The sequence below is a fragment of the Agromyces sp. NPDC056523 genome (assembly GCF_042794545.1).
GTDB lineage: Bacteria > Actinomycetota > Actinomycetes > Actinomycetales > Microbacteriaceae > Agromyces.
Genome location: NZ_JBHTTM010000004.1, coordinates 108992 through 164167 on the forward strand (window position 1 = coordinate 108992; position 55176 = coordinate 164167).

Sequence of the window (55176 nt, forward strand, 5' to 3'; positions counted from 1 at the left end):
CGCCGGAGCCCATCGCGGTCCCGGCGCCGCTGTCGCGCTGGACGGTGAGCGGCGAGGTGCTCGTCTGCCCGTCCGCCCACTTCGCCTCGACCGACAGGTAGCCGACGCCGAACGAGGTGTAGTAGTCCGCGCGGATGATCTTGACGTCGGAGACGGTCGCGGCCTCCGCGGCCGCGGCGAACTCCGCGTTCTCCTCGACGGCGGCGGCGATGGTGGCGTCGCGCTCCGCGAGCACCTCCTCGGTGTCCTCGTCGTCGTGGATGGTCGTGCCGACCGCGAAGCCTCGCGCACGGAGCGCCTCGGCTTCGCCCTCGCCGATCACGGCGTGCGCGGTCAGCGTGCCGTCCGCGTTCAGGTGGGCGGCGTGATCGAGGTCGACGCCGGTGTCGACGAGGCGATCGAGCTCGGTGTGGTCGGCAAGCTGGACCTCGACGACGGCGACGTCCTCGTCGGCGTTGCGGATCAGCTCGGGCAGCGGCTCCGTACCGCTGGCTGGGCTGATCGGGGTCATGCTGGTCAACATGAGCCCGGCGAGCGCGGCGACGGCCGCCGACCCTCCGAGCATCCTTCTCCTGACGGTGTGCATCGGTGTCCCCTTCACGTGATGGTGGCGCTGTGGGTGGAGCCTCATGCGGAGCTGCCCCAGCCCGAACCGCGAGTGCGGGCCCGGCTGGGCGTGGGCTCTGTCTATCGGTTGGCACCTTTCGCGTCAATGACGACAAAAGCCGTCGGGACGAATTGCGTAGACATCCCTCCGGTTCGCGGACGTTCGGCTGCCGGGGCGCGCGCCGGTCTGCGACAATCGGGAGCGCGACCGCCCGTGAGCCGAAGGAGCCAGCGATGACCGACTACCGCACGACGCCGGAATCCACGCCGATCGGCCGTGAGTCGAAGATCACGCTGCTCGGCACCGCGCTCATGCTCGTGATGGGCGCGCTCGTGATCGGCTCGGCCGTGGTGCTCGCCGCGGCGACGATCATGCTCGGCGACACCGCGTTCGACCTGCCCTGAGCCTGAGGACCCCGACACCATGGCATCCGCAGCGGATGGCGCGGCCGTGACGCCGCAGACGGTCGACGAGTACATCGACTCGTTCCCCGACGACATCGCCGACCGGCTCCGGCGCACACGCGCGGCCATCGTCGCCGAGGTCCCGCACCCCGAGGAGAAGATGCGCTACGGCATCGCCGCCGTCATGCTCGGCGGGCGCTACGCGCTGCACTTCGCCGGGTGGAAGCAGCACATCGGCATCTACCCGGTCCCGACCCTGCCCGAACCGCTCGAGTCCGAGGTGGCGCCGTTGCGGTCGGGCAAGGACTCGGTGACCTTCACGCACTCCGCCGAGCTGCCCGATGCGCTCATCTCGCGGATCACCGCCGCGATCGTCGCGAAGCGCGCGGGCGCGGCGGACTGAGCGGCCGCCGCGACCGCCGCATGACGGTGGCAGCTGGCAGACTCGTGCCATGAGCGCCACCATCGGCACGCCCGGCGGCACTCCCGAGCGACCCGCGATCTTCTTCTCCGGGCCCGAGGAGTTCCGCGACTGGCTCGAGGCGAACCATGCCAGCGAGACCGAGCTGTGGATGGGCCTCAACAAGAAGCACGTGCCCGACCGCGGCCTCACGTGGGAGGATGCCGTTCCCGAGGCCCTCTGCTACGGATGGATCGACTCGGTCTCGCAGCGCATCGACGACGATGCGCGCCGCCAGCGCTGGACGCCCCGCAAGCCGACGAGCAACTGGTCGTCCGTCAACATCGCGATCGTCGAGCGGCTCACCGCCGAGGGGCGCATGCGGCCGGCCGGCGTCACCGCGTTCGAGCGCCGACGCGACGACCGGTCGGGCATCTACTCGTTCGAGAACCCGCCCCAGGACCTCCCGACCGAGCAGGCGGCGCGGCTCGCAGCCGATGCCGCGGCATCCGCCTTCTGGCAGGAGGCGACGCCGACCTACCGACGCCAAGTGGTGCACTGGGTGCTCTCCGCGAAGCAGGAGGCGACGCGCGAGCGGCGACTGGCCCAGCTCATCGACGACAGCGCGGCAGGCCGGCTCGTGCCGCCGCAGCGGTACGGCGAGACGCCGAAGTGGGCCGAACGCGCGGCCGAGGCAGCGCGGGCCGCGACCTCCGGCGCCGACTCCGGCGCGTGATCGCGACCTTCACGCCGCTCGACTGGCTGCTGCTCGCGCTCGCCGCGTGCGCGATCGGACTCTCGAAGAGCGGCATGCCCGCGTTCGGGCCGATCCCCGCGGCCCTGTTCGCGACGGTCCTGCCTGCACGGGCGTCGACGGGCGCAGTGCTCGGTCTCCTGCTCGTCGGCGACCTCATCGCGGTGCGGATGTACCACGCGCACGCCGACTGGGGGATCCTCCGTCGGCTCATCCCGTCGGTGGTGGTGGGCGTGCTGCTCGGCGTGGTCGTGCTCTGGTTCGCCGATGACGCGACCGTGCGCCGCATCATCGGCGCGATCCTCGTCCTGCTCGTCGTGCTGCGCGTCGCGCTCATCGTGCGCGATCGGCGGCAGGGCGCCGAGCCGCGACCCGTGCCGCCGGGACTCGCGCACGTGTTCGGTCCGCTCGGCGGCTTCACGACGATGGTCGCGAACGCCGCAGGCCCGGTGATGTCGCTCTACTTCGTGGCATCCCGCCTGCCCGTGCAGGCCGTGCTCGGCACGGCCGCGTGGTTCTTCCTCATCGTGAACGCCTTCAAGGTGCCGTTCTCGGTCGGGCTCGGGCTCATGACGCCCGAGTCGCTGGTGCTGAACCTCGTGCTCGTGCCGGCGTTGGTCGTCGGCGCGCTCATCGGGTGGCGGGTCGCGCGTCGCATCTCGGCCGTCTGGTTCGAGCGCATCGTGCTGGTCCTCACGCTGGCGTCGGGGGTCTACCTCCTGGTCCGTCCGTAGGCCGCGTGCCCTCAGCCCGATCCTCCGACCGGATCGAGCGAAGCCCATACTGGCGCACCTGCACGAATCGTGTCGCGGCGCAGGTCGACAGCAGTGGCTCGGAGCGAGCCTCGTCGAGCTCCACCACGACCTCGCCGTCGGCGCCGGCGAGACGCACCCGCCACCCGGTCTCGGTCGCCTCCTCGGCGATCGGCGAGAACGACGCGATCCGGTCGTCGCCGAATCGCGTCCGCGCGTGATGCTGGGCGGCCTGCACCGGATGCGACAGCGAGCTGCGTCCGCGGTACCGCTCGGACACGACCCGTCCGTCCTCGAACGCATCCGCGATTCGCACCGGATCGCCGTCGTCGGCGTACCCGTAGTACAGGCCGTGCGGGAAGACGACCATCGTTCCGGCGAACCGGTCGCCGCCGAGGTGCGAGCATTCCCACGTCTCCTCGGGCCGCGCCTCCGCGAGCGCCATGACGACCCGGCGTCCCCGCACCGCGCAGCACTGGTCGTGCCTGCCGTGGGTGCACACGCAGTAGAGCGGACGGGACGAGGGGCGGCCCGCCGATCCGTCCAGCGGCACCTCCAGGAGCGCCGCGGCATCCGCGACCGTGCCCCACACCACGCTCTCGTGGCCGGGCCGCGAATCGACGATCGCCCACCGCTGCACGGTGGGAGCGGACCGGCGGCCGGTCCGACGAATGGCGAGCGGCCGCATCCCGGCGCCCTCGATGCGCCGAACCAGCGCGCCACCGAGGGCCCGGTCGAACGGTTCGTCGAGCAGCGCGTTCTGCCCCCAGCTCGCCGCGATCTCGATGAGGAACCAGCGCAGTCCGCGCGGGCCGGTGCCCGCCAAGGGGTCCCGCCGCTCGCGAGCGCGGTCGCTGCACGGTTCCCAGTGCTCGGCGGCGAGGCTCACGCGGGCGCCACCACGAACCCCTCGTGCACGAGCCTGCGCACCACCACGACCGCGCTCTCCGCGTCGAGCCCGGGGAGTTCCGCCGGAGTGAGCACGCCGCCCGAGGCGAGTCGTCGCACGGCCGATTCGGCCTCGATCGGCATCGACACGGTCTTGGTACGGGTCACGAGGCGCACGCGGTCGTCGACGGCCTGGATGCGCACCGCGAACGACTCACGCCATCGCACCGGTGTCGACGCGTCCAGCGTCGCAAGGGCCTCGAGCGTGGCGAGTGGAGCGATCGGCTCGGCTCGCGTATCGGCCTCGAAGCGGCGGCCGAGGGCGGCGGCCGGCCCCAGGGCATCCGCCTGCCGGAGTGCCTCGACGAGATCGCGGCGTGTCTCCTCGACGACGGGTGCCAGTGCAGCCGCGTCGTGCAGGTCGAGACCGAGCGGGAGCGACGCGCGCAGGGCAGCGTGCTCGCCGAGTTGTTCGAGCAGCGCCGCCGCGACGTCGGCACGCGTGTAGGCCGACATGCCCACGGTCAGGTGCACGGATGTCGCACCGAGCGCGGTCGCTGAGTGGATCCATCCGCGGGGCAGGTACAGGGCGTCGCCCGGATGGAGCACGGCGTCGATCACCGGCTCCTGCGTCGCGGCGCGCGCGACGGCGGCGCGGTGCTGCTCCCACGGCTGGGAGCGCAGCGGGTCGACGTGCACCGGCGCGTGGATGCGCCAGTGCTTCTCGCCGGAGACCTGCAACACGAAGACGTCGTGGGTGTCGTAGTGGGGTTCGAACCCCTGCGACGACGGCGGGGTCACGTAGGCGTTGACCTGCACGGGATGGCCGAGGTCGGCGACGAGCGCACGCGTGAACTCGATGATCGGCGGCCACAGCCGATGCAGTCCCTGCAGCACGATGGTCGCGCCGCCCGCGAACTCGGCGAGCACCTTGTCGCTGGAGACCTGGTCGGCGATCTCCGCACCGAACCCGCCCGAGGCGGTGTACGCGGATGGCGCGAGCACCGCGCCCTCGTGCGCCATCCGGATGAATGGGGTGCGCACGCCGCGTCGCGTGAGGAGTTCGTCGACCGCCTCCGCCGAGAACAGGTCATCGAACCCGCCCTCGAGCTCGCTCGCGGTGGAGAGGAGCGGCTCGCGACCCCAGTACCGGTGGGCGAATTCGTCAGCGTCGACCCGGATGCAGCGTGAGAGCGCGGGCCGGCTCGCCGGCCCGCGCTCCGTTCCGGTCACTCCGCCGAACCGTCGGCGCCGCCGTCGTGACCGCTCGGGTTGGCACCGCCGTCGGCCGTACCCTCGTCTTCAGCGGCAGACCCGTCGGCGCCGCCATCGTGGCCGCCTGGGTTGGCGCCACCATCCGCAACGCCCTCACCTCCGGCGGCGGAGCCGTCGGCGCCGCCGTCGTGGCCGCTCGGGTTGGCACCGCCGTCGGCTTCGCCTTCGCCCTCGGCGCCCGGCTCGAGGGTGATGTCGTCGTCGTTGATCGTCATTCGCTGTCCTCCCCTAGCGTCTCGGCTCAGCGTACCGAGTGGCTCCGGCAGCCGCGACGGGGTGACGAGACTTCCCCACGAGCCGCGTTGCGACGCCAGGTCGACCGACACCGCGCGCTCCGCTCAGCGCGGCAGGGGGTTCGGTCCGGTCGCGGTGACCAGCCGCTGCGGGATCCAGCCCTCGACGTGGTGGAAGCCGTCGAATGTCCCGCCATGCTGCAGCTCGATCACCTCGCGCAGCGAGCGGCGGTGGAACTTCACGTGCGTGAAGTCCTCGAACAGCACGTAGTACGGCTCGTTCCATCGGTTCTGGAACTGCTGGCCGGTCAGCACCTCGCGATGGGTGCGGGAGAACGCGTCGACCTCCTCGCCGACGACGACCCCGAAGTGCTCCATGCCCATCTTGTAGACGCGCTGGTGCACAGGCGGGATGAGCTCGATGAGCGGGAACTCCTTGCCGTCCAGGACTTGGAGCGGCTCGGCAAGGAGGATCATCGACATCGGCCGCCCGTTCCAGATGCCCTCCCTGTTGGCGATGGCGTGGCGTTCGAGCAGGGTGCGCACGTGGAGGTACTGTTCCCATTCCGGCACGCGGAAGGCGAGATGCCCCAGCTCGTACGGCGTGATGTCGATGCCTCGGGTGAGCAGGCGGTCACGCTGCTGCGCGGTGAACGCCCGATAGTCCCCGATGACGTCGCCGACCGGATCGGCCATGGCCGTGGTCATGTGCCCAGTATGGAGCGCCATCCCGCCTCGCGACAGGTCCTCAGCGTTGAGCGAGCCCCATCAGGGTCAGGACCTCCCACGCGGTGTGCGCGGCGGCGAGCCCGGTGACCCCGGCGTGGTCGTACGCCGGTGCGACCTCGACCACGTCACCGCCGACGATGTCGAGCCCGCGCAGCCGCCTGAGCACCGCGAAGAGCTCGCGCGTCGTGATGCCGGCGACCTCGGGCGTGCCGGTCCCGGGCGCCTGCGAGGGATCGAGCACGTCGATGTCGATCGACACGTACACCGGACCGGAGCCGAGCCGCTCGAGGACCTGGTCGGCGATGTCCTCCATCGACCGCTCCTGGAAGGCCTCGCTCCTGATCATGGCGAAGCCGAGGCGTCGGTCGTCGTCGAGCTCGCTCGGGTCGTAGATCCCGCCACGGATGCCCACGTGCTGGCAGTGTTCGAGATCGAGCAGCCCTTCCTGGGCCGCCCGGCGGAACGGGGAGCCGTGCCAGATGCTCGCGCCGTGCAGCACGTCCCACGTGTCGAGATGCGCGTCGAAGTGCAGCACCGCGAGCGGCCCGTGCGCCTCCGCCGCGGCGCGCAGCAACGGGAGCGCGATGGTGTGATCGCCGCCGAGGGCGAGGATCCTGGTTCCGCCGGCGACGAGCCGTGCGGCCCTGGCGTGGATCGTCTCTACGGCCCGCTCGATGTCGTACGGGCCGACGCCGAAGTCCCCCGCGTCGACGACCTGCCGGTTGCGGAAGGGGAAGGTGTCGTGGAACTGGTGGTAGGGGTGCAGCTGCCGCGAGTGCTCGCGGATGTGCGCGGGCCCGAACCGTGCGCCCGGGCGGAAGCTCGTGCCCGAGTCGAACGGGATGCCGACGACCGCGAGGTCGGCATGTTCCACGTCCTCGATCCCGGGAAGCAGGGCGAACGTCGCGATGCCGGCGTATCGGGGAAGGTCGGGCTCGTCGCGCTGCCCGATGATCGCTCCTTCGTCCACCATTCGAGACTAGGCCGACGCGCCCTGCGCATCGACGAACGGCCAGAGCCAGTCGTCGATCGCGTCGAACGCCCTCCGATCGAGCTCATGGTGCAGGGCGGGCGTGGACGTTCGCGCCACCACCAGCCCGGCGCCGCGGAGGATCTCGAGGTGGCGGGACGCGGTCGATCGGGACACCTCGCAGCGCGCGGCGAGGTCGGTGATCGACACGGGCCCCGTCTCGCGCAGCGCGTCGAGCAGGTCGCGGCGCACCGGGTGGGCGATCGCCTCGAAGGCGCAGGTGGCGGGTCTCAGCATGTGCGGCTCCTCAGCTCAGCGCACGTAGTCGGCGCCCGTGATGTCGATCGTCGCGCCGGTCGTGTGACGCGACCGGCCCGAGGCCAGGAACACGATCATCTCCGCGACATCCGATGCCGGGGTGATCTCGCCGAGCGGCAGGGTCGCCGCCAGGTCGGCATTGGCGGGATCCTCTGCCGCGATGTCGGTGGCGACCCAGCCCGGCGCGACCGCAAAGGCCAGGACGCCGTCCTTCGCACAGCCGCGGGCGATGCCCTTGGTCAGCGCGAGCAGCCCGCCCTTCGCGGCGCCATAGGCGAGGTGCTCGGCGTCGTCGCCTCTGTGCGACGAGCGGCTGGCGACGTTGACGATGATTCCTCCGCCGTTCCGTTCCCTGAAGTGACGGATGGCGCTGCGGCACAGGTCGGCCGGCGCCTGGAGGTTCAGCTGCAGGTTCTGCGCCCAGCCCTCGCGCCAATCGGCGCTGTCGTCGAGCGACGAAGCGATCCAGGCGCCGGCGTTGTTCACGAGCACGTCCACGCGCCCGGCCGCCGCCACCGCGCGGTCCCACACCCGGTCGGCCTCACCGGGTGCGAGCAGGTCGCCGGTCACGAGGTGCACGCGCGAGCTGAGCGACTCGGCGAGCGCGCGCGCCGCGCCCTCGTTCCGTCCGTAGTGAACGACGACCTCAGCACCGTCGCGGTGCGCGGCCTCAACGGTGGCCTTGCCGATGCCCCGCGAGCCGCCGGTGACGAGCACGACCCTGCCGGTGAGCGCGCTCATGCGACGGCCTGCGCGCCGGTCGCCTCGACGATCGCGCCGGTCATGTACGGCGCCTCGTCGGAGGCGAGGAATGCGATGATCGCGGCGATCTCCTCGGGCTTGCCGATGCGGCCGAAGGGCACGAGCGCGTCGAGGTCGGCGACGGTCCGCCCGCTGCGGGCGAGCCCGGCCTCGAGCATCGGCGTGTGCACCTCGCCCGGCGCGACCGCGTTGACGCGCACGCCCTGCGGCGCGTAGTCGCGCGCCAGGTTCTGCGTGAACGACACGACCGCGGCCTTCGTCACGTTGTACGCGATGTGGGCGGGCGCCGGATGCAGCCCCCATTGCGATGCGGTGTTCACGATCGCCCCGCCACCGGCCGCGATCAGGTGCGGCAGCACTGCGCGACTCATGTGGAACAACGAGTCGACGTTCACCGCGAAGCTGAGGCGCCAGTCGTCCTCGGTGAGGTCGAGCAGCGCGCCGCGCCGGTTGATGCCGGCGTTGTTCACGAGCACGTCGACTCGGCCACGCTCAGCGACGACCCGGTCGACGGCGGATCTTGCGGCCGCGCCATCCGCGACGTCGAACGCCTCGACGCTCGCCGAGCCACCCGCGTCGGCGATCCGGGCACGCGTCAGCTCCGCGGCATCCGCGTCACGGTCGCACAGCACGACCTGCGCGCCCTCGCGGGCGAACCGCTCGCCGATCGCCGTTCCGATGCCGCCGCCCGCGCCCGTCACGAGCACGACCTTTCCTTCGAATCGCTGAGTCATCGCGTCTCCTCCTCTGCGTCGCGCCGGGCTCAGTCGCGCTCGGCGAAGATCGTGCGGTGCCACTCGCGCTTGGCCTCGCCGGTGCGGTCGAACATCACGTGCTTGACGACGGTGTACTCGTCGAACGAGTACACCGACATGTCCTTGCCGAAGCCCGACTGCTTGAACCCGCCGTGGGGCATCTCGCTGATGATCGAGATGTGGTCGTTGATCCACACGCAGCCCGCCCGGATCTGCTCCGAGGCTCGCATGGCGCGATAGACGTCGCGCGTCCACGCCGAGGCGGCGAGGCCGTAGGGGGTGTCGTTGGCGAGGCGGATCGCCTCGTCATCATCGTCGAACGGCATCGCCGCGAGCACCGGGCCGAAGACCTCGTCGCGCACGATCTCGCTCGCCGGGTCGGCGTCGGCCACGAGCGTGGGCTGGTAGTACGAGCCGTTCGACAGTTCGCCGATCGGGCAGGCCCCGCCGGTGACGACCCGCGCGTACGAGCGCGCCCGGTCGACCATGCCGGCGACCTTCGCGCGGTGGTCGAACGAGATCATCGGGCCGAGGTCGGTGTCGGGGTCGGCGGTGGGGCCGAGCTTGACCTTGCCGTACAGCTCGGCGACGCCGTCGACGAAATCCTTGTAGAGCGAGCGGTGCACGATCGCGCGCGTGGCGGCGGTGCAGTCCTGGCCCGTGTTGATGAGGCTGCCGGCGACCGCGCCGTGGATGGCGGCCTCGAGGTCGGCGTCGTCGAACACGACGAACGGCGCCTTGCCGCCGAGCTCGAGGTGCACGCGCTTGGCGGTCGTCGCCGCGGCCTCGAGCACCGTGCGCCCGACGCCGGTCGATCCGGTGAACGAGAGCATGTCGACATCCGGATGGCGCAGCAGCTCGGCGCCCACCGTGCGACCCTTGCCCACCACGACGTTCACCACGCCGGCGGGCACGCCCGCCTCGGCGGCGACCTCGGCGAACAGCACGGAGGTCAGCGGCGTGATCTCGGCGGGCTTCAGCACGATCGTGTTGCCCGCGGCGATCGCGGGGAGGATCTTCCACGCCGCCATCTGCAGCGGGTAGTTCCACGGCGAGATCGACCCGACCACGCCGATCGCCTCGCGTCGGATCGCCGAGGTGTGCGAGCCGGAGTACTCCCCCATGGCCTTGCCCTCGAGGTTGCGCGCGGCGCCCGAGAAGAACGCGATGTTGTCGACGGTGCCGGGCACGTCGAACTCGCGCGTGAGCCGGATCGGCTTGCCGGCCTGGCGGCTCTCGAGCTGCGCGAACTCCTCGGCACGCTCGTCGAGCAGCGTCGCGAAGCGCGCGAGCACGCCCGAGCGCTCGGCCGGCGTCGCGCGCGACCACTCCGGGAAGGCCGCGCGCGCGGCGGTGACCGCGGCGTCGACGTCGCGGCCGTCGGCGAGGTCGACAGTCGCGACGACCTCGCCATTCGAGGGGTCGATGACGTCGGTGGTCTGACGTGAGGTGGATGAGGCGGGCGCGGTGACACGGCCGTCGATGAGCTGGGACACGAGGGATCGCTTTCGTATGCGTTGACGGGAATGAAGAGAGAAGAGGGAGGGCTCAGCCCTGCGGGCCCCAGATGTCGCCGACGGTGTACCCCTCGGGGAACGGGTCGGTGGGGTCGAGCGTCCAGTGCGCGCGCCCGGTGATCCAGGCGCTACCGGTCACGGTCGGCAGCACGGCCGCCTGCCCCGCGACGTCCGCCTCACCGACGAGACGCCCGACGAATTCGCTGCCGATGATGCTGTGGTGCACGAAGTCCTCGTCGAGCGCGAGCTGTCCGCGCGCGTGCAGCGCGGCCATGCGCGCGCTCGTGCCGGTGCCGCACGGCGACCGGTCGAGCGCGCCGGTCCACGTCGACGGGTCGTCGCGTTCGAGGCGTCCGTTCGTGAGCACGACCGTGTTGCGCGACGGGCGCCGGGCCACCCGGTCGCCGTCGTGCAGCATCACCAGGTTCACGTGGTCGATGGCCGGGTTGAGCGGATGACGCACCTGCACCTGCTCGGTCGCGGCGAGCTTCAGCAGCGCACCGGCCCGGGCGAGGGCCTTGCCGTTCTCCGGGTCGAGATCGAGCCCGAAGTCGGCCGCGCGAGCCTGGGCGAAGAACTGGCCGCCGAACACGATGTCGGCCGGCACCTCGCCGAACTCCTCGACCTGCAGCGGCACGTCGAGGCCGACGACGAACGACGGCACGTTCGCGATGGTGACCGACGTGACCTTGTCGCCCGAGACGTGCGCCACCGCGCGGATCGTGCCGACCGCGGTGTCGATCGTGACGGGTGTCTCGGGCCCGGCGATCGGCACGATGCCGGTCTCGATCGCGGCGGTGACCGCGCACATCGTGTTGCTGCCCGACATCGGCGTGAAGCCGCCCTGCTCGAGCACGACGATGCCGAAGTCGGAGCCGGGGTTCACCGGCGGCAGGAGGAACACGGCGCAGAGACCCGGGTAGCCGCGCGGCTCCCGCAGGAGGGCCCGCCGCAGCCACTCGAGCTCGGCCCGGCAGTACGCGAGCCGCTCTGCCATCGTGTCGCCCCGGACCAGCCCGGCCGCATTCGTGATGATGCGGCCGGGCTCGCCCTCGGCGTGCACCTCGATCGCATCGAGGTCGAACCGCGAACCGCTCATGCGGCCACGGTAGCCCCGAGCACCCCCGCGCGCTCGAGGATCCCGGCGAGCCGTTCCCGCTGAGCCGGGGCCAGGGGCTGGATCGGCAGGCGGGCCGGGCCGACCGGGTTGCCGGTCAGCTCGAGCGCGGCCTTGACGCCCGCCACGTAGTTGACCGACTCGAGGAAGTCGCTGAGCTCCCAGAGCGGCGTCCACAGCTCGCGGGCTCGCTCGAGGTCGCGGTCGACCGCGAGCGTGTCCCACAGCTGCACGGCGAGGTCGGGCACGATGCCCGCGACGCCCCACACCGACGCCTCAGCGCCGCTGGCGATGCCGAAGAACGTGAGCGTGTCCCATCCGTTGAAGGCCTTGATGCGGTCGCCGCGCGCGGCGAGCAGCTCGGCGAGCGCGACAGCGTCGCCCGAAGTGTCCTTCAGGTAGTCGACGCCGGGGATGTCGCCGAGCTCGGCGATCTCGGCGGCGGTGAGCTTGAGGCCGGTGGCGCCGGGCACGTTGTAGTAGACGATCGGGATCGAGATCGCGCCCGCGACATCCGACAGGAACGCCGTCAGCGCGTCGAAGGAGAGCGGGTCGTAGAACGGCGGCACGAGCATGACCGCGTCGGCGCCCACGCGCTCGGCGTGCTGCGCCAGGTCGATCGCACCCTCGGTGGTGAGGCTGCCGACGCCGGCGACGACCGGAACCCGGCCGGCGGCGGTCTCGACGTAGACCTCGATGACGCGGCGGTACTCCGCCGGTGTGAGCGAGGTGAACTCGCCCGTCGTGCCGGTCGGCACGAGCCCGTGGATGCCGGCCCCGATCAGGCGCTCGACCTGGCGGCGGAGCGCGGCCTCGTCGACCTGCGAGGCGTCGGCGGTGAACGGGGTGGTGACGGCGGCGAGGATGCCGCGGAGCTGGACGTTCTTCCTGGTCATGCTGGTGGTTCCTTTCACGCGTGGTTCACGGCGCGTCGATCTGAGTGCGCCGGCTGGCGCCCGCCGCCGAAGCGCGCGGGCGAGAAGGGTTCGAGGAGGGGTGAGAGCCGGTCGTGCACGATGAGCTCGGTCATCGCGGCGGCCGAGCCGGGCGCGAGGGTGACGCCGAGCATGCCGTGGCCGGTGGAGACGTAGGCGTTCCTGAGCCCGCCGAGCCGGCCCATGATCGGCAGGCCGTCGGGGGTCATCGGCCGCATGCCGGCCTGCGGCGTCGGGGCGGTGCGCGGCGGTTCCCAGCCGCGGAAGTAGGTGGCAGGGGCCCGCAGGATGGCGTCGACGCGGACCTGGTTGATGTCCTCGTCGAGCCCGCCGAACTCCATGGTGCCCGCGAGCCGCAGGTTGCGGCTGAGGGGCGTGACTGCGACCTTCGCGTCCGAGAGGTTCGTGGCGCTGCGCAGGCCGAACGGCTCGACGTCGACGCTGTAGCCCTTGCCGGGTCGCACGGGCAGCGGGGCGCCGAACAGCTTCGACACCGGGCCCGTCCACGCGCCGGCCGCGAGCAGGAAGCGGTCGCCGATGAACGTGCGGTCGCCCGAGCGGATGGCACGCACCGTGCCGTTGCGGACCTCGACCGAGTCGACGGGCGCGTTCTCGACGATGTCCACGCCGAGCCCGACGAGCCGCGCGTGCAGTGCGCGGGCGAGGGCGCCCGGATCGACGTGGCGCTCCTTCGGGAAGTACAACCCGCCCTCGACCGCGTCGGAGAGCAGCGGCTCGTGCGTGCGAACGTCGTCGCCGATGAGCACGGTCGGCTCGAGGCCGTACCGCTTCACGAGGTCGAGGTGGGTGAGGTGATGGTCGAGGTTCTCCCTACGTGTGAAAGCCATCAATAGACCCTCGTCGTGCATCTCGAAGTCCATGCCGTCGGCGCGGTAGTCGTCGAACACCTCGACGGTGTTCTCGGCGAGCGCGAGGTGCCCGGCGAAGCCGGCGCGCTGCGCCGTCGCGTTCGAGGCCCGCCACATGCCGAACATGAAGGACAGGAACGACGGATCGAGCGAGGGGCGGATGTACAGGGGGCTGTCGGGACGAAGCATCCACTTCAGCGACGTGAGGACGACCCCGGGACCGGGAACGGGCGCCGCCTCGGCGGGCACGATCCATCCGGCGTTCACGTCGCTCGCGCCGAGGCCGGTGGGCCTCGCATCGACCAGCGTGACCGTCTCGCCCTCACGGGCGAGGTGGTATGCGGTCGTCAGTCCGATGACGCCGCCGCCGATGACCACGGTATGCAACGCGGTGGTCCTTTCTCTCGGATGTTGTGTGGTGGATGGGTGGGGGCGCGATGCCCGGGGCGCCGGCCCCCACCCGATGGGTCAGAAGCGGACCGCGTCGACGAACTTCTTCAGGTCGGGGTTCGTCGACCGGTTGAAGGCCTCGTCGGGCGTGGCGTTCACGGCGATCTCGCCCTCGTGGAAGAAGACGACGCGATCGGCGGCCTTCGACGCGAAGGCCATGTCGTGGGTGACCAGCGCCACCGCGATGCCCTCCTCCTGCTTGAGGCGCCGGAGCACCTCGAGCACCTCGGCCGCCACGGGCGGGTCGAGCGCGCTCGTGATCTCATCGCACAGCAGCAGCTTGGGCTGCATCATGAGCGCCCGGGCGATGGCGACGCGCTGGCGCTCACCGCCCGAGAGCTGCGAGGGGCGACTGCGCAGGTGGGGCGACATCCCGACCTCGGCGAGCGCCGCCTCGGCGCGCTCGGTCGCCTCGCCGGCGCTCAGCCCCAGCCGCTTGCGCGGCGCGAGGGTGAGGTTCGCGAGGACGTCCATGTGCGGCCAGAGCGTGTAGGTCTGGAAGACCATGCCCACGTGTGACTCGACCTCGGCCCAGTCGTCCGTGCGCTCCTCGTCCTCGAAGACGACCTTGCCGTCGAACACGATGCGTCCGGCGTCGGGGTCGGTGAGGCCGGCGAGCGCCCGCAGCAGCGTGCTCTTGCCCGAGCCCGACTTGCCGATGATCACCGTGATGTCGCCCGCGAGCATGTCGAAGTCGACGTTCTTCAGGATCATCCGGTCGTTGAAGCTCTTCTGCAGCCCCCGTGCCGAGACGAGGATCTCGCCGTGGCTCGCGGTGATGGTGGGGACCGGCTCGACGCGGCGACGCGATCCCGTGCTGGTCGTGACCTGGCTCATGCTGAGGCCTTCACTCTCATTCCGGGCACCATCCGCGACAGCGCGCTTGGACCTGTGCTGCCACCGGACGGTCCCTGATTCATCATGTTGCGCTCGATCCGGGACAGGATCAACGACACCGGGAAGGCGATGACGAAGTACATCAGCGCCGCGGTGGTCAGGATCTCCAGGGCCCGGTACGACTCCGAGGCGATCTTGTTCGCGGTGAACATCAGGTCGGCCACCGCGATCGTCGAGACGAGCGCCGTGTCCTTGAAGAGCGAGATGTTCAGCGACAGGATCACGGGCAGCTGCTGCCGCACCGCCTGCGGGATGATGATGTACCGCACCCGCTGCCACGAGGTGAGTCGCAGCATCTTCCCGGCCTCGATCTGCTCGACCGGGACCGCCTGGAACCCGGAGCGCAGGGCCTCGGCCATGAAGGCGGTCAGGTTCGCCGTGAGCGCGATCACCGCCGACACGAACCCAGGGATCGTGATGCCGGTGAGGGTCGGCAGGGCGTAGTACACCCAGAACAGCTGGACCAGCAGCGGCGTGCAGCGGAACAGTTCGATGTAGCCCTGGGCGATCCATCGGACCACGTCGATCTGCGACATCCGTGCCAGCGCCACCGGAACCGCGAGGACCATGGACAGGACGATCACGATCAGGGTGATCTGGATCGTCATGCCCAGGCCCTCGAGGAGCCGTGGGAAGTTGCTCGCGACGACGTTCCAGTCGAAGTCGTAGCTCTTGATCATCATGAGGAATCCCGAGTGGGTGGGTTACTGCATCCGCAGGTCACCGAGGGTCTCGACCTCGACGATCCCGGCCTCGGCGAAGGCCCGGGCGAGCGAGCCGTCGTTCTTGGAGGACTGGATGGCGATGTTGAGCACCTGCAGCGAGCGGGCGTCGATGTCGGCGTTGACGCCGTAGTTGGAGTCCTGCACGAAGATGGCGGGGTCGGGCACGACGATCTTGAGCGACGGGTCCTTCTGCGCCGCGTCGGCGAGGGTGGGCAGGTCGGCGAACGCGGCGACTGCACGGCCGGCGCCCATCGCCGTGACGGCGTTCGGGATGCTCTCGGTGGTCATGAGTTCGGCGCCCAGGCCTTCGATGGCCGGCTCGTAGGACGTGCCGCCGGCGAGCGCGACGGGCTGGCCGGTCGCGAGGATGTCATCGACGCTCGTCAGGCCGGAGTCGGCCCGCACGAGGAACGCGCCCTCGTACGTGTAGACCGCGTCCGTGAACTGGATCGCGAGCGAGCGCTCCGAGGTGGAGTCGAGGTAGGCGGCCACGTCGAAGCGGTCGGCCTGCAGGCCGGAGACCATCTTGCTCCACTCGGCGGCGACCGGCGTGAACTTCACGCCCAGCTCCTCGGCGAGCTTCTGCAGCGGGAGGACGTTCGGGCCGCCCATCGTGCCGTCGGGCTGCTCAGCCGTCATCGGCGGAGCCGATGCGATGCCGACGCGCAGTTCGCCCTGGTTCTTGATCTTCTCGATCCAGGCGCCGTTCGCGCTGGAGGCCTCGCCGGCCGCGGCGGCGCTGCTGCCGCCGCGGATCGCCGAGCCGAGGAATCCGGCGGCGAGGGCGAGGACGATCACGCCGATGACCGCGAGGATCGTGCGGTTCGTCTTCTTGCTCTTCTTCGAGGTGCTGGTGGACATCTGCTGCCCTTCTGGGACGGGTGAGTGAGGAATCGGGGTTGGGATGGGTTGGTTCCGGATGGCGCGGCCTGCGCCGCTCGTCCGGGAGGCCGGGTCCGTCAGCGACTTCTGATCGCGGACCCCGAGCCCGCCCGACGGCCGGCTCGCGTGATGGGATCGCCGTCTGCGCGGCCCGGTCGGTGGTGGCGACGGGACCGAGGAGCGAGTTGGTGCATCTCCCTGACCTTTCGACTGCGTTGTCTTAGTGTCTTACAATCTGGCGATTAGGCAAACCGTACGACAGTCCGTCGCGGGATGCAAGCGTCGGCCGCGAAATGCACCGGAAACGTGCTCGTCGCCGTCGAGACATCCCGTCGCCTTCGGGACGCCGCGCACCCGCGAGACCAGTGGGATTCGCGGCACGCGACGGCGATCGGGGCGCCGATGTAACGATCAGGTGAAACGTCAGGAGGAACCACCGATGGAGACCAACCGGACCGTGCTCGCGGACGCCGACGTCCTGTTGCGCTTCACCGCGCAAGTGCTGCAGCAACTCGGAACCAGCGAGGCCGACGCGCACGACATGGCGGCGCAGATCGTCGGCTCCGAGCTCGCCGGGCACGAGTCGCACGGCATGCGGCGCCTGCCCGAGTACGTCGACCGCGCCACATCCGGGCACGCCGACCCGCGCGCCGAGATCACGATCGAGATCGACACGGGATCGCTCGTGCGTGTCAACGGCAATCGCGGATTCGGGCACCTCGTCCTGCGGGATGCCACGCGCCTCGCCGTCGAGCGGGCCAAGCGGCACGGCATCGCGGGAGTCGCCGTCCGGCGGTCGGAGTGGGCCGGGCGGTTCGTCGACTTCGTCAGCTGGGCGGCCGATCGGGGTGTTGCGACGCTGCTCTTCGCGAACGACAGCGGGTCGGGCCAGGTCGTGGCGCCCCCGGGGGGCGTCGAGCCGCGCCTGTCCACCAACCCCATCGCGTTCGGGATCCCGCGCGCGAGCGGCCCGCACCTCGTGGTCGACATGGCGACGAGCGCGGTCGCGATGGGGCGCGTCTCCGAATGGCGCGACCGGGGCGAGCAGATCCCCGACGACTGGGCGGCAGGGGGCGTCCTCCAGTTCCTCGGCGGGGCGAAGGGATTCGGCCTGGCGCTCGTCGCCGAGGCACTGGCCGGCGCGCTCAGCGGTGCGGGCACCGTGTCGCCCGACCCTGCCCACGATCACCAGGGCGTGTTCCTCATCGCGATCGACGTCGCCCGCCTCCGCGACGTCGACGAATTCGCCACCGAGATCGACCGCGTCGCCGCCTACGTGAAGGACGTGCCGCTCGCGGCCGGAGTCGCGTCGGTTCGTCTCCCGGGCGAGGGATCGGCGGCGTCCGCTGCACGTCGTCGCGCTGAGGGGACCCCGATCCAGCAGTTCACCTGGGACCGGATGGCGGCGCTCGCCGAGCGGTTCGACATCGAACCGGTGTCGCCGGTCGCGGGGTCCTGATCCCTCGCCCGGCGGGGCGGCACCTCGGCCGCACCCGCCGGGCGCACCGTCAGTCCCGCGCGCCGTCCAGGATCGCGCCCAGCCGGTCGAGTCCCTCGACGAGCTGCGGAGTCGGCGTGGTGATGGGCGGCATGAGCTTCACGACCTCGCCGGAGCGCCCGCAGCGCTCGACGATCACCCCGGCCTCGAGCGCGGCACGCTGGAACGCGGTGGCGGACGCCGCATCGTCCGGGCCGAAGTCGATGCCGCCGATCAGGCCGAGTCCCCGTGTCGCCCGCACGGCCGGCGCGGCGGCGTAGGTCTGCAAGGCTCCCGCGAGCGCCTCCGTGTTGGCCTCGATGAGCGCCAGGAAGTCGGGCCGCTGCCACCGTCGCAACGCGACCGCGCCGGCGACGAACGCGAGCTGGTTGCCCCGGAACGTGCCCGTGTGGTCGCCCGGCTGCCAGACGTCGATCTCCCGTGCCAGGAGCACCATCGCGAGCGGCAGTCCCAGCCCGCCGATCGACTTCGCCGTCGTGACGATATCCGGCACGATCCCCGCGTGCTGGAACGAGAAGAACGGGCCGGTCCGGCCGACGCCCGTCTGGACCTCGTCGAGGATCAGGACGATCCTCTTCGCGCGGGTCCACGCCCGGAGGTCGCTCAGCCACTGGGCACTCGCGGCATAGACCCCGGCCTGGATCTGCACGCCCTCCACGATCACCGCGGCCGGAAGTTCGCTGCCGCCGCTCGCGTCGGCGAAGTGACGGTCCAGGTACTCGATCGTGTCGAAGGGGCCGTCGGGTCCGTTCTCGTACGGCACGAACGTCACCCCGTCCAGCAGGGCACCACCCGCGGATCGGAGGCGCCGGCTTCCGCTCACGGACAGCGACCCGGCGGACATGCCGTGATACGAGCCGCGGAACGCCACGACGCCCCGACGACCCGTCGCGAGTCGGGCGAGCTTGAGCGCCGCCTCGTTGGCGTCCGTGCCCGTCGGCCCGGTGAACTGGACCTTGTAGTCCCATCCGTTGGGCTGCAGCAGGGTCTCGTCGATCGCGGCCAGCAGGTCGCGCTTGGCCGGGGTGAACATGTCGAGCGCGTGGAGGATGCCACCCGACGCCAGATGCCCGGTGACCGCGGCGATCATCTCCGGGTCATTGTGGCCGTAGTTGAGGGCGCCGGCGCCCGAGAAGAAGTCGAGGTACTCCCTCCCGTCCTCGGCGGTCACGGTCGTCCCGGATGCCGTGGCGAAGACCGCGGGAATGTCGCGGCTGTAGGCCCGGCACTCGGTCTCGAGACGCTCGAAGATCGCGGTGCCGCTGGTCTGAGTGGCGTACGTGGTGGTCATGATGCTCCTTCGCGGGTGCTGACCTTGCAGCGCGAGAAGAGCTCCCGTGTCGATCGACACGATGCACCCCGCCCGTCACCTCTGGTGCGCGTACGACGCTTCGCCGAAGTGCTGAGGGCGGATGCCTCGTGGCTCTGTCAGTCGACAATCTGTTTGTCAGACAATAGCTGCTGCGCGCGCCATCCGACCGGATCGGTAAGCGATCGCACAGGTTCGCCCGAGGGCGACGGCCGTCACTCGACGGCGAAGATCCGGCCCGTCTGGATGCCCTCGACCGACTTGCGGAACGCCTGGCCGACGAGTTCGGCGCGCACCGGCACGAAGCCGGGGAACGCGTCGTGGTAGCCCTCGGCCTCCTCGAGCACGGTAGGGCTGACGGCGTTGATCCGGATGCCGCGGGGCAACTCGGCCGCGGCCGCCATCACGAACGCCTCGATGGCGCCGTTCGCCATCGCCGCCGCCGCACCCGTGGCGATGGGCTCGCGCGCGAGGATGCCGGTGGTGAGCGTGATGGACCCGCGTTCGCGGATATATGGCGTGCCGATGCGGACGACGTCGAGCTGACTCAGGACCTTGCCCGCGAAGCCGGCCGCGTAGTCCTCGCGCGTGAGCTCGGCGAGCGGCCGGAACGGCACCGACCCGATCGCGGTGATCACCGCGTCGACCTCACCGACCTGCTCGAACAGCCGCTCGATGGAGCCCGGGTCAGTGGCATCCACCGCCGGCTCGGTGCTGCGCCCCACACCGACGACCTCATGGCGCGATTCGAGCGCATCGACCGCCGCCGATCCGACGTGGCCGTTGGCGCCGATGACGAGAACCTTCACGGGTTCAACCTCTCGATGGTCTACTCGGAGAGCAGCGTGAGGAGCTCCTCGGCGCTGCGGATCGTGTGTGCGACGAACGCCGCGTGGATGGTCTCGCGATCGCGCGTGCGGATCGCCTTCATGAGCTCCTCGTGCACACGATGGGCGCGCTCGGGATCATCGCGCGCGGTCTGGTCCTCGGCGATCGCGAGCGTGATGTGCGACTCGGTCACTGGCCACAGCTTCAGCAGCAGGTAGTTCTCGGATGCCGCCCAGACCTGCCGGTGGAACGCGAGATGCGCTTCATGCTGCACGACGGGGTCGGGGTGGAAGGCGAACCGCTCGAACTGCCGCCAGCCCTCCTCGACGATCTCGAGCCGACGATCGGTGTCGTCGGCGAGGATCGCGTCGATCGCGAGCATGTCGAGGCCGACCCGTGCGACGGCGATGTCGGCGATCTGCTCCTTCGTGACATCCGCCACCCGGATGCCGCGGTAGGGCTCCTGCACGATGAGGCCCTCGCGCGTCAACTGGTTCAGCGCCTCGCGGACCGTGGGGCGGCTCACCCCCAGCGAGGTCGCCAATTGGGTCTCGGTCAGCTTGTCGCCCGGCTTCAGTCGGCCGAGGATGATCGCGCGGCGGATCTCGATCCCGACCGCGTCCCGGCGCGACACGCTCGCGACGGCCGACGGCCCCCAGGCCTCCGGCACGCCGGCTCCCCCTGCTTCGATGCTCATGCGCCACCGCTCTCTCGTGCGGCCAAGCATACGGCGTTGTCAGACAATCTGCGTGAAATGGTCCGCGACGGCGCAATTCGATCGCCATGTTCGACAGCGCGGCGGATCAGGGAGCTTTCGATCGCCATCGCGGCGGTGCCCGCCATCCGCGCACTCACGTAGTGTCACCCCGCTCGACAATGGCGACGACAGGATCCACCATGACCACTTCCGCACTGACGGCCAACCCCACGAAGCTCAAGCGCTCCCTCGGACTCTGGGCGATCGTGGGCCTCGGACTCGGGTACATGACGCCCATGACCGTGTTCGACACATTCGGCTACGTCTCGGAGGAGAGCGGCGGCGTCGTTCCGCTCGCCTACCTGTTCGCCCTGGTGGTGATGCTGTTCACCGCCCTCAGCTATGGGCGGATGACGCGCGTCTACCCGTCCGCCGGCTCCGCGTACACCTACGCGTCGGAGACGATCCATCCCAACGCCGGCTTCCTCATCGGGTGGACGGCGCTCCTCGACTACCTGCTGCTGCCGCTCGTGAACGCACTACTCGTGCGCCTGTACCTCGAATCGTTCTTCCCCGAGGTGCCCGGATGGATCTGGGTCGTCGGCTACGTCGCACTGATCACGCTGCTCAACCTGTGGAGCATCACGTCGACGTCGCGCGTGAACGGCACACTCCTCGTCTTCCAGGTCGTGCTCATCGCCGTGTTCGTGCTGCTCGCCTGGGGTGCACTGCAGCAGGGCGCCGGCAACGGCACCGCGTTCAGCATCGAACCGCTCTACCACGCCAACGTGCAGATGGCGACGGTCGTCAGTGCCGCGACGATCGTGTGCTTCTCGTTCATCGGCTTCGACGCGATCACCATGTACACCGAGGAGGCGAAGAACGCGAACATCGTGCCCAAGGCGATCGTGCTCGCGCTCGTGCTCGGCGGGGTCATCTTCTTCACGGCGGCCTGGTTCGCGCAGTCGCTCTTCCCGGTCACCGAGGGCTTCACCGAGGGCACCGCGCTGCCCGAGATCGCATTCTCGGTCGGCGGCATGCTGTTCCAGATCCTCTTCGTCTCGGCGGCGATCGCCGCTGCCGCCGCGTCGAGCCTCGCCTCGCACGCGAGCGTGTCGCGCATGATCTACGTCATGGGCCGCAACGGCTCGGGCCCGATCTCACGACGCCTGTCGTATGTCCACCCGAAGTTCCGCACGCCGGCGGTCGCGGTCGTGCTCGTGGGCGTCGTGTCGCTGGGTGCGGCCGTGGCCGACCTCGACTTCGTGTTCTCGCTGATCAACTTCGGCGCGCTCATCGCGTTCACGGTCGTGAACCTCGCGGTCATCCTCCACTTCGCGGTCCGTCGTCGCGAGGTGAAGACCGCGTGGCAGGTGTTCCGCAACGTCGTGCTTCCCGCGATCGGCGTCGTACTCACGGTCGTGCTCTGGCTCAACGTGAGCGGTGAGGCGATGACCTACGGCCTGATCTGGCTCGCGATCGGCTTCGTCGCCCTGCTGGTCATGACCCGCGTCTTCCGCCGCAAGCTGCGCCTGTCGCTGCAGGAGGACGAGGTGATCGCCACGGGCGACGAGGGCGACGAGGCGCTGCTCGACGACGACCGGGAGCGGCTCGCCGCGCGCGACTAGCGCTGTACCGGAGGCGCCGCTTGGACTCGGGTCCTGGCGGCGCCTTCGTCGTCTCTGGCGTCGCTGGCCGCTGTCGATCGCCGCGATCCCTGTTCGACGTCCCAGTGAGAGTACGTTTCCGAGAGAGGAGCACATCATGGGCAGCGTCATCTTCGACATCAGCATGTCGCTCGACGGCTTCATCGCGGCGAGTGGCATGACCCCCGAAGTCGGCATGGGCGTCGGCGGCGAGGTGCTGCACGACTGGGCGTTCGCCGGCGGCGACCGCGACCGCGAGTTGCTGGAGCAGGCCGGCGCGCGACTCGGCGCCGTCATCGCCGGGCGTCGTACGTACGACAACTCCATCACGTGGTGGGAGGCGGATGGCCCGACCGGCCCGGCTCGAGTTCCCCTGTTCGTCGTGAGCCACGGCGAGCCCGACAGCGTTCCGCACGGCGGCGTCTACACGTTCGTCGGCGACATCCGCTCAGCCCTCGACGCCGCCCGCGCGACGGCCGGCGACGCCGACGTCGGCATCATGGGCGGCGCCGACATCGCCCGGCAGTTCCTGCGGGAGGGCCTCGTCGACGAGATCTCGATCCACCTCGTGCCGGTGATCTTCGGCAGCGGCACCGCCCTCTTCGGCGACGGATGGATCGACCGGCACGTTCGCCTCGACGGCCCCGAAGTCGTCGCCACGGATGCCGCGACGCACCTGCGGTACCGCGTCGTGACGTAGTCGCAGGGTCGGCGGGCGGCGCTCAGCGCCGCGGCGTCCAGCCGGGCGGGAGCGGGCCGTCGATCGTGGCGCGTTCGAGGTCGGCCTGCGCCGACCATCCCTGCGCGGCATCCGTCGCATCGAAGCCCCCGCGCGCGACGCGGAACCCCACGTCCTCGTGGTGCATGCGCGGGGCGCCGCCGCGGCGCGTCGACGCGCGGACACTCCACGCGTCATCCGCGAACCCGCCGCCACGGAACACGCGGTACTCGTCGTAGCGCGCCGGGTCGAGCAGGTCCCAGCACCACTCCCACACATTGCCGAGCGTGTCGAACAGCCCGTTGAGGTTCGGCAGCTTGCCGCCGACCGGCTGGGGCGCGGTCACGCCGTCAGCACTCGTCCACGCGATCTCGCCGAGCGGCCCGTAGTGCGGCCCGGTCGACCCGGCCCGGCACGCGAACTCCCACTCGGCCTCGGTCGGCAGCCGGAACCCGTCGGCATCGACATGCCAGGTGACGTCTTCGCCGTCGAACGTGTACGCCGGGTCGAGCCCCTCCCACTCCGAGGCGGCATTGCAGAAGCGGATGGCGCGCAGCCAACTGACCTCGGTCGCCGGCCGTCGCGGGTGGGTCGCGGTCTCCCCCAGCAGCTCGCCGAGCTGCGCCTGCATCACCGGGTACACCCCGATCTCGAACGGCTCGAGCTCGACGCTCCACCGCACCTTCCGGCGCGCATCGTGGAGGCCGATGGTCCCGCCGCCGATCCGCGCCATCTCGATGTCGGTCATCGGGGCAGTCTCGCACGCGAGGGTGTGCCGCGACGACGGTGCTATCGTGCGCCCATGCCATGGGGTCGCGTCTACTTCGCCGCGCAGGCGATCGCGGGCGGTGCGTGGTGGGTCGCGGTGTTCCTGTCGCCGATCGTGCGAACTGCGACGCTCGGCAGTCTCGACCCGGTGATCATCGCGGCATTCGACATTCCGCTGTTCGTCGGCGCATCGGCAGTCGCCGCCTTCGGCGTGAGGGCCGCGGCGGTCGTCGCCACGGGATGGACGATCCTCGTCACGGGGCTCCTCGCGGTGTACGCCACGGTGACGGGCGAGGCCGGATGGGGCGTGCTCCTCATGGCCGCGGCGACCGGGGGTTCCGTCATCGCGCTGTGCCTCATGCTGTTCGGGCGGGTACCGACCGAGTGGCTCGTCGCTCGCGGTCCGTTCGCGTTCCGTCCCGCCGATGCGCGGGCCGCGACATCCGCTCATGTCACCAGCACCCTGGTCGAGATCGTGATCTTCTGGGGCTTCTTCCTCGCCGCGCTGCCGTTCGTGCTGAGTTGGCTCGAGGAGCGATGGGGTTTGGCGGTCCCGTTCCCGCCCGCGGCGACTCCCCTGGGCGTCACGGTGTTCGTGCTCGCGAGCGCGCTCGGTGTCTGGTCGGCGGCCGCGATGTCCACTCGCGGCGCCGGCACACCGCTTCCGGCAGCGATGCCCAATCGCCTCGTGATCGCGGGCCCCTATCGCTTCGTTCGCAACCCGATGGCGATCGCCGGGATCGTGCAGGGCGTCGCGGTCGGGCTCATGCTCGGGTCGTGGATGGTCGTGGTCTATGCGATCGCCGGCTCCCTCGTTTGGAACTACGCCATCCGTCCGCTCGAGGAGTCCGATCTCGAGCGCCGGTTCGGCGACGAGTTCCGTCGATACCGCAGCTCGGTCCGCTGCTGGTGGCCGGGGCTGGGCGTGCGGGCGGTCAGCTGACGGCGGCCGCGTACTCGTTCGCGAGGCGCGCGACCTTGTCGACGTAGTCGTCGTCGTGGTTGTAGGAGAACACCGCCCCGCGCCATCCTTCTGCGCTCGTCATCGGGCCTGATGCGCAGAGGTACATCGCCGCGGCGTGCGCGGCGTCGTCGATCTGGTTCGGGTCGGCGACGCCGTCGCCGTTGGCGTCGATGCCCCACATGTCCCAGGTCGACGGGATGAACTGCATGGGACCGACGGCGCGATCCCACTCGGTGTCGCCGTCCAGCGCGCCGTCGTCGGTGTCGTGGATGGCGGCGAAGCCGTTGCCGTCGAGCGCCGGACCCAGGATGGCAGGGCTGACCGTCCCATCCGCCTGGAGCGTCGAATCGCCATGGCTGCCGTGCCCGGACTCGATCGAGCCGATGGCCGCGATCGTGGTCCAGTCGAGGCCGCACTCCCGCTCGGACTGCGCGATCGAGACGTGCGCGAGCGCGTAGGCCGACAGGGCCCGCTCGGGGATCCCCGTCGCCGCCGAGATCCGGGAGACCCAGCTGTTCTCGACCTCGGGGGTGGTCCCGACCTCCGGCTCCACCATGGGTGCCACCTCGGAGCTGGTGACGCCGGTCGGCGCCTCCGCCGACTCAGTCGAGCCGGCCCCAAGGCCGCCATCCTCGAGTGGCTCGCTCACCGGCGGCAAGGCGACGCCCTGCCCGCGCGCTGATTGGGCCGCGAAGCCGCCGGGATTGACCGCGACGCCGACCGCGGTGACGGCGTAGACCGTGCCGACGATCAGGGCGATGACGGCGACGACGAGGCCGGCGTACCCCGCGACGCGGGCGACGAGCTGCCGCCCCGACGCGGCCCGAGCCGGACGACCCAGCGGATCGCCGTACGAATCGTCATCCCAGGACATCGGTCAGTAGCTCCGTTCGGGCGTGATTCAGTGCCCACGGGGTCGGCGTGGTGGCGCTCTGTTCGGGAGGTGCGCCGCCGGCCCGCTCGTCCAGCCTAACCACGAACGTGCACCCCCGTACCCGTCGGGGCCAGACGTCCCAGCGCGATCACCCGGCGATACGCGGAACGAGGCCGGAAATCAAGTCCTATCCCGAAGGAGGTCGGCACGGTACTGATTGGTGCCTACGACCTCAGTACCAGCGCATCCCCGTCTTAGGAGCTCGAGCATGATGAAGAAGATCCTCGCCGGCGCGATCATCGCCGTGGCATTGCCGCTGACCGCCGTCGCCGGTCCGGCCGTCGCCGACGTGACCATCAGCCCCATCGCCGACTGCTCGACCGCGTCCGTGACGCAGGGCATCGCCGACCTCCAGGGCGCAGTCGCGGCGCTCGCCATCACCGGTCAGAATGCCGAGAAGGACCGCGCGACGCTGCAAGGCAAGCTCTCGGATGCCGTGCTCAAGCTCGACATCGGGAAGTCCCTCGACGCCGCGGCGAAGCTGACGGACTTCCGCGCCCGGATCGACCAGTTGCGGGATGCAGGCAAGATCTCCGCATCGGGTGCCTCGGCGTTGATCGCCGCCGTCGACCCGATCATCCTCTGCCTGGGTGGCTCCGTCTGAGCCTGGCTCTTGAGATCCTGTCTCAGGCCGTGGTCGCGACGGGCGACTGATCGGGCTCCGGGTAGAGGACAACGCCGCCGTCGACGGCCACGCGCACGGGGCAGCCGGGCACGAACCGTCCCGCCTCGTGCAGCGGGATCCGATGGCTCACCTCGACCGGGAACTCGGTCGCGCCGAGCCGCAGCTTGAGCTCGGCCGACGCACCGGTGCGGCGCACGCCGATGACGGTGGCGTTGCCGTCGAGCTCGGCCGGTTCCAGCCGCAGCTGCTCAGGACGCAGCATGGCGCACACCCGCTCGGCGCCGCCGCTGCGGTCATGACGCACGGCGAGGCATCCGAATGCGCAGTCGGCGAGCGCGGCACCGGCCGGCCGTGCGGGGACGACGACCACGTCGCCGAGGAACTCGGCCACCCCGGCGTCGACCGGGGCGTCGAACACCGCCGCAGGATCGCCGGCCTGCACGAGGCGACCGCCCGCGAGCACGCCGACCTGCTGGCCGAACGAGAGCGCCTCCTCCTGGTCGTGCGTGACGAGCACGGCGGTGACACCGCTGTGCTCGAGCACCTCGACCACGGCGCGGCGGGTCTGGGCGCGAAGGCCGGTGTCGAGCGCGCTGAACGGCTCGTCGAGCAGGATCACCTTCGGGCGGAGCGCGAGCGCGCGGGCGAGTGCGACACGCTGCTGCTGTCCGCCCGAGAGCTCGTGCGGCATGCGATCGGCGAGCGCCGGGTCGAGGGAGGCGAGCTCCATGAGCTCGGCGACCCTCGCCGGACGACGCTCGCTGCGCGGCAGCCCGAACGCGATGTTGCGGGCGACCGAGAGGTGCGGGAACAGCGCGCCGTCCTGCGCCACGTACCCGATGCCGCGGCGGTGGGCCGGCACGGATGTCGCGGGCCCGACGAGTTCGCGGTCGTCAAGCGAGATCGTGCCGGCGTCGGGCCGCTCGAACCCGGCGACGAGGCGGAGGAGCGTGCTCTTGCCGCTGCCGGACGACCCGACGAGCGCGAGCCGGGTGCCGTCGGGCACCTCGAGGCTGACGTCGCGGAGCACCTCGGTGCTGCCGAACGACTTCGAGATACCGCTGAGGCGAAGGGTCATCGAAGGCTCCGTCCGGTGGCGTTGGCGAACATGAGGGCGACTGCGGGTACCGAGAGCAGCACGAGCAGCACGGCGTAGGGCGCGGCGGCCGGGTAGTCGAGCGAGGATGCCGCGGACCAGAAGCTCGTCGCGACGGTACGCGTGCCGGTGGGCGCGAGCAGCAGCGTCGCGGTGAGCTCGTTCGCGGCCCCGAGCGCGACGAGGGCGCCACCGGCCGCGACCGACGGCAGGAGCAGCGGAGCCGTGACCCGCAGTCGAGCCGCCCACGGCGGGACGCTGAGCGACCGCGCCGCCTCTTCGAGCGACTCGGGTACCTGCGAGAGGCCGGCCCGCAGCGGCACGAGCGCGCGGGGCAGGAAGATCACGACGTACGCCGCGATGACCGTGAACGCGGTCTGGTACAGCGCCGGCGCGAAGGCGAGGGTCGTGGCCACGAGCGCGAGCGCGACGATGATCGCCGGGAGGCTGCTCGCGAGGTAGGCCGCGCCCTCGAGCAGTCGCGACATCCGGCTCGGGTACCGCACGGCGAGCCAGGCGAACGGCAGGGCGACGAGGATGGCGCAGACCGCGCCGCCGATCGACAGCCCGAGCGTCTGGATGGTCGCCGGGACGAGCCCGCCGAGGTCGGCCGCGTCGGCACGGAACAGCCAGCGCACCACGCTCGCGAGCGGGACGGCGATGGCGGCGATGACCAGGACGGACGCGCCGAGGACCGTCGGCACCCGCAGCCGGCCGAGCTGGAGCCGCGTCGGCGGATGCGGCGAGCCGCTGCCGATGCGGGCGTAGCGCGCACGGCCGCGCGCGAGCGACTCGAGGCCGAGCAGCACGAGGCAGAGTACGGCGAGCACGAGGCCGAGGGCGGCCGCGTTCGGTCCCGCGAAGGTGGCCTGGTAGGCGGTGACGATGGCGGTCGTGAAGGTGTCGAACCGCAGGAACGCGAACGCGCCGTACTCGGCGAGCAGGTGCAGGCCGACGACGAGCGCGCCGCCGAGGATCGCGAGGCGCAGCTGCGGCAGCACCACCCGGGCGAACACCGACCACGATCCCATGCCGAGCGCCCGCGCCGACTCCTCGAGCGCGGGGTCGAGACCGCGGATGGCGGCGAGCGCGGGCAGGTACACGAGCGGGAAGTAGGCGAGCACCGACACGAGCACGCCGCCCCAGAGCCCGCTGATCGACGGGATGGCGCTGGCCCAGCCGTAGCTGGCGACGAACGCGGGGATCGCGAGCGGCGCCGCGAACGCCACGGCGAACGCACGGCGCGCGGGCAGCGCAGTGCGCTCGACGAGCCAGGCCCCGCCGACGCCGAGCACGACCGTCGCGGGCACGCCGATCACGACGAGGAGCACCGTGTTGACGAGCAGCTCGCCGACCTTCGGCCGGAAGACGAGGGCCGAGAGCTCGTCCCAACCCATCGCGACAGCGGCCTGCACCACGTACGCGATCGGCACGAGCGCGGCGGCGGCGAGCACCGCGACGAGTGCGACCAATCCGACCGGCGGTCGACGCCCGTGCGTCTCGACCGCCGGTGAACGGGTCGCAGTGGAGGTCAGAGCAAGCCGGCTTCCGTCATGAGGTCGATGACCTCGGGTCCGTTGAGGGTCGACGGGTCGATCACGGGCGCATCGAGGCTGTCGAGCGGGGGCAGCTCGGGCTTCGCGGGCACGCCGGACGCGACGGGGTACTCGAAGCTGTAGCCCTCGCCGAGGATCTGCTGGCCCTGCTCGCCCGCGATGAACGCCAAGAACTGCTGGGCCTCGTCGGGGTGCGGCGCGTTCTCCAGCACGCCGCCGCCCGAGACGCTCACGAATGCGCCCGGGTCCTGGTTGCCGAAGTAGTGCAGCTCGGTGTTGCCGCTGTCCTCGGCCGCGGCATCCTGATCGCGGTACCAGTAGTAGTGGTAGATGACGCCGACCGGCACCTCGCCGGCGTTGACCGCCTTCATGGTGACGATGTTGTTGCGGTACTCGGTCGCGTTCTCGGCCATGCCCTCGAGCCAGTCGCGCGTGGCATCCTCGCCCTGCGTCGCGAGGACGGCCGAGACGATGGCCTGGAAGTCGGCCTTCGCGGGTGCTGCGCCCCAGCGGCCCTTCCACTCGGGCTCGGCGAGGTCCATGAGCGAGGCGGGCAGCTCGTCTTCGGAGATGAGGTCGGGGTTGTAGACGAGCACCGTCGAGCGGGCGGCGATGCCGGTCCAGGCGCCCGAGGCCGGGCGGTACTGCTCGGGCACGAGCGCGAGCGTGGCCTCGTCGACCGGCGCGAAGAGGTCGGCCTCCTCGACGAGTGACATCGCCGGCGAGTTCTCGGTGAGGAAGACGTCGGCCTTCGACGCCGCGCCCTCCTGCACGAGCTGGTTGCCGAGCTCGCTGTCGTCGCCGTTGCGGAGCACCACCTCGATGCCGGTCTCCTCGGTGAACGCGTCGGCCCACTCCTGGGTGAGCTCCTCGTGCTGCGCGTTGTAGACGACGAGCGCGTCGGGGTCGGCGGCGGCTTCCGAGGATCCGGAACCGGAACCGTCGGCGGCGCAGCCGGCGAGCATCAGCGTGGAGACGGCGGCAGTCGCGACGAGCGCACGGCGCAGGCGAGAAGACATCGAGAAGAGGACCTTCCAAGTCCGGGCGGGGAGGTAAGGCTATCCTAAAGCACTCCCGGATGCCGCGCCGTCACGGGTCGTCTCGATCCTCGAGCGCCGTCGCGATCGGGGTTCACGGAGTCGGATGGTGGTGGGATGATCGCCTCATGGCGAGTCGAGTCGCGGCATCGAACTCGATCACCATCGCTCGACCGATCGACGTGGTGTTCGCCTTCTTCGCCGAGGCTGAGAACGACCCCACATGGCGGCAGGGCGTGCGGTCGATCGAGCGCGACGGCGGCGGCGTGCCCCGTCTGGGCGCGGTCTACCGACAGCGGGTCGACGGCGCGGGCGGGCGCGAGATCCCGGCCGACATCGAGGTGACCGCGTTCGAGCCACCGCGCCGCGTCGCGTTCCGCGGCATCGCGGGGCCCGTTCGACCGCTCGGTGAATATCGCTTCGAGCCCGATGGCTCGGGCACGCGTGTGCACTTCTCGCTCGAGGCCGAACTCGGGTGGTTCATGGCGCTGTTCCTATCGAAGCGCGTGCAGCACGCCATGGATGCCGAGGTCGACGGACTCACGCGCGCGAAGGCGCAGCTCGAACGGTCCTGAGCCGGCGCGCCTGCCAATCGACGCCTGAGCCTAGGCCTTCCACCACGGTCGCAGCGGCAGGTCGCCCACGCCGCCGTGCCCGTCGTCCTTCACCGCGAGCACCTGGTGCAGCTGGATGCCACCGCGCTCGAACTGGAGCCGCGATCCCGCCATGTAGAGGCCCCACACCTTGGCCTTCTCGACGCCGACCTCCTCGACGGCCTCGTCCCAGTGCGCGACGAGGTTGGCGCACCAGTCGCGCAGGGTCAGCGCGTAGTGCGGACGGAGGTTCTCCTCGTGCAGCACCTCCAGCCCGGCATCCTGCGCCTCGGTGATGATGCGGCCCGAGCCGGTGAGCTCGCCGTCGGGGAAGACGTAGCGGTCGATGAACCCGTGCGTCGACGGCTCGGCCTTGTTGTCTGGGCGAGTGATGCAGTGGTTGAGCAGCAGCCCGCCCGGCCGCAGCCGCGACCGCAGGAACCGGAAGTAGGACTTGTAGTTCCGCACGCCGATGTGCTCGAGCAGCCCGATCGATGAGACGGCGTCGAAGCCCGACTCGCGGATGTCGCGGTAGTCGCCGTACCGCACCTCGGCGAGATCGCCGAGTCCCTCGTCGGCGACGGCGCGCTGCGCCCACGTGGCCTGCTCTTGCGAGAGGGTCACGCCGAGCGCGCGCACGCCACGACGAGCGGCGTAGCGCACCATGCCACCCCAGCCGCATCCGACGTCGAGCAGTCGATCTCCCGGCTTCAGCCGCAGCTTCTCGAACACGAGGCGGTACTTGTTCTCCTGCGCCTCGTCGAGGGATGCCTCGGCGCTGGGGTAGCACGCGCACGTGTACGTCATCGACGGCCCGAGCACCCACTCGTAGAAGGTGTTCGAGACGTCGTAGTGGTAGTGGATCACCTCGGCGTCGCGTGCCTTGCTGTGCCGGCGTCCGGTGCCGAGACGCCGCCAGCGCGGCGGCACCTCCTGCGGCGGCGGGGCGATCGGGCGCAGGTGCTCCATGCCGATCGACCGCACGATCCGGGCCATCGTCTTCGGCGGCGGCATCCGGAACACCAGCTCGTCGGCGAGCGCCTTGAGCAGCTCGTACGGGTCGCCCGGGTGAACGCCGTGGACCTCGATATCGCCGGCGATGTAGGCACGCGCCAAGCCGAGGTCGCCCCGCGCGGTAGCGAGGTACGTGGTGCCGCGCGGCGAGGTCAGCTCGAGGCCGAACGGGGCGTCCTCGGGTCCGGCCGCGCTGCCGTCGTACGCGGTGAACCGCAGCGGGAGCCTGCCGCCGGCGAGGAGCTCGAGGATCTCGGCGAGCGTGAGCTTGCGCTCGTCTCCGGTGGTCGGTGCGGCCGCGGCTGGGTCGGTGGCCGGCCCAGCCGCGCCATCCGTCTCGGGTACCTGGCTCTTGAACGTCGTCATCGTCGTTGCACCGCCTTCGCGTAGAGGTCGAGGAGTCGTCCGTCGGGGTCGTAGCGGTCCTTGACCGCACGGTAGGCGTGGCCGCCGTACCGCGCGTCGAACTCCTCGCGGGAGTAGAACGCCTCGGAGTAGAGGGACTTGTGGCCGTCGAGCTCGCCGACTGCCTGCTCGATGCGGCGGTTGGTCTCGCCGGCAGCGGCCCCGACGGGCACCGTCGACCAGAAGCCGACGTTGACGTAGGTCTCGCGTGGCCGCAGCGGGTAGAGCGACCAGCCGTCGTCGTCCCGCATGCGCACCGGGCACAGCCAGATCGGCTCGATCGGCACGTTCGCGAGGAACCAGTCGAGGAACGCGACGGTGCGCCCGATCGGCACCTCGATGTCCTGGATGACCCATTCGCGCGGCGGGCGGCGCTTGAGGCGCTCGAGCCGGTCCGCGATGTCGTACCGCCGCGCGAGGCGCATGAGCTTCCAATACGAGCTGCTGCGTCGATACCGGCGCGGCCAGAGCGGGCGCACGAGCGGATGCTGCGCGCCGAAGCCTTCCGAGCACCAGAACCAGTCGGTGTCCCACCGCCACAGGTAGTCGTGGATCGTGAGGCGATCGTGGATGGCGCCGTCGTCGTGCTGGATCGATCGGTAGAAGATCCGCTGGCGGGTGTAGTCGCTCACCGGGCCGGTGGCCGCGGTTTGCATGCCGAGGCAGAGGTAGCTCTCGTCGGCGCTGAACACGACGCCGTCGAGGTAGTCGACCCGCTCGCCGTCGTACGTGCCGGTCTGAACGATCCGGTCCATCGCGGCGACGAGGTCGGCGAGGGTATGGAACCGCACGTGGGTGAGCGCCACGAACGGCTGCACGGGTTCGAGTTCGATGCGCAGGCGCACGGCGTAGCCGAGCGTGCCGTACGAGTTGGGGAACGCGCGGAACAGGTCGGTGTGCTCGTCGGGCGACGCCGTGACCAGCTCGCCGGCCCCCGTGAGGACGTCGAGCTCGAGCACGGATTCGTGCGGCATCCCGTTGCGGAACGACGCCGACTCGATGCCGAGGCCGGTGACCGCGCCGCCGAGCGTGATCGTCTTCAGCTGCGGCACGACCCGCGGCGTGAGGCCGTACGGGAGGGTCGCGGCGACGAGGTCCTCGTAGGTGCACATGCCCGCGACGTCCGCTGTGCGTGCCTCGGGGTCGACCGCGATGACGTGCGTCAGTCCGGCGGTGTCGAGCCCCGGGGCATCCGCCCTCGCACGGGGCCGGAAGAGGTTCGACGTGGGCTTCGCGAGGCGAACCGCGGATGCCTCGGGCACGGCGCGGTAGCTTGCGAGAAGCCGCTCCACGCCGTCGGCGTGGGCGGTGCGTGCGTCGGTCTCACGTACGGACACGCCTTCACGGTAGTCCGCGGGGTCGGCGCGCGCACTCCCCCGCACGTGGCTACATGAAGCCGTCGTAGGTGCGACGAACGACGCTGGAACGGATCCAGTCGATGAGCGTGAGGTAGTCCCAGACCGGGAGGCCCGTCGCATCCTGGATCTGCTTGGCGTACGGGGGCATGTCGCTGCATTCGAGCAGCAGCGCGCCGATCTCGGGATGGTCGGTCACCAGCTGCACGGCCGCGCCGACCACCTCGTCACGCACCTGATCGAGGTCCATCCAGCCCTGGTCTTCGAGGATCGCGCCGCGGAACCCCGGGCTGTGCTCCATGCCGGCCACGACGATCGGCGCGTCCTCGCGGATGCCCACCGCCGTCAGCATCCGCTGGTCGAGGCTGCTCCGCTTCGCGCAGAGGATGCCGAGCCGCTGCTGGGGCTGCAGCGCGCCGAGCAGCATCGGAACCTGGCACAGGCTCGACAGGAACACCGGCACCGGCAGTGCCTCGGCGAGCTCGCGTTGGAAGCGCGCGAAGAAGCCGCACGCGCCGACGATCGCGCGGCAGCCGTCGCGGACGAGCTCGCGTGCGGCGGCGAGGATGGGTTCGAGCAGCGTCGGGTCGCCGCCGATCAGCCGGGGACTGTCGGCGCCCTCGACGACCTTGAACCTGACCGGGTAGTCGTACGTCGACGCGTTCGCGACGTTGCCCGGGATGGTGGGGTACCCGGTGTTCAGTAGCAGGATCCCGACCGCGTGCCCGGCCATCATCTGCCCAGCGGGCTGGTGGATGATCGTGCCCAAGGTGCCCCCTACCTCGCGTCACCGTCGACGATTGGATCCTGATCCACCGTACAAGGTGGTGCTTGCGCGCCGTCCGGAATCGGAGGATGGTGTCCACATGAGGAAGTCTCGGCTCTCTGCCCTCGCCGCCGCGCTCCTCTCAGCCATGGCTCTGGCCGGATGCGCGGCGGGGACGGATGTCTCCCAGGAGGCCACAGCTCCGACCTCGGGCAGCTCCGCCGCGGCCGAGCCCGGCGCTCCGACGTTCTCCGGCGATACGCGAACGCCCGATGGGCGAACGCTGTTCACAACCTGCTGGGGCGACGGCGAGACCACCGTCGTCTACCTGCACGGGCTCATCATGCCGCAGGACGGAGCGAACTGGGCCCACGCTCCGGAACTGCAGGAACGCCTGGCCGGCGAGGTGACGTACTGCGAGTACGAGCGCGCGAACGTGGGGAAGAGCTCGAGCGTCGACGGACCGATCCCGATCGAGCAGACCGTCGCCGATCTCGACGCCGTACTCACCGAGGTGCAGCCGGATGGACCGGTCGTCCTGGTCGGTGGATCGTTCGGCGGGGTCGTCGCAGTGACCTATGCGGGAACCCATCCCGACGCGGTCGACGGCGTCGTCCTGCTCGACCCCTCGCTTCCCGGCAGCAACGCACTCGAGGAAGCGATGCTTCCGCCCGAATGGCGCCTGGCGGCGGATGCCTGGAACGAGAGTGGCGAGAAGATCGACGTCTTCGCGGCCGATACCGTCGCGCTCGCAGCGCTCGATCGCATCCCCCAGATCCCTGGAACGGTCTTCGTCACCGAGGAGATCGAACTGCCACCAGTCGCCGGGGACGATTTCCTCGCCGCGATCCGAGCGCAGCAGCAAGACCTGGCCGACCGATTCTCGCCCGGACAGCTCATCACCGTGGATGCGCCGCACGCCATGATCTCCGTGGTTCCGGATGAGATCGCCGAGGCGATCCTGCAGGTGGTGGACGCCGCCGGCTGAGGTTCCTCACCGCTCAGGATGCACGGAGCGCCTCGAACGGCGCGATCGCGACGACACCCTCCACACGGCGAGCCAGCTCGGCGTCGAGGGTGATGAACGCGTCGGCCTGCAGCTTGGCGACGGCCACGTACTCTGCCGCGGTCGTGTCAGCCCAGTCGAGTTCTTCGGCGATCTTCCACGCGACCGCGCGGGAGACCCGGTCGCCGAGCAGCCGCACGCGCATCGACGAGACTCGGTCGAGTTGAACGCGAGCGGCATCGTGGCTCAGCTCGCCTCGGCGGGCCGCACGATAAAGGTGCGACAGCACGTGGGAGCGGAGCACGTTCGGCGCGACCAGCTGGTGGCCCTCGGCGATCGGCAAGTCATCTTCGATGAGCCGCAACGCGGTGAGGACGTCGATCCCGAATCGTGTCATGGCCCCGGCACCTCCGAATCCGATGTGGGTCCACGCTACGGCCGAGCGAGTGGGAATTCAGCCGAGTCAGAGCATCGACGCGGCGCGCCGCAGTTGAGGATCGGCCGCGACGGCCCATCGCGCGACGACCTGACGCGCCCGGGTCGCCTCGGCACCACCCATCGCCGCCAGCAATGGTCGGACGACGTCAGTGGCCAACGGGTCCACGAGCTCGGCGACCCGCGCGTCGCGAAGGAACTGCTCGACCCGGGTGAGGTCGCTGCTTCGCAGCATCCCGACATGCCGCTGGAGGAGGACGATGGCGGCGAGCCGGCGTTCGTACACCGGCTGCGACCACAACTCCGCGGCGAGCGCGGTCACCTCGTCATGCGTCATTCCCGGATGCCGCCGACCGGCGTCGCGCACCGTGCCCCGGATGGCGCCGACCGACGCGCCGTAGAACCGAAGCCCACCGCCGATGCGCTCGGCGTCGGCATCTGCTCGCCACTCCGAGGCCTCGGCCCGGAGCGTGCGGTCGATGAACTCGGCGGCCGGCGTCGTCACGGTTCGATTCTGCGCCACCGCATGCGCCGCGCCGCTCAGTTGCTCATGAACAGCACCGTGATGAGCAGCGCGATGATGAACGTGCTGAACGCGAACGCGATGAAGGTCTGGCCAGAGACGACCTTGCGCGCGCGAGTCGTGAGGATCGAGACATCCGACGAGGAGAAGGTCGTCGCGATCTGCGCCGACAGGTAGAAGTAGTCGGCGAACACCGGGCCGGTGTCGGGCTTCCCGGGGAACTCGAGGCTTTCGGCGGAGGCGTCGAGCCGGGCGTAGTGCACCGCATACGCGTAGACGGTGACGAGCCACGCTGAGACGACCACGCCGAAGCTGAGCCCGTTGGCAAGTGGACTGTCCAAAAGGCCCGGGGCGATGAGCACGAGCGCCACGGCCGCCGCGGCGAGGATCGACCATTGCGCGTTCACGGTCGGGCCGATGCGGTCGCCCTCCTCACCGGAGTCGACCGAGCGGCGGCGGCGACGGTTGGTCCTGCTGAGCCACCGACGTAGGTCGTCGCTGCCCGCGCGGCCGAACAGCGCTTGAGTCAACACCACGTGGGCGAGCGAGTAGGCGATCCAGAACACGAAGGCGGTCACGATCACCGCGTCGATCGTGAACCGGATCGGCTGGACCGCGCTGTACACGAGGAACGCCACGACCGTGACGACCGCCGCGCCGGCGAGTGCGACGAGGTTGCGGAGTGGGTCCGATGCGAGCGCGGGTACCTTGGACGTGTCCCCCACGACTGCCAGTGTAGGGAACGCGGGATCGGGCTGGGCTCAATGCGCGAGCCGCATCGTCTCACCCGCCCTGGCCGCGAACGCGGTCGCGGTGGCGGCGATCGTGCCCTGCATCACGTCGACCGCGGAGGTGGGCGCGACATCCGCCGGCCTGGCGAGGCTGATCGTGCGCGTGAGCGTGGGCGCTGCGAGCCGCACAGATCGCAGGCCGGGGCGGTCGATGAGCACCATCGCGGGGACGATCGCGACGCCGAGTCCGCGCTCGACGAACCGCAGCACCGCGTCCATCTCGGCTCCCTCGAGCACGACCTCGGGCGCGAGCTCGGCCGCTCGGAACGCGGCGTCGGTCGTGCCGCGCAGGTCGTACGTCGAGCTGAAGACGATCTGCGGCAGGCGCGCGACATCGGCCAGCCCGATGCTGTCGTCGGTGGTGACCGGCGCTGCGGCGGCGGATGACACGACCACGAGCTCTTCGACGAGCAGCGGGGTCACGGTGAAGCGCTCGGGGGTCGTGCCATCCGACGTGGTGATCAGGGCGAGGTCGAGCTCGCCGCTGCCGAGTTCGTCGAGCAGTGCCCGCGAACCCTGCTCGGAGAGATGGAGTTCGATGGCCGGATGCTCGGCGTGGAACACGCTGAGCACCTCGGCGACGAGGCTGATGCAGAGGGTCGGCGTGGCTCCGAGCCGCACCCGCCCGCGTTCGAGGCCGGCGAGTTCGGCGAGTTCACGGCGCACCGATTCGGCGTCGGCGAGCATGCGGCGCGCGAGCGGCAGCAGGGCCTCGCCCGCAACCGTGAGCGTCGACCCGCCGCGGGCTCGGTGGAACAGCTCGGCGCCGAGACTCTGCTCGAGCGCGGCGATCTGACGGCTCAGCGAGGGCTGGGCGAGGTAGAGCTCCTCGGCCGCCCGGGTGAAGTTGCCGAACCGGGCCACCTCGACGAACGACCGGAGCTGCTCGAAGTTCATGTCGATAGCGTACGCGCATCGCTACAACGCTCAAGATGCATTGGACGCATTCGAGGCCCGAGCCTAGCGTGGATCACATGAACACTGCAGAGCGCCAGATCTCCACGACCGTCCTGGTCATCGGCACGGGCGGATCGGGCCTGCGCGCCGCCATCGAGCTCGCCGAGGCGGGCGTCGACGTGCTCGCCCTCGGCAAGCGCCCCAAGTCCGACGCGCACACTTCGCTCGCCGCCGGCGGCATCAACGCCGCGCTCTCGACGATGGACCCCGACGACAGCTGGCAGCAGCACGCCGCCGACACGCTGAAGGAGAGCTACCTCCTCGCGAACCCCCACACGGTCGAGATCGTGACGAAGAACGCCGCGCGCGGCATCCAGGACCTCGAGCGCTACGGCATGCCGTTCGCCCGCGAAGACGACGGCCGCATCTCGCAGCGCTTCTTCGGCGCACACACCTACCGCCGCACCGCGTTCGCGGGCGACTACACCGGGCTCGAGATCCAGCGCACCCTCGTCAACCGGGCGGCGCAGCTGAACGTGCCGATCCTCGACACCGTCTACGTCACGCGCATCCTCGTCAACGACGACGGCGCGGTCTTCGGCGCCTACGGCTTCGACCTCGAGGATGGCACGCGCTACCTCATCCACGCCGACGCGGTCATCCTCGCCGCGGGCGGTCACAACCGCATCTGGCGGCGCACCTCGTCCCGTCGCGACGAGAACACCGGCGACTCGTGGCGGCTCGCCGTCGAGGCGGGCGGGCGCGTGCGCGACCCCGAGCTCGTGCAGTTCCACCCGTCGGGCATCATCGAGCCCGAGAGCGCGGCCGGCACCCTCATCAGCGAGGCGGCACGCGGCGAGGGCGGCATCCTCACCAACGGACTCGGCGAGCGCTTCATGGCCAAGTACGACCCCGAGCGCATGGAGCTCTCGACGCGCGACCGCGTCGCGCTCGCCGCCTACACCGAGATCAAGGAGGGGCGCGGCACCCCCAATGGCGGTGTCTGGCTGGATGTCTCGCATCTCCCCCGCGAGACGATCATGCAGCGCCTCCCCCGCGTCTACCAGACGATGCTCGAGCTGCAGATGCTCGACATCACGAAGCAACCGATCGAGATCGCACCCACCGCGCACTACTCGATGGGCGGCGTGTGGGTTCGCCCCGAGGACCACGGCACGGATGTCCCCGGCCTCTATGCCATCGGCGAGGCATCCTCTGGGCTGCACGGCGCCAACCGCCTCGGCGGCAACTCGCTCATCGAGTTGCTCGTCTTCGGCCGCATCGTAGGCCAGGCCGCGGCGGCGTACTCGGCCTCGCTGCCGGCGCAGCAGCGCTCGGCGGCTGCGGTGCAGGCGGCGCGCTCCGAGATCGACGGGCTGCTGGCGGCGGATGGCACGGAGAACGTCCGCGCCCTGCAGCGCGCCATCCGCAACACCATGACCGAGTACGCCGGAGTCGTGCGCGACGAAGCCGGTCTGCTCGCCGGCCTCGCGGAGCTCGACGCGATCGAGGCCCGGATCGCCGACATCGGCGTGCACCCCGACATCGCCGGCTACCAGGACCTCGCCCACGCCTTCGACTTGAAGTCGGCCGCGCTGGCCGCTCGTGCGACCCTCGAGGCCGCCCTAGAGCGTCGCGAAACACGCGGATGCCACAACCGCAGCGACTACCCCGAGACGGATGCCGCGCAGCAGGTCAACCTCGTCTGGTCGCCCGCGACCGGCGTGACCCGCGAGGAGATCCCGCCCATCCCCGAGGAGATCGCCGCGCTCATGCGCGAAGTCTCCACGGTCGGCAAGCTCGTCGAATAGTCGAGCTGGCTGACACCAGCGCCTCCTGTCGGTCGTGCGGCAAAGGCTCAGCTCGTGGCCACCTCGACGACCTGCGCCACACCACCCGCGGGCTCCCCGGCACCGGAGAGCGAGCGACGACGGGCGGTGCAGCATAGTTCGTTCGGCGCAAGCTGTACGCGTGGGAGTGCCAGGCGAACTGACGGTTTGCCTACAGATCCTCCGGCCCAACCTGATCCGTGGCGGCAACTCGATACGCCTCGATTCCGGGTGCGGTGAGCAACCCATCAATAAGGGACTTCGGACCGCTTACGAAGACGCTGCGGGCGTATATATCGTTGCCAACGCACCACTCCAATTTCCGATCCCACCAACGCATCGGTATGCGGTCCAGGTCCGCCAACGCCGTTGGGTCGACCTCCCAGACCACACAACGTCGCTCCGGCGGGAATAGGAGAGTATGCCCCGTCGACGGCAGTGTGACATCGGTGTAGCCCTCCCACTGAGCAACAATCAATCCACCGCCAGCTGGCAGAGCGTCAAGCAGGGCCCGTGCAATCACTCGATCGATCGTGCCGGTGGCGGGCTCTATGCGCCCACGACCAGCCATGCCCGGCCGGATGTCAGACCACTCCAGATCCGCGCGGGGTTGATATTCGCCAGCAGACATGGACTCCCATGTCACTGAGCGACCAGCTGCATCGTGCGCAGGATTGAGAATCCGAACTGCTGCATCGTGGTCACCGGGTACATACGAGCCGACCGTGCGCCCTGATGATTCCAACCGTGCTATGAGCTCAGCCCCACTGGCTGCGGCATCACGGTGTCGCATCTTAGCTCAATCCTCCCCAATTCTTACAGCCCAGGAGCCGCTGAGTAGTCGAATGGCATCCTCAGAATCTTCGGAGGCATACGACAAGTGAACGACCACGATCTTTGTACTCGCCGGCAAATTCACGTTTGCCGAGACAAAAGGATCGGTCGAACGCAATTGACAGGGACCAGTGTCGGCCAAGCAATTGAACTCCTCGCCCAACGGCTCTGAGGGCAGTCCAGTGCTATTGAGTTCGTCAAAGATAACCACTATGAACTCAGCGGGGACGACGGACGAGCCCACATCGATCCTCAGGGATGCCCCCTTGACGGAGACTTCTGGTAGCACCGCATCATCTTGATTCTCCTCCGTGCGGAAGACAACATCGTCACCATCGATGATCCAGCTATAGTACCCGGGATTGATTGACAGATCTTGAATAGTGAGCGGCGGCGGCGTCTCCGGCGGTGCAACCATCTCTGTGAATGCGCCCTGTGCAGTAGGAAGAGGCTGAGGATTGACGGCGCAGCCCGTCAGCCCCGCTACTGCGGAGACTGCCGCCGCCATGAGGCTGGCGCGGAATCTCACGTCAGCAGGTGAATCGCTTCTCAGCACCGTAGGTGGTCCCGGTGTACGTCGATGTGCCCTCCTTGGACCAGTGGGTCGAGACTCCGCGGTAGTTCTGCGAGCCCCAGCCACTGCAATTCCAGTGCGGGTGCGCATCGTAAGAAGTTGCAGAGTTGGTTGCACTGCTCGGGTCGCTGAGCATGTTCTCCCAGTAGAACCATCCTTGCTTCTGGATCGTTGTGGTCACACCCAGGCTCGGGACGGGAAAATTGCAGCGCGTCCGTCCATGCACCGACGCATACACAGTCGACTTGTGCGCATAGTCCGTCTGCCCATAGCACCCAGCCGGGCTTGTACCCAGCCTTACTGAGAACGTCGTAGTCCCGTCGGGCTTATTTGGGCCACGCACGGATTGTTCGGTTACCAATCCCGTCTCGCTAGGACCTTCCAACTGGAGATATTCGTCCATCTCTTCGGCGGAAGCGGGAGCGGCGCCTAGCATTGTCGCAATGAGAGCGCCGCCGATGGCCAGTATAAGAAGGGGGCGTCGGGTCATTCATGTTCTCCGTTTCGGTGAACTCGGTAATGAGCGTGCCCAGAGCACGCCACGCCCGACTAATCCGGAGGTAGTCCTCACTTTGGAGGACGCCAAGGTCGTGAAGGTGCCCGTGGCCACATCACCTGCCGCTGATAGGCGTTTCTCGCACCTGCCTTCCAGACACCATGCATCGCCGCAGCGGATACCACGAAACGGATGCCGCATGAATGCCAGCCTCGCGCGGTCGCCATCGACCGGCGACCGCAGAGGAGATCCCGCCGATTCCCGACGAGATCGCGGAGATCATGCGTAATACTTCGACGGTCGGCAAGGTGGTCGAGTAGCACGGGTCAGGCCCACCTTGCCAAGGCATGCCTGTCGGTCGTGCGCTTTAGGCTCACCTCGTGGCCACCCTCGACGACTTGCGCCGCACCACCCTCGGGCTCCCAGGCAGCGAGGAGCGCGCGACCACGGGCGGCGCGGCGTGGTTCGTTCGGCGCAAGCTCTACGCGTGGGAATGCCATCCGTGGCCGAGCGTCCCTGACGACATGCGCGAGATCATCGCGTCCGAGCTCGTGGTCGGAGTGAAGGTCGCCGAGAGACTGGACGCGCTCGCGCTCGTCCAGATGGCGCCCGAGGTGTTCCTCCGCACCACGACGCCGTGGGGCGAGCCGAAGGTCGCATTTCGCATGGCCGGCGTCGACGAGGGCCACCTCGCCGAGCTGGTGACCGAGGCATGGCGCATCCAGGCTCCGAAGTACCTCCGGCGTCAGCTCGACGACCTCGATTCGTAACGGATGGCGCGGCTAGGCTGGCGCCCATGTCGGTCGGTTCCGCACCTCTCGCCGCTCGACGTGCCGGTCCCGACGACGTCGAGACCGTCGCGCGGCTGCTGCACGACTTCAACACCGAGTTCGATACGCCGACCCCCGGCGTTGCGGTTCTGACCGGGCGCTTGCAGTCGCTGCTCGCCGGACCCAGCACGATCGCGTACCTGGCCGGTGAGCCGGCGACGGGAGTCGCGCTCGTGACGCTGCGGAGCAACGTCTGGTACGACGGGCCGGTAGCCCTCCTCGACGAGCTCTACGTCGCGCCGGCCGATCGAGGTCGTGGCCTCGGTTCGGCGATGATCGAGCTCCTGGTCGCAGACGCCGAAGCGAGCGGCGTCTCGGCGATCGAGATCAATGTCGACGCGGAAGACGTCGACGCGCAGCGCTTCTACGAACGCCATGGGTTCAGCGGCGTCGACCCCGACACCGGAGAGCGCGCCTTCTACTACTCCCTCGAACTGTAAGGGCGGGCGCGACGCGAGCAGACCACCTAGGCGAGGGTGACCGAGAAGAGCGGTGCCACCACGAGCAGTGAGTCCGCCCGGTCCAGCAGCCCACCGAATCCCGGAAGCCAGGCCCCGGCATCCTTCACGCCGGCGTGCCGTTTCACCATCGAGGCGACCACATCACCGAGCGGGGCGCCCACCGCCGCTGCAAGGAGCAACACCCAGCTGAACTCCCCGGTGACCGCCAAGACGAACGCGGCGGCGACCGCACCGCCCAGCAGCCCGGCGACCGTCTTGTTCGGCGACACCGCGAACGGCCGGACGCGCACACCGGGGAACCGTCCGAGCGCCTTTCCGACCGCCCAGCTGGCCACGTCAGTGAGCGCGACGGTCAACACCAGCAAGGTCAGGTCCTGGTGGATGATCACCAGCTGCGCAGGCGCCCAAACCAGCCACAGCATCCCGAACACTGCGGCAGTGGCGCGAGGTAGGGCGGACTCCGGATCACGGCTGAGCACGGGAAGCACAGCGGCGGCCAGCAACGCGAACGGCAGCCACACGTTGATCGCGGCAGGATTCACGGCCGCCAGCACCGGTGCGCCGACTCCAGCGGCGATCAGCACCCCGAGATCGGCAGTTCGGAGACCGGCCAGTCTCACGTACTCGAGGATGCACACGACGCTGACCGCGACGGCCACGATGACCGCCCCGGCGACCCCGATCATCTCCGCTCCGCCGACGATCACCCCGATGACCGCCCAGGTCAGCCACCTGCTTCGGATGGTCGAGTCGCCGAAGAGCAACACCGGTACTGCGGTCGCCAGGAGCACGATGAGCCCGACGGTCGCAGGAGCGCTCAAGCCGAGCCAGGTCATGCGTCCACCAGCTGAAGGTGGCGATGAGCTGCTCGAGTTCGTGTCGCCGCAGTCAAGGTCGAACCGGCGATGATCACAACCGAACCGACGCCGATCACCGCATCCGCGGGGAACCAGGTGAACGCGACCGAGATGAGGAACACGGCGAGCGCGCGCTCCGTCTTCCCGAACGGTCCGCCATTCATCCGCGGCGCCCCGGCCGCGGCCGCCGACAGCGAGATGAAGGTCGGCCAGGACGCGGACGTCATCGCAACCAAGGCCATCACCAGTGCGGGGTCGGATCCGGTCTGCCAAGCGACGATGCTGAGGGCCGCGAATGGCAGAAGGTCCGAGGCACGGTCGCCGATCTCGTTGATGACGAACCCGAACGGACGGCTGACCCCTCTGGCGCGGGCGACAGCGCCATCCAGGTTCGCACCGGCCAGCCTTCCGACGAGTCCGATGAGGACCAGTGGCCACGATCCGACCAGAAGGCCACCGGCGGCCACGAGGGCGAACGCCACACCCAAAGCGGTGAAGGCATCGGGTGACCACCCGCGGTCGACGGCAACGGTCACGATTCTCCCGAGTTGACGGGTGAACCACGGCTTCGCCGCGTACAGCCCGCGCATCACGACCACCACCAGATGACCAGGCCGAGCCCGAGCGGGAACAACGTCAGGAAGGTGGCCTGGATGGTGCCGAGGCACGGCTTCAGGTACCGGGACAGGAGACCACCGGCGACCCATCCGATCATGCCGACGATGCCGATGCGAGCGAGCCTCGGGAGCATCGAGAACGCGACGTCGAAGAAGTCCATGCCGAGTTGACCCGCGCTGTGGGCGTACACCTTCACGGGGATGCCGTTGAACATCTGATTCGCGAACGCGCTCGACGGGTCGGTCCTGAGCTCGTCGACTGCGGTCTCGTGCATTCGCGCTGTGGTCAACGGGGTGGGGGTGTCGATTCCGTGGGACACCAGCCACCAGGTGGTCAGGATCCCGGCGGCGGATGCGATCGCGGTTGCCGCGATCAGCATCGGGCCACGCCAGGATCGTCCGACCGTGCAGACGAGCAGCAGGAGCGGCATCTCCGCGACCAGCGGCCAGAAGATGCCCTCCGCGAACGCCCAGGCGGTGACCAGTGCCAGCCCGGCCGTGGCGAACGCCATGCGGCGCACGCGGATCCAGGCTCGGCCGGGACGCTGGGTGGCCGGCGCTTCGATGAGCGTGTCGATGGCTCCGAATGCCGCTGCGGCCGCGTCATCCGCATGCCCGCTTGCAACGGTGAACGGCTCACCCCAGCGCACCTCGACCGGCCCGCGACGGATGAGCTTGCGATCGACCGGAAGCAGGTCGCCGGCACCGACCAAGCCGACCGGCAGGACCTTGGCACCCGATGCGGCGGCGAGTTCAAAGGCGCCGCGCTTGAAACCGGCGAGCTTCGGTGTGTGGCGGCGGCTGCCCTCGGGGAAGACGACGACGACGACTCCCGCTGCGACGGTCGGAGCGGCGGCGAGCAGGTCCTTCATCCCGTTCCGATCACGCCGGATGGGCCAGATGCCGACCAGCCATCGCGCGATGAGCTTGTTGCGCCGCCGACCGAACCAGTAGTCGGCCGCGGCGACGAACCTGACCGGCCGGGACCGACCGATGGTTGCGAGCAGGACGGCCGTGTCGGCATGGGATGCATGGTTGGCGATGACGACGAGCGGCGCGTCCGGCAGCGGTGGCTTGCGGGCGAGCGGCACCGATTCGGCACCGACGGCCGGGATGGTCGTCACCCCATCGGTGACGATCGAGAGGAGCAGGCCCCAGAGCTTGGATCGCCAGTAGGACACGAGACCCGAACGACGAACCTGGCGTGCGGTCGGCGGTGCGGGGAGGTGGAGCGAAGCGGTGTCCAGCACGGTGGTGACTCCCGTCATGCGTGGCGAGCGCGGAGCAGTCGGTGCGAAGGAGCGCGACCGCGCAGCGAAGTGTCAGCTCGATCGGCTCGAGACGCCGACCGGCGCGTGAGACGTCGGGTCGGGATCGGCCCCTGCGGAGCTGAGCCACTGCTCCGCAGGGGCCGACGCCGATGGCGCATGGCGCTCAGACCGCGAGGCGGCCGATCCGCGGCGGCGGCGGCGCGTCGTGGTGAGACGCGTGCCGCTCACGAGCGCGACCGATACCGATGATGGCGACACCGAGCAGCACGAACGCGACCAGGATGCCGCCGATGTAGCTGAAGGCCGATCCGTACCCCGCAAGGTGCGGGTCGAGGAAGCCGTACGGGTACCACCACGGCGCAGTGCCGTCGGGGTTCGCCACGCGCTCACCGCGGATCATCGTGTAGATCGTCCAGGCGAGCGGGTAGCTGACGATGACGAGGAGCGACGACCACGGCAGGCCGCGGCGTCGGTCGGCGAACAGCAGGTCGAACACGAAGTAGACCGGCAGGACGACGTGAAGCGTCTCGGTCGCCCACGAGTCCATGAACGCGACCCAACCGGGGTCGGTGGCGGCGATCGCCGGCGGGTCGCCGCGCAGCAGCACGTTGAACACGATGCCGAGCAGGATCACCGGCCCGGTCACTGCGGCGATCGCCATCGCGATTCCGACGGGCTCCGGTGAGTTGCCGGGATGCCGCTGCATCCAACGCGCCGCCACCATCAGCGCGACCACGCTGAGGATCGACGACACGATCGTGAACATGCTGAAGTAGTTCGCCAGCACGTCGCTGCGATCCTGACCCTCGCGCATCGCGCGATCGATGTTGACCAGGAGTCCGGCGATCACGCCCGAACTCGCGATGACCGCGGCTGCGATCCTGAGCCATACCCAACGCATGAGATCCCCCAATTTCAGTGCGATTCGGGTTGGGGAAGTTGTAGTCCTCTTCGCCGATCGGCCGTTGAAACTCTGGCAGGAAGATTGAGGAAACCTCGACCGGAGATGTCTTCCGTTGTGGGATAGCTCTAACGTGTCCGCACAAGAGAGGACGTGCTCTCACAGAGTGCCGAGAATGACGCAAACTGCGCGCTTAGGCTGTCGCCGTGAACCATCCGCTCGACGAAGGGCCGTTCTACCACGGCACGAAAGCCGACCTGCGAAGCGGTGACCTCCTCACGCCCGGGTTCCGCTCCAACTACCGGCCCGAGATCGTGATGAACCACATCTACTTCACCGCGCTCCGCGACGGCGCCGGCCTCGCGGCGGAGCTCGCGGCCGGCGACGCTCCGCCGCGCGTGTACCTCGTGGAGCCGACCGGGCCGTTCGAAGACGACCCGAACGTGACCGACAAGAAGTTCCCCGGCAACCCCACGCGTTCGTACCGCAGCACCGCGCCGATCAGGGTCGTGCACGAGGTCACCGAGTGGACGCGGCTCACCTCCGAGGCGCTGCAGGAATGGCGGGATCGAATCGCGAAGATCAACGCCGAGCGGGGCGAGATCATCAACTGACGCAGACTGCGCGCGCCGCCTCACACTCGCGCCGGCAGTTCCACCCGTGCGGTGAGTCCGCCGCCGGCACGCGGCGCGAGCGTGAGCGTTCCGTCGTGCGCCTCCGCGATGCTCTTGACGATCGCCAGGCCGAGGCCGACGCTCGCTCCATCCGTGTGGATGCGTTCGGTGCCGCGCTGGAACGGCTCGGTGAGCGTCGCGACGAGCCCCGGGCTCAGCTCGGTGCCCGTGTTCTCGACGGTGAGCACCGCCCTCGAGTCGCGGACGCCGGTGTCGACCCGCACAATGCCGCCGTCGGCGAGGTTGTGCAAGATCGCGTTGTGCACGAGGTTCGTGGTCAGCTGCAGCAGCAGCGCGCGCGAGCCGACGGTCGGCGCGTGATCGCCGGTGGTCTGGATCGCGACGCCTCGCCGCTCCGCGAACGGCAGGAGGGTTTCACCGGCCTCTTCGGCCAGCAGTGAGAGGTCGACATCCTCGCGCGTGAAGGACCGTTGATCGGCCCGGCTCAGGGTGAGCAGTGCCTCGGTGAGGCTGATCGCTCGGGTGTTGACGGCATGGAGGCGCTCGATGAGTTCCGGCGTGATGCTGTTCGGATCGTTGCGCGCGACCTCGAGCAGGGTCTGCGTGATCGCCAGTGGGGTGCGGAGCTCGTGGGACGCGTTCGCCGCGAATCTCTGCTGTTCGGCGACGTGCGCTTCGAGCCGTGCGAGCATCGCGTCGAAGCTGTCGGCGAGTTGACGGAACTCGTCGTCGCGGCCCTCCAGTTCGATGCGGTACGAGAGCGATCCGTTCGCGGCCCGGCGCGTGGCATCCGTGATTCGAGTCAGTGGGGCGAGCATGCGGCCGGCGAGCACCCAACCGCCGAGCAGGCCGAACAGCAGCAGGAAGAACAGCGCCCAGGCCGCGGGCGGTGCGAACGCACGAATGAGGTCATCGCGGCCGGGGATGAACCCGTCGATGGTCTGGATGGCGCGGGCGGGCACGTAACGGAGGAGGAACAGCCATACGACGGCGAGCAGCAGCACCCCCGCGACCATGAGGAAGCCCGCGTAGCTCAGGGTCAGCCTGAGGCGGACGCTCATGCCGGGTGACCTAACCACGCTCGTCGCCCGCCGCCCCGTCGGTCGGCCCGGTGTCGATGCGGTACCCCACGCCGGGTACCGTCGCGATCACCCAAGGCTCGCCGAGCCGCTTGCGCAGAGCTGACACCGTGATGCGCACGGCGTTCGTGAACGGGTCGGCGTTCTCGTCCCACGCGCGTTCCAGCAGTTCCTCCGCGCTGATCACCCCGCCTTCCGCGGCGACGAGCACCTCGAGCACGGCGAACTGCTTCCTGGTCAGGGCGACGTAGCGTCCATCCCGGTAGACCTCGCGACGGAATGGATCCAGCCGCAGGCCGGCGATCTCGCGGACCGGCGGCCGATTGTGTGCGCGCCTGCGGTCGAGCGCCCTGAGCCTCAGCACGAGCTCCCGCAGTTCGAACGGCTTGGTGAGGTAGTCGTCGGCTCCGAGCTCGAAGCCCGAGGCCTTGTCGTCGATCCGGTCTGCAGCGGTCAGCATGAGGATCGGCATCCCGGTGCCCGAGGCGACGATGCGTTCGGCGATCTGGTCACCCGACGGCCCGGGGATGTCGCGGTCGAGCACGGCGATGTCGTAGGCGTTGATGCCCAGCAGTTCGAGAGCGGTGTGCCCGTCGCCGGCGATGTCGGCCGCGATCGCCTCCAGCCGGAGCCCATCGCGGATGGCCTCCGCCATGAAGGGCTCGTCCTCGACGATCAGCACCCGCATGGTGTCATGCTACGAACCGGTGCATATCGCCGGCGTATGGAAACCCGCATACGGGCTGGCAACATCCCGCCGCCTTGACTGGCGGCATGAATCGAAACCGACCGGCACGAGCGTCGACGCGCGCATTTCGCCGCCTCTTGGTCGTCGGCGTGGTGGTCGTCGCCGCGGCGAGCGCCGCTGCCGTCTTCTCCTCGTTGCCCGACTCCTCGTCGGCGTCGCCGGCCTGGTCCCAGTCGGATGCCCCGGCGCAGCCTCCGCGCGATGAGAATCGAGCGGGCCTCGACGAGACGGGCCGAGTCGCCGACGGCGTCACGGTCTTCGATGACGAGGAGCCGGCGGTCGCCAACCTCGACGCCGAGCTGCTGGCGGCGCTTCGTCAGGCTGCATCCCAGGCGGCCGACGATGGCGTCGAGTTCATCGTGAACAGCGGATGGCGCTCCCACGAGTACCAGGACCAGCTCTTCCAAGAGGCCGTCGCCGCGTACGGCTCGCGCGAAGAGGCGGTCCGATGGGTCGCCACGCCGGCGACGTCCCCTCACGTGTCGGGTGATGCGGTCGACATCGGCCACGAGGATGCCATGGCGTGGCTGTCCGAGCACGGTGCCGAGTACGGTCTGTGCCAGATCTACGACAACGAGCCGTGGCACTACGAACTCCGCCCTGAGGCGATCGAGCACGGTTGCGCCGTCACGTATACCGACCCCAGCCAGGACCCGAGGATGCAGCAGTGACCGGCGGTCCAGTGCAGCGGATGGCGCGGACGGCGCACCGTGATCTTCGCGCTCGGCGAGCGTCGCCAGCCGGTGTACACGGCTGGCTGATCGGCCTCTTCGTGGTCTACCTCGTCCTGCTCGTCTGGGTCGTCCTCTGGAAGCTCCAGATGCCGTACGTCGGCGAGGGCGAGCTGCGGCACGCCAAGCTCGTCCCATTCGCACCGACCGCCGAGGACGGTGCCAGCGAACCCGCCGAGGTCGTCGCCAACGTCCTGCTCTTCGTTCCCTTCGGCATCTACCTGGGTCTGCTCGCCCCATCGTGGCGCTCGTCGAGGCTCGCGGGCGTGTCCGCCGGGTCGAGCCTCGCGCTCGAGACCGTCCAGTATGCCTTGGCGATCGGCAGCGCGGATGTCACCGACGTCGTCGCCAACACCGCCGGAGGCTTGGCCGGCCTCGGCCTGATCGTCGTGGCGCGCCGCAGACTGCGGGAGAGAACCGGCGCCGTGATCATGGGTGTGTGCTCGGTGTTCACGGTGATCCTCGTCGTCGCGGTCAGCGCCTTCATCGCGTCGCCGGTGCGCTACGCACCGATGCGGGACGTCCACATCCCAGTCGTCTCATCGCCATGACGAGGTTGCCGATCACCCGCTGGTCACGCAGGACCTACGCCTCGTCGGGCACTCCGGCCGGAGCGAGTCGTGCGCTCGGCTCGATTTCCACGGCTGGCCCGACGACCAATCGCACGGCCATCCAGAGGCACGGCGCGAGCAACAGCAGGCCCGTGAGGATCGCAACATCGAACGGGAGCGGGATGATGCCGATCAGCAGGGGCAGCACGAACAGCAGCGAGACGATGATCGGAACCAATCCGGTGCGCCACAGCGCGAGGGCGAGGAGCGGCAACGTGAAGTAGAACCCGACCAGTCCGATCATCAGGGGGATGGCGAATGCCGGCCCCGCGGACAGGTCCACGACCAGGGCGACCGCAGCATCGGTGTCCGTCGCGGAGATCAGGATTGGGAGCATGGCGAGCTCGAACCCCAACACCAGGAGCATCGCGATCGCCGCGACCGCCCCGATGATCAGGCCGATGGCGCCGAGCGTTTGCCCGCGTCGTCGCGCGATCACGTAGCTCCCGATCGCGAGTGCCGCGACCAGCAGGAAGATGGCACCGCCGACCTGGCTCATCAGCGCGATGAACTCGCCGGCGCCACCTCCCTCCGCTATGGCTGTGAACTGCTCCTCTGCGGTCGAGGGCGTTACCGGGTGCATCAGGTTCGGAAGCACGAAGAGGCCGAATGGCGCGAGTACGATCCCGACCGCTCCCATCCAGCGGAGTACCGCATCGAATCGTTGCATGACCACCTCCGGCGTCGGGCCCGGCCCTTCTGATCGGAGCGTAGAGCGGCGAGCTCGTGGTCGCCATGCGTAGATCCACGCACGGATCGGGCGACGCAGCTATGGGCAGAGTCACCACCGAGCGTCGGATGGCGCCGGCGCGATGATGCCTGCGAATGCCGCGAGCCGCACTGCCGAGACCCGGTCGGAGACCCCGAGCCGGCGGTAGATGTTCTCGAGGTGACGCTCGACCGTGCGTGCGGAGATGTGCAGCCGGTATCCGATCGCCTGTGAGGTCATGCCCTGCGCGACCAGGCTCAGCACCACGACCTGCCGCACCGTGAGGTGCGCCTCATCGGCCGCAGCATAGGCGCCGGTCGCGAGCGGGTGTCCCGACACCCAGTCGTCGAGGACCTGCCAGTGACGATGCAGCGCGACGATCACACCCTGCGCCAGCTCCGCGAACCTCACCGATTGCTCGTCGAACGGCTCGGCGGGTCGACACACGCCGACCACCAGGACGCCTGCGCTCCCCCGCTCGATCGGGATCCACACGTGGTTCTCGATCTGGCAGGCGCGCAGCTCGTCCTCGTAGTCCCGCTCGTCCGGCCCGAGCCCGAACGGCACCTGCGTCGTGCTCAGCGGTGCGCCCGTCGCGTGCGATGAGTAGTAGCGAGCCAGCGGATGGACGGCCGGCGCGCGGCCAGCGACATCCGGAAGGTCGAACCAGTTCGGGAACGGGTATGCCGTCACGCTGGCGCGGCCATGCGCGTCCCACTGGAATCTTCCGGTGACCGGCGCCTCGAGCTGTCGGCCGAGCTGTCGACACACGGGATCCCACGGAAACGCCCGGCCGAACCCGCCGAGTGCGTCGGTGATCACATCCAGCCACTGACTGCGAGCGAACTCCATCGACTGCATCGGCTGTCCCCCCGAACCGCGTCGTCCCCTTCAGGATGGCAGGGGTCCCGGCTGAACAGCCAGACGCACCGCCTTCGTGCTGCGCCGTTCCGGCGTCATACGCGAACCGTGCGACTACGCGATCCCGCCCCCGTCGACGACGAGTGCCGACCCGGTGACGTAGCTCGAGTCGTCGCTCGCGAGCCAGACGACCGCCGCCGCGATCTCGCGCGGCTCCCCCATGCGCCGCAGCGGGCGGTCGGCAGCCTCGGCCAGGAAGGCGGCGGTGTCCTCGCCGAGTTGCTGCGCCTCGTCCCGGAGCATGCCGGTGTTCACGTCGCCGGGGTTCACGGAGTTCACGCGGATGCCCTGCGGCCCGTGGTCGATCGCGAGCGCGCGGGTCATGTTGACGACCGCGCCCTTGGAGGCGCAGTACGAGATGGCCCGGCCTCCGCCCTTCAGGCCCCATCCGGAACCGGTGTTGACGATCGAGCCGCCGCCCTCGGCGGCCATGATCGGCACGACGTGCTTGCACATCAGGAAGATGGAACGGACGTTGACGCCGAACACGCGGTCCCACTCCTCGGCCGTCGTCTCGACGGCGGTCGTGCGGCGGATGATGCCCGCGTTGTTGAAGACGACGTTCACGCCGCCGAACTCGGCCACGGTGGTGGCGATCACGCGTTCGATGTCGGCCTCGCTCGACACGTCGGCCTCGATGGCGATCGCCGTGAAGCCCGCGTCGCGGATCTCGGCGGCGACCGCCTCGGCGGCCTCGCCGTTCAGGTCGACGACCGCGACCTCGGCGCCTTCGGCCGCGATGGCCATGGCGGTGGCACGGCCGATGCCGCCCGCCCCTCCGGTGACGATGGCCTGCTTCTGCTCAAGCCGCATGGTCTGCTGCTCCTTCGTTCTCTGGTGCTTGGACTGGGTAGACGCTGGTGGTCGACGGCCCGGTGACGACGCGCGCGAAGCCGGCGAGCCGGGCATCCACGCGGGCGTCGCCCGTATCGACGAGGAGGGGACGCCCCTCGAGGTCGATCAACTTCTGCTCCGGCGCGACCGCCAGCACGGGATCGTCGCCGATGGCATCGAGCACGCGCGCCGAGAGCTGCTGGTTCCCGCGGCCGAGCAGGAAGCCCTGCCCGCCGATGATCGACACGATCGCCTGGGCGGGCCCGCTCGCGACCTGGTCGAGCAGCTCCTGCTCGGAGGCGCCGGCGGCCACGACGCGGCCGTCGAGTACCACGTCGACACCGAGCAGGGTCTTCTCGACGCCGAGCTCGCGGGCGACCTCGGCCATCGTGCCGCCGGGACCGAGCAGGTACCTGACGCCTGGCAGCATGCGGGCGACCGCGCCCCGAGCGGCCAGTCGCATGGCCGCCCGCTCGTCGGCCGGCGTCGCGGCCTTGCGAGCCTGCGTGCGTCCGGCGCGATAGGGCACCCGGATGGTGGCGTATAGTCGCGGCTCGACGCGGGCGCGGCGCAGCTGCGCCTCGTCGACGTCGAGTACCTCGCGATCCACGGTCGGAAGGCCGCGCTCCTCGATCCACGCTGCGGCGAGCGCTCCGGCAGCGCTGGGGCCGACCGCGAAGACCGGTGAGTACATCTTGACGCCGGCCGGGATGCCGAGCGCCACCGCCGCCGACGGCAGGCCGGCCGCGACATCCCGCGCCGTGCCGTCCCCGCCGGCGAAGAGCACCAGCTCGACGCCCACGTCGGCGAGCGCGCGAGCCGCCGCAGTCGTGTCCGACGGGGACGTCGGCGATCGCGGATGCCACACGACGATGGGCTCGAGCCCCGCGGCGCGGACCGCGTCCGCTCCCATGGCGCCGGCGGCCGTCACGATCCGCTCATGGCGCCGGGCGGATGCCACGACGGCGAGCGCGGCGGCGGCGCGCTCGGTCGCGCGGGGTCGCGCTCCACGCTCGCCGGCCCGGCGCTGCACGTCGCCGCCGTCGCTTCCGCCGAGCCCGGCCGGACCGCCGACGCCCGCGACCGGGTTCACGATGAGTCCGATCACGTCACGCGCCGACGGCGTCCGGGTACTTGCGGCGGTACGCCCGCCAGGTGACGGCCCAGCGCTCGGGGTCGTCGAGATCGTCGTGGTGGGTGTGGTGCACGGTCTGCCGGTGCGGAGCCGTGCGCACGACGTCCGGGGTCTCGCGCGCCTCGCGGGCGACTTCGGCCAGCACGTCAGCGTACTCGTCGAGCTCGGCCTTCGAGTACGACTCGGTCGGCTCGAGCGTGAAGGGCTGCGGCACGACGTACGGGTGGTGGCTCGTCCAGTAGTGCATGCCGAAGTCGCTGGCGCGGATGCCGATCTCCTCCGACGTGATGCCGGTCTCCTCGAACAGCTCCTGCCACGAGTAGCGCACCTGCTCGATGCGTCGGCGGCCGGTCGCGTAGGGCGCGGACGCACCGGGGATCTCGAGGATCCGCTTCATCAGGTAGTTGTTGTTCAGCACGGCGGTCTCGGCGACGGCGCGCAGGCCCTCGGCGCCGAGCGCCATCATCCATGCGTAGGCGCGCACGATGTTCGGGACGACCCCGTGGAACGGTCCGATCGCGCCGATCGACAGCGGACCGCCTTCGCGAACCTCGTAGCGATCGCCCTCCCGCACGACTCGGGGTCCGGGCAGGAAGGGCGCGAGTGCCGCGCTCACGCCGTTCGCACCGGTGCCGGGCCCCCCCGAGCCGTGCGGCGTGCCGAACGTCTTGTGCACGTTGAAGTGGCAGACGTCGAAGCCGGCATCCCGCGCGCGGGTGATGCCGAGGATGCCGTTCGCATTCGCCTGGTCGTACGAGGCGAGCGCACCGACGGCGTGGGCCGCGTCGACCCACTCCCTGATCGCGGGGTTGTAGATGCCCGTGTCCTCTGGGTTGGTGACCATGATCGCGGCGGTCCGCGGCGAGAGCGCGCGCTTCAGCGCCTCGAGGTCGGGGTAGCCGTCGGCGTCGGGATGGAGGGTGATCACCTCGTACCCCGCCGCCTTCGCGGCGGCGGCGTTCGACGGGTGGCTGAAGATCGTCGTGATGACCTCGCGCCGTTGCTCGTCCTCGCCGTTGGCCTCGTGGTACGCGCGGATCATCGCGATGTTGGCCCAGATGGCGGCGGAACCGCCCTGCGTGTGCAGCGAGACCTCCTCCATGCCCGAGATCTCGGCGAGCATCCGCTCGGTGCGCCAGATGATCTCGAGCGCGCCTTGGGCGTCGGCGGGATCCTGCAGCGGATGCATCGCCGAGAGCTTCGGCGTCGCGATCAGCTGCTCGTTCACCTTCGGCGCGTACTTCATCGTGCACGTGCCCTGGCCCACGTCGACGTTGAGGTCCGCGCCGAGGTTCTCCTGCGAGAGGCGCAGGTAGTGCTTCAGCACGCGCATCTGCCCCATCTCGGGCAGCGCGGGCGCGGTCTTCCGGGCGAGCCCCTCGGGGAGCGCGGCGGTGACATCG

The 55176-nt window shown here is 69.9% G+C and carries 60 protein-coding genes (2 of these 60 only partly in view); 17 read left to right on the top strand and 43 right to left on the bottom strand.

Going from position 1 to position 55176, the window contains the following annotated elements; translation table 11 throughout:
• A protein-coding gene (locus ACFQ58_RS13895; RefSeq protein ID WP_376951743.1) for a M14 family metallopeptidase crosses the window boundary here: on the bottom strand, window positions 1-565 show its start. 1856 nt of this gene lie to the left of the window's left edge; only the first 565 of its 2421 coding nucleotides appear in the window; the start codon lies at window positions 563-565; the stop codon falls past the left edge of the window.
• 275 nt (window positions 566-840) lie between these two features.
• Here ACFQ58_RS13895 and ACFQ58_RS13900 point away from each other — a divergent pair, with 275 nt between their 5' ends.
• From ACFQ58_RS13900 to ACFQ58_RS13915, 4 genes are read left to right on the top strand one after another with little or no spacing between them, the layout of a single operon-like run.
• Complete coding sequence (locus ACFQ58_RS13900) at window positions 841-1011, top strand: hypothetical protein (RefSeq protein ID WP_376951744.1); 171 nt, start codon at window positions 841-843, stop codon at window positions 1009-1011.
• Window positions 1012-1030: 19 nt separating this feature from the next.
• Window positions 1031-1414, top strand: coding sequence for an iron chaperone (locus tag ACFQ58_RS13905; RefSeq protein ID WP_376951746.1), 384 nt, complete (start codon window positions 1031-1033; stop codon window positions 1412-1414).
• A gap of 49 nt (window positions 1415-1463) precedes the next feature.
• On the top strand, window positions 1464-2147 hold the full coding sequence (locus ACFQ58_RS13910; protein ID WP_376951748.1) for a YdeI family protein: 684 nt from the start codon (window positions 1464-1466) through the stop codon (window positions 2145-2147).
• On the top strand, window positions 2144-2899 hold the full coding sequence (locus ACFQ58_RS13915) for a TSUP family transporter (RefSeq protein WP_376951749.1): 756 nt from the start codon (window positions 2144-2146) through the stop codon (window positions 2897-2899). Before ACFQ58_RS13910 ends, ACFQ58_RS13915 begins: the two co-directional genes overlap by 4 nt.
• Here the strand turns inward: ACFQ58_RS13915 and ACFQ58_RS13920 are convergent.
• From ACFQ58_RS13920 to ACFQ58_RS13990, 15 genes are all read right to left on the bottom strand, one after another.
• Window positions 2859-3806, bottom strand: coding sequence for a sucrase ferredoxin (locus ACFQ58_RS13920; protein WP_376951750.1), 948 nt, complete (start codon window positions 3804-3806; stop codon window positions 2859-2861). The two genes, ACFQ58_RS13915 and ACFQ58_RS13920, sit on opposite strands and share 41 nt — an antisense overlap.
• Entirely contained in the window at window positions 3803-5038 is a 1236-nt protein-coding gene (locus tag ACFQ58_RS13925; RefSeq protein WP_376951751.1) for a cupin domain-containing protein, read from the bottom strand. Before ACFQ58_RS13925 ends, ACFQ58_RS13920 begins: the two co-directional genes overlap by 4 nt.
• Entirely contained in the window at window positions 5035-5295 is a 261-nt protein-coding gene (locus ACFQ58_RS13930; protein WP_376951752.1) for a BatC protein, read from the bottom strand. Before ACFQ58_RS13930 ends, ACFQ58_RS13925 begins: the two co-directional genes overlap by 4 nt.
• A 123-nt stretch (window positions 5296-5418) precedes the next feature.
• Entirely contained in the window at window positions 5419-6021 is a 603-nt protein-coding gene (locus tag ACFQ58_RS13935) for a VOC family protein (protein WP_376951753.1), read from the bottom strand.
• Between the two features lie 40 nt (window positions 6022-6061).
• Complete coding sequence (gene speB, locus ACFQ58_RS13940; RefSeq protein WP_376951754.1) at window positions 6062-7015, bottom strand: agmatinase; 954 nt, start codon at window positions 7013-7015, stop codon at window positions 6062-6064.
• Window positions 7016-7021: 6 nt separating this feature from the next.
• Window positions 7022-7309, bottom strand: coding sequence for an ArsR/SmtB family transcription factor (locus tag ACFQ58_RS13945; RefSeq protein WP_376951755.1), 288 nt, complete (start codon window positions 7307-7309; stop codon window positions 7022-7024).
• 15 nt (window positions 7310-7324) lie between these two features.
• On the bottom strand, window positions 7325-8071 hold the full coding sequence (locus ACFQ58_RS13950) for an SDR family NAD(P)-dependent oxidoreductase (RefSeq protein ID WP_376951756.1): 747 nt from the start codon (window positions 8069-8071) through the stop codon (window positions 7325-7327).
• On the bottom strand, window positions 8068-8826 hold the full coding sequence (locus ACFQ58_RS13955) for an SDR family NAD(P)-dependent oxidoreductase (RefSeq protein WP_376951757.1): 759 nt from the start codon (window positions 8824-8826) through the stop codon (window positions 8068-8070). The genes ACFQ58_RS13950 and ACFQ58_RS13955 overlap by 4 nt, the downstream gene beginning before the upstream one ends.
• A gap of 29 nt (window positions 8827-8855) precedes the next feature.
• A complete protein-coding gene (locus tag ACFQ58_RS13960; RefSeq protein WP_376951758.1) occupies window positions 8856-10343 on the bottom strand; it encodes a gamma-aminobutyraldehyde dehydrogenase in 1488 nt (495 codons plus the stop codon).
• Between the two features lie 52 nt (window positions 10344-10395).
• Complete coding sequence (locus ACFQ58_RS13965) at window positions 10396-11463, bottom strand: proline racemase family protein (RefSeq protein ID WP_376951759.1); 1068 nt, start codon at window positions 11461-11463, stop codon at window positions 10396-10398.
• Window positions 11460-12377, bottom strand: a complete 918-nt coding sequence (locus ACFQ58_RS13970) for a dihydrodipicolinate synthase family protein (RefSeq protein ID WP_376951760.1) — start codon at window positions 12375-12377, stop codon at window positions 11460-11462. The genes ACFQ58_RS13965 and ACFQ58_RS13970 overlap by 4 nt, the downstream gene beginning before the upstream one ends.
• Window positions 12378-12391: 14 nt before the next feature.
• Window positions 12392-13750 (bottom strand): NAD(P)/FAD-dependent oxidoreductase, encoded by a 1359-nt coding sequence (locus ACFQ58_RS13975; RefSeq protein ID WP_376952027.1) that lies wholly within the window; start codon window positions 13748-13750, stop codon window positions 12392-12394.
• Between the two features lie 3 nt (window positions 13751-13753).
• On the bottom strand, window positions 13754-14572 hold the full coding sequence (locus ACFQ58_RS13980) for an amino acid ABC transporter ATP-binding protein (protein WP_376951761.1): 819 nt from the start codon (window positions 14570-14572) through the stop codon (window positions 13754-13756).
• Window positions 14569-15315, bottom strand: coding sequence for an amino acid ABC transporter permease (locus tag ACFQ58_RS13985; protein ID WP_376951762.1), 747 nt, complete (start codon window positions 15313-15315; stop codon window positions 14569-14571). The genes ACFQ58_RS13980 and ACFQ58_RS13985 overlap by 4 nt, the downstream gene beginning before the upstream one ends.
• A 21-nt stretch (window positions 15316-15336) precedes the next feature.
• Window positions 15337-16218, bottom strand: coding sequence for a substrate-binding periplasmic protein (locus tag ACFQ58_RS13990; protein WP_376951763.1), 882 nt, complete (start codon window positions 16216-16218; stop codon window positions 15337-15339).
• Window positions 16219-16678: 460 nt separating this feature from the next.
• On the opposite strand from ACFQ58_RS13990, the gene ACFQ58_RS13995 reads away from it, so the two are divergent.
• The gene (locus ACFQ58_RS13995; protein ID WP_376951764.1) at window positions 16679-17698 is read left to right on the top strand and encodes an Ldh family oxidoreductase; all 1020 of its coding nucleotides are present in this window, start codon (window positions 16679-16681) and stop codon (window positions 17696-17698) included.
• Window positions 17699-17747: 49 nt separating this feature from the next.
• On the opposite strand, the gene ACFQ58_RS14000 is transcribed toward ACFQ58_RS13995, so the two are convergent.
• The 3 genes from ACFQ58_RS14000 to ACFQ58_RS14010 all read right to left on the bottom strand — a co-directional run bounded on the left by ACFQ58_RS14000 (window position 17748) and on the right by ACFQ58_RS14010 (window position 20571).
• On the bottom strand, window positions 17748-19028 hold the full coding sequence (locus ACFQ58_RS14000; protein WP_376951765.1) for a diaminobutyrate--2-oxoglutarate transaminase: 1281 nt from the start codon (window positions 19026-19028) through the stop codon (window positions 17748-17750).
• 233 nt (window positions 19029-19261) lie between these two features.
• Window positions 19262-19855, bottom strand: a complete 594-nt coding sequence (locus tag ACFQ58_RS14005; RefSeq protein ID WP_376951766.1) for a short chain dehydrogenase — start codon at window positions 19853-19855, stop codon at window positions 19262-19264.
• A 20-nt stretch (window positions 19856-19875) separates the two neighbouring features.
• Window positions 19876-20571: a GntR family transcriptional regulator gene (locus tag ACFQ58_RS14010; protein ID WP_376951767.1), complete on the bottom strand. Its 696-nt coding sequence runs from the start codon at window positions 20569-20571 to the stop codon at window positions 19876-19878.
• Between the two features lie 200 nt (window positions 20572-20771).
• On the opposite strand from ACFQ58_RS14010, the gene ACFQ58_RS14015 reads away from it, so the two are divergent.
• A complete protein-coding gene (locus ACFQ58_RS14015) occupies window positions 20772-22199 on the top strand; it encodes an APC family permease (RefSeq protein ID WP_376951768.1) in 1428 nt (475 codons plus the stop codon).
• 136 nt (window positions 22200-22335) lie between these two features.
• Window positions 22336-22917 carry a dihydrofolate reductase family protein gene (locus tag ACFQ58_RS14020; RefSeq protein WP_376951769.1) on the top strand — a complete coding sequence of 194 codons (582 nt, stop codon included), beginning with the start codon at window positions 22336-22338 and terminating at the stop codon, window positions 22915-22917.
• Between the two features lie 22 nt (window positions 22918-22939).
• On the opposite strand, the gene ACFQ58_RS14025 is transcribed toward ACFQ58_RS14020, so the two are convergent.
• Window positions 22940-23683 carry a formylglycine-generating enzyme family protein gene (locus tag ACFQ58_RS14025; RefSeq protein ID WP_376951770.1) on the bottom strand — a complete coding sequence of 248 codons (744 nt, stop codon included), beginning with the start codon at window positions 23681-23683 and terminating at the stop codon, window positions 22940-22942.
• A 54-nt stretch (window positions 23684-23737) separates the two neighbouring features.
• On the opposite strand from ACFQ58_RS14025, the gene ACFQ58_RS14030 reads away from it, so the two are divergent.
• Window positions 23738-24646: a methyltransferase family protein gene (locus ACFQ58_RS14030; RefSeq protein ID WP_376951771.1), complete on the top strand. Its 909-nt coding sequence runs from the start codon at window positions 23738-23740 to the stop codon at window positions 24644-24646.
• On the opposite strand, the gene ACFQ58_RS14035 is transcribed toward ACFQ58_RS14030, so the two are convergent.
• The gene (locus ACFQ58_RS14035; protein WP_376951772.1) at window positions 24639-25541 is read right to left on the bottom strand and encodes a lytic transglycosylase domain-containing protein; all 903 of its coding nucleotides are present in this window, start codon (window positions 25539-25541) and stop codon (window positions 24639-24641) included. The genes ACFQ58_RS14030 and ACFQ58_RS14035 overlap by 8 nt on opposite strands.
• A gap of 268 nt (window positions 25542-25809) precedes the next feature.
• On the opposite strand from ACFQ58_RS14035, the gene ACFQ58_RS14040 reads away from it, so the two are divergent.
• The gene (locus ACFQ58_RS14040; protein ID WP_376951773.1) at window positions 25810-26205 is read left to right on the top strand and encodes an FIMAH domain-containing protein; all 396 of its coding nucleotides are present in this window, start codon (window positions 25810-25812) and stop codon (window positions 26203-26205) included.
• Between the two features lie 22 nt (window positions 26206-26227).
• Here the strand turns inward: ACFQ58_RS14040 and ACFQ58_RS14045 are convergent, their stop codons facing one another.
• The 3 genes from ACFQ58_RS14045 to ACFQ58_RS14055 are packed head-to-tail and all read right to left on the bottom strand — an operon-like array spanning window position 26228 to window position 29897.
• Window positions 26228-27304, bottom strand: a complete 1077-nt coding sequence (locus tag ACFQ58_RS14045) for an ABC transporter ATP-binding protein (protein ID WP_376951774.1) — start codon at window positions 27302-27304, stop codon at window positions 26228-26230.
• Window positions 27301-28794, bottom strand: a complete 1494-nt coding sequence (locus ACFQ58_RS14050; RefSeq protein ID WP_376951775.1) for an ABC transporter permease — start codon at window positions 28792-28794, stop codon at window positions 27301-27303. The genes ACFQ58_RS14045 and ACFQ58_RS14050 overlap by 4 nt, the downstream gene beginning before the upstream one ends.
• A 59-nt stretch (window positions 28795-28853) precedes the next feature.
• Complete coding sequence (locus tag ACFQ58_RS14055) at window positions 28854-29897, bottom strand: iron ABC transporter substrate-binding protein (protein ID WP_376951776.1); 1044 nt, start codon at window positions 29895-29897, stop codon at window positions 28854-28856.
• 146 nt (window positions 29898-30043) lie between these two features.
• On the opposite strand from ACFQ58_RS14055, the gene ACFQ58_RS14060 reads away from it, so the two are divergent.
• Window positions 30044-30490, top strand: coding sequence for an SRPBCC family protein (locus ACFQ58_RS14060; RefSeq protein ID WP_376951777.1), 447 nt, complete (start codon window positions 30044-30046; stop codon window positions 30488-30490).
• Window positions 30491-30520: 30 nt separating this feature from the next.
• On the opposite strand, the gene ACFQ58_RS14065 is transcribed toward ACFQ58_RS14060, so the two are convergent.
• From ACFQ58_RS14065 to ACFQ58_RS14075, 3 genes are read right to left on the bottom strand one after another with little or no spacing between them, the layout of a single operon-like run.
• Entirely contained in the window at window positions 30521-31888 is a 1368-nt protein-coding gene (locus ACFQ58_RS14065) for a class I SAM-dependent methyltransferase (RefSeq protein ID WP_376951778.1), read from the bottom strand.
• Window positions 31885-33264: an FAD-binding oxidoreductase gene (locus ACFQ58_RS14070; protein WP_376951779.1), complete on the bottom strand. Its 1380-nt coding sequence runs from the start codon at window positions 33262-33264 to the stop codon at window positions 31885-31887. The genes ACFQ58_RS14065 and ACFQ58_RS14070 overlap by 4 nt, the downstream gene beginning before the upstream one ends.
• Window positions 33265-33313: 49 nt before the next feature.
• Window positions 33314-34051: an aspartate/glutamate racemase family protein gene (locus ACFQ58_RS14075; RefSeq protein ID WP_376951780.1), complete on the bottom strand. Its 738-nt coding sequence runs from the start codon at window positions 34049-34051 to the stop codon at window positions 33314-33316.
• A gap of 97 nt (window positions 34052-34148) precedes the next feature.
• Between ACFQ58_RS14075 and ACFQ58_RS14080 the strand changes: the two genes are divergently transcribed.
• A complete protein-coding gene (locus ACFQ58_RS14080; RefSeq protein ID WP_376951781.1) occupies window positions 34149-35036 on the top strand; it encodes an alpha/beta fold hydrolase in 888 nt (295 codons plus the stop codon).
• A 13-nt stretch (window positions 35037-35049) separates the two neighbouring features.
• On the opposite strand, the gene ACFQ58_RS14085 is transcribed toward ACFQ58_RS14080, so the two are convergent.
• From ACFQ58_RS14085 to ACFQ58_RS14100, 4 genes are all read right to left on the bottom strand, one after another.
• Entirely contained in the window at window positions 35050-35451 is a 402-nt protein-coding gene (locus tag ACFQ58_RS14085) for a hypothetical protein (protein ID WP_376951782.1), read from the bottom strand.
• 66 nt (window positions 35452-35517) lie between these two features.
• On the bottom strand, window positions 35518-35994 hold the full coding sequence (locus ACFQ58_RS14090) for a DNA alkylation repair protein (RefSeq protein WP_376951783.1): 477 nt from the start codon (window positions 35992-35994) through the stop codon (window positions 35518-35520).
• 35 nt (window positions 35995-36029) lie between these two features.
• Window positions 36030-36737, bottom strand: a complete 708-nt coding sequence (locus ACFQ58_RS14095; RefSeq protein WP_376951784.1) for a DUF1345 domain-containing protein — start codon at window positions 36735-36737, stop codon at window positions 36030-36032.
• A gap of 36 nt (window positions 36738-36773) precedes the next feature.
• On the bottom strand, window positions 36774-37700 hold the full coding sequence (locus tag ACFQ58_RS14100) for a LysR family transcriptional regulator (protein WP_376951785.1): 927 nt from the start codon (window positions 37698-37700) through the stop codon (window positions 36774-36776).
• Between the two features lie 77 nt (window positions 37701-37777).
• Here ACFQ58_RS14100 and ACFQ58_RS14105 point away from each other — a divergent pair, with 77 nt between their 5' ends.
• The gene (locus ACFQ58_RS14105) at window positions 37778-39511 is read left to right on the top strand and encodes an L-aspartate oxidase (protein WP_376951786.1); all 1734 of its coding nucleotides are present in this window, start codon (window positions 37778-37780) and stop codon (window positions 39509-39511) included.
• A gap of 817 nt (window positions 39512-40328) precedes the next feature.
• Here the strand turns inward: ACFQ58_RS14105 and ACFQ58_RS14110 are convergent.
• The gene (locus ACFQ58_RS14110) at window positions 40329-40892 is read right to left on the bottom strand and encodes a hypothetical protein (RefSeq protein WP_376951787.1); all 564 of its coding nucleotides are present in this window, start codon (window positions 40890-40892) and stop codon (window positions 40329-40331) included.
• A 921-nt stretch (window positions 40893-41813) separates the two neighbouring features.
• Here ACFQ58_RS14110 and ACFQ58_RS14115 point away from each other — a divergent pair.
• Both ACFQ58_RS14115 and ACFQ58_RS14120 read left to right on the top strand, forming a co-directional pair.
• Window positions 41814-42203, top strand: a complete 390-nt coding sequence (locus ACFQ58_RS14115; RefSeq protein WP_376951788.1) for an MmcQ/YjbR family DNA-binding protein — start codon at window positions 41814-41816, stop codon at window positions 42201-42203.
• 26 nt (window positions 42204-42229) lie between these two features.
• Window positions 42230-42703 (top strand): GNAT family N-acetyltransferase, encoded by a 474-nt coding sequence (locus ACFQ58_RS14120; protein ID WP_376951789.1) that lies wholly within the window; start codon window positions 42230-42232, stop codon window positions 42701-42703.
• Window positions 42704-42729: 26 nt separating this feature from the next.
• Here ACFQ58_RS14120 and ACFQ58_RS14125 read toward each other — a convergent pair whose 3' ends face one another.
• The 4 genes from ACFQ58_RS14125 to ACFQ58_RS14140 all read right to left on the bottom strand — a co-directional run bounded on the left by ACFQ58_RS14125 (window position 42730) and on the right by ACFQ58_RS14140 (window position 46370).
• Window positions 42730-43515, bottom strand: a complete 786-nt coding sequence (locus ACFQ58_RS14125; protein ID WP_376951790.1) for a phosphatidate cytidylyltransferase — start codon at window positions 43513-43515, stop codon at window positions 42730-42732.
• A gap of 41 nt (window positions 43516-43556) precedes the next feature.
• The gene (locus ACFQ58_RS14130; RefSeq protein ID WP_376951791.1) at window positions 43557-44183 is read right to left on the bottom strand and encodes a CDP-alcohol phosphatidyltransferase family protein; all 627 of its coding nucleotides are present in this window, start codon (window positions 44181-44183) and stop codon (window positions 43557-43559) included.
• Window positions 44171-45448, bottom strand: coding sequence for a lysophospholipid acyltransferase family protein (locus ACFQ58_RS14135; RefSeq protein WP_376951792.1), 1278 nt, complete (start codon window positions 45446-45448; stop codon window positions 44171-44173). Before ACFQ58_RS14135 ends, ACFQ58_RS14130 begins: the two co-directional genes overlap by 13 nt.
• Before the next feature lie 184 nt (window positions 45449-45632).
• Complete coding sequence (locus tag ACFQ58_RS14140; RefSeq protein WP_376951793.1) at window positions 45633-46370, bottom strand: Pr6Pr family membrane protein; 738 nt, start codon at window positions 46368-46370, stop codon at window positions 45633-45635.
• A 206-nt stretch (window positions 46371-46576) separates the two neighbouring features.
• Between ACFQ58_RS14140 and arr the strand changes: the two genes are divergently transcribed.
• Window positions 46577-46984 carry an NAD(+)--rifampin ADP-ribosyltransferase gene (gene arr, locus ACFQ58_RS14145; RefSeq protein ID WP_376951794.1) on the top strand — a complete coding sequence of 136 codons (408 nt, stop codon included), beginning with the start codon at window positions 46577-46579 and terminating at the stop codon, window positions 46982-46984.
• A 20-nt stretch (window positions 46985-47004) separates the two neighbouring features.
• Here the strand turns inward: arr and ACFQ58_RS14150 are convergent, their stop codons facing one another.
• Window positions 47005-48066 (bottom strand): sensor histidine kinase, encoded by a 1062-nt coding sequence (locus ACFQ58_RS14150; RefSeq protein ID WP_376951795.1) that lies wholly within the window; start codon window positions 48064-48066, stop codon window positions 47005-47007.
• Window positions 48067-48076: 10 nt separating this feature from the next.
• On the bottom strand, window positions 48077-48772 hold the full coding sequence (locus tag ACFQ58_RS14155) for a response regulator transcription factor (RefSeq protein WP_376951796.1): 696 nt from the start codon (window positions 48770-48772) through the stop codon (window positions 48077-48079).
• A gap of 86 nt (window positions 48773-48858) precedes the next feature.
• Between ACFQ58_RS14155 and ACFQ58_RS14160 the strand changes: the two genes are divergently transcribed.
• The gene (locus ACFQ58_RS14160) at window positions 48859-49503 is read left to right on the top strand and encodes a M15 family metallopeptidase (RefSeq protein WP_376951797.1); all 645 of its coding nucleotides are present in this window, start codon (window positions 48859-48861) and stop codon (window positions 49501-49503) included.
• On the top strand, window positions 49500-50114 hold the full coding sequence (locus ACFQ58_RS14165) for a VanZ family protein (protein WP_376951798.1): 615 nt from the start codon (window positions 49500-49502) through the stop codon (window positions 50112-50114). Before ACFQ58_RS14160 ends, ACFQ58_RS14165 begins: the two co-directional genes overlap by 4 nt.
• A 34-nt stretch (window positions 50115-50148) precedes the next feature.
• On the opposite strand, the gene ACFQ58_RS14170 is transcribed toward ACFQ58_RS14165, so the two are convergent.
• The 5 genes from ACFQ58_RS14170 to gcvPB all read right to left on the bottom strand — a co-directional run.
• A complete protein-coding gene (locus ACFQ58_RS14170; RefSeq protein WP_376951799.1) occupies window positions 50149-50844 on the bottom strand; it encodes a hypothetical protein in 696 nt (231 codons plus the stop codon).
• 111 nt (window positions 50845-50955) lie between these two features.
• Entirely contained in the window at window positions 50956-51735 is a 780-nt protein-coding gene (locus ACFQ58_RS14175) for a LuxR C-terminal-related transcriptional regulator (RefSeq protein ID WP_376951800.1), read from the bottom strand.
• A gap of 123 nt (window positions 51736-51858) precedes the next feature.
• Window positions 51859-52617, bottom strand: coding sequence for an SDR family NAD(P)-dependent oxidoreductase (locus tag ACFQ58_RS14180; protein WP_376951801.1), 759 nt, complete (start codon window positions 52615-52617; stop codon window positions 51859-51861).
• Window positions 52607-53746, bottom strand: coding sequence for an ATP-NAD kinase family protein (locus tag ACFQ58_RS14185; RefSeq protein WP_376951802.1), 1140 nt, complete (start codon window positions 53744-53746; stop codon window positions 52607-52609). Before ACFQ58_RS14185 ends, ACFQ58_RS14180 begins: the two co-directional genes overlap by 11 nt.
• 1 nt (window position 53747) lies before the next feature.
• On the bottom strand, window positions 53748-55176 hold the 3' portion of the coding sequence (gene gcvPB, locus ACFQ58_RS14190) for an aminomethyl-transferring glycine dehydrogenase subunit GcvPB (RefSeq protein WP_376951803.1). It continues 146 nt past the right edge of the window; only the last 1429 of its 1575 coding nucleotides appear in the window; its start codon lies beyond the right edge, outside the window; it ends in the stop codon at window positions 53748-53750.

Coding starts and splice junctions, on each gene's coding strand:
- ACFQ58_RS13900 (WP_376951744.1), top strand. CDS start 841: ATGACCGACTACCGCACGACGCCGGAATCCACGCCGATCGGCCGTGAG.
- ACFQ58_RS13905 (WP_376951746.1), top strand. CDS start 1,031: ATGGCATCCGCAGCGGATGGCGCGGCCGTGACGCCGCAGACGGTCGAC.
- ACFQ58_RS13910 (WP_376951748.1), top strand. CDS start 1,464: ATGAGCGCCACCATCGGCACGCCCGGCGGCACTCCCGAGCGACCCGCG.
- ACFQ58_RS13930 (WP_376951752.1), bottom strand. CDS start 5,295: ATGACGATCAACGACGACGACATCACCCTCGAGCCGGGCGCCGAGGGC.
- ACFQ58_RS13935 (WP_376951753.1), bottom strand. CDS start 6,021: ATGACCACGGCCATGGCCGATCCGGTCGGCGACGTCATCGGGGACTAT.
- speB (WP_376951754.1), bottom strand. CDS start 7,015: ATGGTGGACGAAGGAGCGATCATCGGGCAGCGCGACGAGCCCGACCTT.
- ACFQ58_RS13945 (WP_376951755.1), bottom strand. CDS start 7,309: ATGCTGAGACCCGCCACCTGCGCCTTCGAGGCGATCGCCCACCCGGTG.
- ACFQ58_RS13950 (WP_376951756.1), bottom strand. CDS start 8,071: ATGAGCGCGCTCACCGGCAGGGTCGTGCTCGTCACCGGCGGCTCGCGG.
- ACFQ58_RS13955 (WP_376951757.1), bottom strand. CDS start 8,826: ATGACTCAGCGATTCGAAGGAAAGGTCGTGCTCGTGACGGGCGCGGGC.
- ACFQ58_RS13965 (WP_376951759.1), bottom strand. CDS start 11,463: ATGAGCGGTTCGCGGTTCGACCTCGATGCGATCGAGGTGCACGCCGAG.
- ACFQ58_RS13970 (WP_376951760.1), bottom strand. CDS start 12,377: ATGACCAGGAAGAACGTCCAGCTCCGCGGCATCCTCGCCGCCGTCACC.
- ACFQ58_RS13980 (WP_376951761.1), bottom strand. CDS start 14,572: ATGAGCCAGGTCACGACCAGCACGGGATCGCGTCGCCGCGTCGAGCCG.
- ACFQ58_RS13985 (WP_376951762.1), bottom strand. CDS start 15,315: ATGATGATCAAGAGCTACGACTTCGACTGGAACGTCGTCGCGAGCAAC.
- ACFQ58_RS13990 (WP_376951763.1), bottom strand. CDS start 16,218: ATGTCCACCAGCACCTCGAAGAAGAGCAAGAAGACGAACCGCACGATC.
- ACFQ58_RS13995 (WP_376951764.1), top strand. CDS start 16,679: ATGGAGACCAACCGGACCGTGCTCGCGGACGCCGACGTCCTGTTGCGC.
- ACFQ58_RS14000 (WP_376951765.1), bottom strand. CDS start 19,028: ATGACCACCACGTACGCCACTCAGACCAGCGGCACCGCGATCTTCGAG.
- ACFQ58_RS14010 (WP_376951767.1), bottom strand. CDS start 20,571: ATGAGCATCGAAGCAGGGGGAGCCGGCGTGCCGGAGGCCTGGGGGCCG.
- ACFQ58_RS14015 (WP_376951768.1), top strand. CDS start 20,772: ATGACCACTTCCGCACTGACGGCCAACCCCACGAAGCTCAAGCGCTCC.
- ACFQ58_RS14020 (WP_376951769.1), top strand. CDS start 22,336: ATGGGCAGCGTCATCTTCGACATCAGCATGTCGCTCGACGGCTTCATC.
- ACFQ58_RS14025 (WP_376951770.1), bottom strand. CDS start 23,683: ATGACCGACATCGAGATGGCGCGGATCGGCGGCGGGACCATCGGCCTC.
- ACFQ58_RS14030 (WP_376951771.1), top strand. CDS start 23,738: ATGCCATGGGGTCGCGTCTACTTCGCCGCGCAGGCGATCGCGGGCGGT.
- ACFQ58_RS14035 (WP_376951772.1), bottom strand. CDS start 25,541: ATGTCCTGGGATGACGATTCGTACGGCGATCCGCTGGGTCGTCCGGCT.
- ACFQ58_RS14040 (WP_376951773.1), top strand. CDS start 25,810: ATGATGAAGAAGATCCTCGCCGGCGCGATCATCGCCGTGGCATTGCCG.
- ACFQ58_RS14045 (WP_376951774.1), bottom strand. CDS start 27,304: ATGACCCTTCGCCTCAGCGGTATCTCGAAGTCGTTCGGCAGCACCGAG.
- ACFQ58_RS14055 (WP_376951776.1), bottom strand. CDS start 29,897: ATGTCTTCTCGCCTGCGCCGTGCGCTCGTCGCGACTGCCGCCGTCTCC.
- ACFQ58_RS14060 (WP_376951777.1), top strand. CDS start 30,044: ATGGCGAGTCGAGTCGCGGCATCGAACTCGATCACCATCGCTCGACCG.
- ACFQ58_RS14065 (WP_376951778.1), bottom strand. CDS start 31,888: ATGACGACGTTCAAGAGCCAGGTACCCGAGACGGATGGCGCGGCTGGG.
- ACFQ58_RS14080 (WP_376951781.1), top strand. CDS start 34,149: ATGAGGAAGTCTCGGCTCTCTGCCCTCGCCGCCGCGCTCCTCTCAGCC.
- ACFQ58_RS14085 (WP_376951782.1), bottom strand. CDS start 35,451: ATGACACGATTCGGGATCGACGTCCTCACCGCGTTGCGGCTCATCGAA.
- ACFQ58_RS14100 (WP_376951785.1), bottom strand. CDS start 37,700: ATGAACTTCGAGCAGCTCCGGTCGTTCGTCGAGGTGGCCCGGTTCGGC.
- ACFQ58_RS14105 (WP_376951786.1), top strand. CDS start 37,778: ATGAACACTGCAGAGCGCCAGATCTCCACGACCGTCCTGGTCATCGGC.
- ACFQ58_RS14120 (WP_376951789.1), top strand. CDS start 42,230: ATGTCGGTCGGTTCCGCACCTCTCGCCGCTCGACGTGCCGGTCCCGAC.
- ACFQ58_RS14140 (WP_376951793.1), bottom strand. CDS start 46,370: ATGCGTTGGGTATGGCTCAGGATCGCAGCCGCGGTCATCGCGAGTTCG.
- ACFQ58_RS14150 (WP_376951795.1), bottom strand. CDS start 48,066: ATGAGCGTCCGCCTCAGGCTGACCCTGAGCTACGCGGGCTTCCTCATG.
- ACFQ58_RS14155 (WP_376951796.1), bottom strand. CDS start 48,772: ATGCGGGTGCTGATCGTCGAGGACGAGCCCTTCATGGCGGAGGCCATC.
- ACFQ58_RS14160 (WP_376951797.1), top strand. CDS start 48,859: ATGAATCGAAACCGACCGGCACGAGCGTCGACGCGCGCATTTCGCCGC.
- ACFQ58_RS14170 (WP_376951799.1), bottom strand. CDS start 50,844: ATGCAACGATTCGATGCGGTACTCCGCTGGATGGGAGCGGTCGGGATC.
- ACFQ58_RS14175 (WP_376951800.1), bottom strand. CDS start 51,735: ATGGAGTTCGCTCGCAGTCAGTGGCTGGATGTGATCACCGACGCACTC.
- ACFQ58_RS14180 (WP_376951801.1), bottom strand. CDS start 52,617: ATGCGGCTTGAGCAGAAGCAGGCCATCGTCACCGGAGGGGCGGGCGGC.